This window comes from Bordetella parapertussis, from assembly GCF_020735925.1.
GTDB lineage: Bacteria > Pseudomonadota > Gammaproteobacteria > Burkholderiales > Burkholderiaceae_B > Bordetella > Bordetella pertussis.
Genome location: NZ_CP085971.1, coordinates 1704038 through 1761708, shown reverse-complemented (window position 1 = coordinate 1761708; position 57671 = coordinate 1704038). Strand labels below are relative to the sequence as shown.

51 protein-coding genes (2 of these 51 running past the window's edge) are annotated in these 57671 nt (G+C 68.0%); 17 read left to right on the top strand and 34 right to left on the bottom strand.

The features are described from left to right. From pstA to ppk1, 4 genes are all read right to left on the bottom strand, one after another. Positions 1-718, bottom strand: the 5' portion of a protein-coding gene (gene pstA, locus LK409_RS08395; protein ID WP_003809638.1) for a phosphate ABC transporter permease PstA. Its footprint begins 140 nt before the window's first position; only the first 718 of its 858 coding nucleotides appear in the window; it begins with the start codon at positions 716-718; its stop codon lies off the left edge, out of view. A 21-nt stretch (positions 719-739) separates the two neighbouring features. Then, positions 740-1756, bottom strand: coding sequence for a phosphate ABC transporter permease subunit PstC (gene pstC / locus LK409_RS08390; protein WP_010928350.1), 1017 nt, complete (start codon positions 1754-1756; stop codon positions 740-742). A gap of 134 nt (positions 1757-1890) precedes the next feature. Continuing rightward, on the bottom strand, positions 1891-2931 hold the full coding sequence (gene pstS, locus LK409_RS08385; RefSeq protein ID WP_003809635.1) for a phosphate ABC transporter substrate-binding protein PstS: 1041 nt from the start codon (positions 2929-2931) through the stop codon (positions 1891-1893). A gap of 194 nt (positions 2932-3125) precedes the next feature. Next, positions 3126-5207, bottom strand: a complete 2082-nt coding sequence (gene ppk1, locus LK409_RS08380; protein WP_003809633.1) for a polyphosphate kinase 1 — start codon at positions 5205-5207, stop codon at positions 3126-3128. 235 nt (positions 5208-5442) lie between these two features. On the opposite strand from ppk1, the gene ppx reads away from it, so the two are divergent. Continuing rightward, positions 5443-6936 carry an exopolyphosphatase gene (gene ppx / locus LK409_RS08375; RefSeq protein ID WP_003809631.1) on the top strand — a complete coding sequence of 498 codons (1494 nt, stop codon included), beginning with the start codon at positions 5443-5445 and terminating at the stop codon, positions 6934-6936. Positions 6937-7155: 219 nt separating this feature from the next. Here the strand turns inward: ppx and LK409_RS08370 are convergent, their stop codons facing one another. The 5 genes from LK409_RS08370 to LK409_RS08350 all read right to left on the bottom strand — a co-directional run bounded on the left by LK409_RS08370 (position 7156) and on the right by LK409_RS08350 (position 13143). Further along, positions 7156-7950, bottom strand: a complete 795-nt coding sequence (locus LK409_RS08370; protein ID WP_003809629.1) for a GNAT family N-acetyltransferase — start codon at positions 7948-7950, stop codon at positions 7156-7158. Positions 7951-8170: 220 nt separating this feature from the next. Continuing rightward, entirely contained in the window at positions 8171-9529 is a 1359-nt protein-coding gene (gene glmM, locus LK409_RS08365; protein WP_003809628.1) for a phosphoglucosamine mutase, read from the bottom strand. After that, on the bottom strand, positions 9526-10368 hold the full coding sequence (gene folP / locus LK409_RS08360) for a dihydropteroate synthase (RefSeq protein ID WP_003809626.1): 843 nt from the start codon (positions 10366-10368) through the stop codon (positions 9526-9528). Before folP ends, glmM begins: the two co-directional genes overlap by 4 nt. Positions 10369-10386: 18 nt before the next feature. Beyond that, entirely contained in the window at positions 10387-12273 is a 1887-nt protein-coding gene (gene ftsH, locus LK409_RS08355; RefSeq protein ID WP_010928349.1) for an ATP-dependent zinc metalloprotease FtsH, read from the bottom strand. A gap of 237 nt (positions 12274-12510) precedes the next feature. Beyond that, positions 12511-13143: an RlmE family RNA methyltransferase gene (locus tag LK409_RS08350; protein WP_003809621.1), complete on the bottom strand. Its 633-nt coding sequence runs from the start codon at positions 13141-13143 to the stop codon at positions 12511-12513. Positions 13144-13161: 18 nt separating this feature from the next. Between LK409_RS08350 and LK409_RS08345 the strand changes: the two genes are divergently transcribed. Both LK409_RS08345 and LK409_RS08340 read left to right on the top strand, forming a co-directional pair. Continuing rightward, positions 13162-13764 carry a YhbY family RNA-binding protein gene (locus LK409_RS08345; protein ID WP_010928348.1) on the top strand — a complete coding sequence of 201 codons (603 nt, stop codon included), beginning with the start codon at positions 13162-13164 and terminating at the stop codon, positions 13762-13764. Between the two features lie 139 nt (positions 13765-13903). Next, a complete protein-coding gene (locus LK409_RS08340; protein WP_010927744.1) occupies positions 13904-14854 on the top strand; it encodes an IS481 family transposase in 951 nt (316 codons plus the stop codon). 301 nt (positions 14855-15155) lie between these two features. On the opposite strand, the gene greA is transcribed toward LK409_RS08340, so the two are convergent. Further along, positions 15156-15632, bottom strand: coding sequence for a transcription elongation factor GreA (gene greA, locus LK409_RS08335; protein WP_003809615.1), 477 nt, complete (start codon positions 15630-15632; stop codon positions 15156-15158). Between the two features lie 623 nt (positions 15633-16255). Here greA and LK409_RS08330 point away from each other — a divergent pair. Beyond that, entirely contained in the window at positions 16256-17893 is a 1638-nt protein-coding gene (locus tag LK409_RS08330) for a methyl-accepting chemotaxis protein (protein WP_010928347.1), read from the top strand. A gap of 30 nt (positions 17894-17923) precedes the next feature. Here the strand turns inward: LK409_RS08330 and LK409_RS08325 are convergent, their stop codons facing one another. Beyond that, entirely contained in the window at positions 17924-19237 is a 1314-nt protein-coding gene (locus tag LK409_RS08325; RefSeq protein ID WP_010928346.1) for a solute carrier family 23 protein, read from the bottom strand. Between the two features lie 259 nt (positions 19238-19496). Between LK409_RS08325 and LK409_RS08320 the strand changes: the two genes are divergently transcribed. The 5 genes from LK409_RS08320 to LK409_RS08300 all read left to right on the top strand — a co-directional run bounded on the left by LK409_RS08320 (position 19497) and on the right by LK409_RS08300 (position 25286). Then, a complete protein-coding gene (locus LK409_RS08320) occupies positions 19497-20816 on the top strand; it encodes an ABC transporter substrate-binding protein (protein ID WP_010928345.1) in 1320 nt (439 codons plus the stop codon). Positions 20817-20892: 76 nt separating this feature from the next. Beyond that, the gene (locus LK409_RS08315) at positions 20893-22602 is read left to right on the top strand and encodes an ABC transporter permease (RefSeq protein ID WP_010928344.1); all 1710 of its coding nucleotides are present in this window, start codon (positions 20893-20895) and stop codon (positions 22600-22602) included. Continuing rightward, the gene (locus LK409_RS08310) at positions 22599-23684 is read left to right on the top strand and encodes an ABC transporter ATP-binding protein (RefSeq protein WP_003809599.1); all 1086 of its coding nucleotides are present in this window, start codon (positions 22599-22601) and stop codon (positions 23682-23684) included. Before LK409_RS08315 ends, LK409_RS08310 begins: the two co-directional genes overlap by 4 nt. Positions 23685-23731: 47 nt before the next feature. Continuing rightward, on the top strand, positions 23732-24631 hold the full coding sequence (locus LK409_RS08305) for a LysR family transcriptional regulator (protein ID WP_003809596.1): 900 nt from the start codon (positions 23732-23734) through the stop codon (positions 24629-24631). Between the two features lie 10 nt (positions 24632-24641). Further along, the gene (locus LK409_RS08300; protein WP_010928343.1) at positions 24642-25286 is read left to right on the top strand and encodes a histidine phosphatase family protein; all 645 of its coding nucleotides are present in this window, start codon (positions 24642-24644) and stop codon (positions 25284-25286) included. A 180-nt stretch (positions 25287-25466) separates the two neighbouring features. Here LK409_RS08300 and LK409_RS08295 read toward each other — a convergent pair whose 3' ends face one another. Next, positions 25467-26231, bottom strand: a complete 765-nt coding sequence (locus tag LK409_RS08295; protein WP_003809590.1) for an SDR family oxidoreductase — start codon at positions 26229-26231, stop codon at positions 25467-25469. Between the two features lie 181 nt (positions 26232-26412). Here LK409_RS08295 and LK409_RS08290 point away from each other — a divergent pair, with 181 nt between their 5' ends. Continuing rightward, on the top strand, positions 26413-27633 hold the full coding sequence (locus tag LK409_RS08290; RefSeq protein ID WP_059565426.1) for an ISL3-like element IS1001 family transposase: 1221 nt from the start codon (positions 26413-26415) through the stop codon (positions 27631-27633). Between the two features lie 120 nt (positions 27634-27753). Here LK409_RS08290 and sphB3 read toward each other — a convergent pair whose 3' ends face one another. The 4 genes from sphB3 to LK409_RS08270 all read right to left on the bottom strand — a co-directional run bounded on the left by sphB3 (position 27754) and on the right by LK409_RS08270 (position 34047). Next, on the bottom strand, positions 27754-30984 hold the full coding sequence (gene sphB3, locus LK409_RS08285; protein WP_010928341.1) for an autotransporter SphB3: 3231 nt from the start codon (positions 30982-30984) through the stop codon (positions 27754-27756). Between the two features lie 281 nt (positions 30985-31265). Then, positions 31266-32093, bottom strand: a complete 828-nt coding sequence (locus LK409_RS08280) for a TatD family hydrolase (RefSeq protein ID WP_010928340.1) — start codon at positions 32091-32093, stop codon at positions 31266-31268. 33 nt (positions 32094-32126) lie between these two features. After that, entirely contained in the window at positions 32127-32822 is a 696-nt protein-coding gene (gene lolD / locus LK409_RS08275; RefSeq protein WP_003812422.1) for a lipoprotein-releasing ABC transporter ATP-binding protein LolD, read from the bottom strand. Further along, positions 32815-34047, bottom strand: coding sequence for a lipoprotein-releasing ABC transporter permease subunit (locus LK409_RS08270; RefSeq protein WP_010928339.1), 1233 nt, complete (start codon positions 34045-34047; stop codon positions 32815-32817). The genes lolD and LK409_RS08270 overlap by 8 nt, the downstream gene beginning before the upstream one ends. A 57-nt stretch (positions 34048-34104) precedes the next feature. On the opposite strand from LK409_RS08270, the gene LK409_RS08265 reads away from it, so the two are divergent. From LK409_RS08265 to LK409_RS08240, 6 genes are all read left to right on the top strand, one after another. Further along, positions 34105-35082: a hypothetical protein gene (locus tag LK409_RS08265; protein WP_010928338.1), complete on the top strand. Its 978-nt coding sequence runs from the start codon at positions 34105-34107 to the stop codon at positions 35080-35082. Further along, positions 35064-36764, top strand: coding sequence for a single-stranded-DNA-specific exonuclease RecJ (recJ, locus tag LK409_RS08260; protein ID WP_033446709.1), 1701 nt, complete (start codon positions 35064-35066; stop codon positions 36762-36764). The genes LK409_RS08265 and recJ overlap by 19 nt, the downstream gene beginning before the upstream one ends. 102 nt (positions 36765-36866) lie before the next feature. Then, positions 36867-37971 (top strand): peptide chain release factor 2 gene (prfB, locus tag LK409_RS08255; protein WP_010928336.1). Its coding sequence is split into 2 segments (ribosomal slippage): positions 36867-36947 and positions 36949-37971, totalling 1104 coding nucleotides; the frame shifts between segments, so codons are not numbered across the junction. 29 nt (positions 37972-38000) lie between these two features. Further along, complete coding sequence (locus LK409_RS08250) at positions 38001-38756, top strand: SDR family oxidoreductase (RefSeq protein WP_010926447.1); 756 nt, start codon at positions 38001-38003, stop codon at positions 38754-38756. A 6-nt stretch (positions 38757-38762) separates the two neighbouring features. After that, positions 38763-40283 (top strand): lysine--tRNA ligase, encoded by a 1521-nt coding sequence (lysS, locus tag LK409_RS08245; RefSeq protein WP_010928335.1) that lies wholly within the window; start codon positions 38763-38765, stop codon positions 40281-40283. A 16-nt stretch (positions 40284-40299) separates the two neighbouring features. Next, positions 40300-40635 carry a hypothetical protein gene (locus tag LK409_RS08240; RefSeq protein ID WP_010926445.1) on the top strand — a complete coding sequence of 112 codons (336 nt, stop codon included), beginning with the start codon at positions 40300-40302 and terminating at the stop codon, positions 40633-40635. On the opposite strand, the gene LK409_RS08235 is transcribed toward LK409_RS08240, so the two are convergent. The 7 genes from LK409_RS08235 to LK409_RS08205 all read right to left on the bottom strand — a co-directional run bounded on the left by LK409_RS08235 (position 40632) and on the right by LK409_RS08205 (position 47987). Continuing rightward, positions 40632-41264 carry a TetR/AcrR family transcriptional regulator gene (locus LK409_RS08235; protein WP_010928334.1) on the bottom strand — a complete coding sequence of 211 codons (633 nt, stop codon included), beginning with the start codon at positions 41262-41264 and terminating at the stop codon, positions 40632-40634. The genes LK409_RS08240 and LK409_RS08235 overlap by 4 nt on opposite strands. A gap of 78 nt (positions 41265-41342) precedes the next feature. After that, positions 41343-43208, bottom strand: coding sequence for an AMP-dependent synthetase/ligase (locus LK409_RS08230; protein WP_010926444.1), 1866 nt, complete (start codon positions 43206-43208; stop codon positions 41343-41345). Then, positions 43205-44020: an ABC transporter ATP-binding protein gene (locus LK409_RS08225; protein WP_010926443.1), complete on the bottom strand. Its 816-nt coding sequence runs from the start codon at positions 44018-44020 to the stop codon at positions 43205-43207. The genes LK409_RS08230 and LK409_RS08225 overlap by 4 nt, the downstream gene beginning before the upstream one ends. A 7-nt stretch (positions 44021-44027) precedes the next feature. Next, positions 44028-45206, bottom strand: coding sequence for an ABC transporter substrate-binding protein (locus tag LK409_RS08220; RefSeq protein ID WP_010928333.1), 1179 nt, complete (start codon positions 45204-45206; stop codon positions 44028-44030). 37 nt (positions 45207-45243) lie between these two features. Further along, positions 45244-46281 carry a branched-chain amino acid ABC transporter permease gene (locus LK409_RS08215; RefSeq protein ID WP_010928332.1) on the bottom strand — a complete coding sequence of 346 codons (1038 nt, stop codon included), beginning with the start codon at positions 46279-46281 and terminating at the stop codon, positions 45244-45246. A gap of 3 nt (positions 46282-46284) precedes the next feature. Continuing rightward, positions 46285-47163 (bottom strand): branched-chain amino acid ABC transporter permease, encoded by an 879-nt coding sequence (locus LK409_RS08210; RefSeq protein ID WP_010928331.1) that lies wholly within the window; start codon positions 47161-47163, stop codon positions 46285-46287. Then, positions 47163-47987, bottom strand: a complete 825-nt coding sequence (locus LK409_RS08205) for an ABC transporter ATP-binding protein (protein ID WP_003816828.1) — start codon at positions 47985-47987, stop codon at positions 47163-47165. Before LK409_RS08205 ends, LK409_RS08210 begins: the two co-directional genes overlap by 1 nt. 269 nt (positions 47988-48256) lie before the next feature. Between LK409_RS08205 and LK409_RS08200 the strand changes: the two genes are divergently transcribed. After that, on the top strand, positions 48257-49066 hold the full coding sequence (locus tag LK409_RS08200) for an enoyl-CoA hydratase/isomerase family protein (RefSeq protein ID WP_010928330.1): 810 nt from the start codon (positions 48257-48259) through the stop codon (positions 49064-49066). 24 nt (positions 49067-49090) lie between these two features. Here LK409_RS08200 and LK409_RS08195 read toward each other — a convergent pair whose 3' ends face one another. The 11 genes from LK409_RS08195 to uvrB form a co-directional block, all read right to left on the bottom strand. Beyond that, positions 49091-49984 carry a methylglyoxal synthase gene (locus tag LK409_RS08195; RefSeq protein WP_010928329.1) on the bottom strand — a complete coding sequence of 298 codons (894 nt, stop codon included), beginning with the start codon at positions 49982-49984 and terminating at the stop codon, positions 49091-49093. A 126-nt stretch (positions 49985-50110) separates the two neighbouring features. Then, positions 50111-50305 (bottom strand): Fe-S cluster assembly protein IscX, encoded by a 195-nt coding sequence (iscX, locus tag LK409_RS08190; protein WP_003812452.1) that lies wholly within the window; start codon positions 50303-50305, stop codon positions 50111-50113. Continuing rightward, the gene (gene fdx, locus LK409_RS08185; RefSeq protein WP_003812453.1) at positions 50305-50646 is read right to left on the bottom strand and encodes an ISC system 2Fe-2S type ferredoxin; all 342 of its coding nucleotides are present in this window, start codon (positions 50644-50646) and stop codon (positions 50305-50307) included. The genes iscX and fdx overlap by 1 nt, the downstream gene beginning before the upstream one ends. Before the next feature lie 9 nt (positions 50647-50655). Further along, positions 50656-52518, bottom strand: a complete 1863-nt coding sequence (hscA, locus tag LK409_RS08180) for a Fe-S protein assembly chaperone HscA (RefSeq protein ID WP_010928328.1) — start codon at positions 52516-52518, stop codon at positions 50656-50658. Between the two features lie 129 nt (positions 52519-52647). Continuing rightward, entirely contained in the window at positions 52648-53160 is a 513-nt protein-coding gene (gene hscB, locus LK409_RS08175; protein WP_003816823.1) for a Fe-S protein assembly co-chaperone HscB, read from the bottom strand. Between the two features lie 2 nt (positions 53161-53162). Then, positions 53163-53486: an iron-sulfur cluster assembly protein IscA gene (gene iscA / locus LK409_RS08170; protein ID WP_003812458.1), complete on the bottom strand. Its 324-nt coding sequence runs from the start codon at positions 53484-53486 to the stop codon at positions 53163-53165. A 1-nt stretch (position 53487) separates the two neighbouring features. Then, complete coding sequence (gene iscU, locus LK409_RS08165) at positions 53488-53898, bottom strand: Fe-S cluster assembly scaffold IscU (RefSeq protein ID WP_003812460.1); 411 nt, start codon at positions 53896-53898, stop codon at positions 53488-53490. 33 nt (positions 53899-53931) lie between these two features. Further along, a complete protein-coding gene (locus LK409_RS08160; protein WP_003812462.1) occupies positions 53932-55143 on the bottom strand; it encodes an IscS subfamily cysteine desulfurase in 1212 nt (403 codons plus the stop codon). A gap of 17 nt (positions 55144-55160) precedes the next feature. Continuing rightward, positions 55161-55673 carry a Fe-S cluster assembly transcriptional regulator IscR gene (gene iscR / locus LK409_RS08155; RefSeq protein WP_003812463.1) on the bottom strand — a complete coding sequence of 171 codons (513 nt, stop codon included), beginning with the start codon at positions 55671-55673 and terminating at the stop codon, positions 55161-55163. A 215-nt stretch (positions 55674-55888) separates the two neighbouring features. Further along, positions 55889-56380, bottom strand: a complete 492-nt coding sequence (locus LK409_RS08150) for a low molecular weight protein-tyrosine-phosphatase (RefSeq protein WP_041937183.1) — start codon at positions 56378-56380, stop codon at positions 55889-55891. 261 nt (positions 56381-56641) lie between these two features. Beyond that, positions 56642-57671, bottom strand: the 3' portion of a protein-coding gene (gene uvrB, locus LK409_RS08145) for an excinuclease ABC subunit UvrB (RefSeq protein ID WP_010928326.1). Its footprint extends 998 nt past the window's final position; the window shows 1030 of its 2028 coding nt (coding positions 999-2028); the start codon falls outside the window, past its right edge; its stop codon occupies positions 56642-56644.

The window sequence follows — 57671 nt, the reverse complement described above, 5'->3', positions numbered from 1 at the left end:
TGGCCATGGGCGCGTTCATGTTCAGCGACATGAACTGGTTGGACAGCGCCGTGAACAGCAGCGGCGCGGTCTCGCCCGAGATGCGGGCAATCGCCAGCAGCACGCCGGTGATGATGCCGGTCTTGGCGGCGCGATAGCACACCAGGGTGATCATGCGCCACTTGGGGCAGCCCAGCGCGGCGGTGGCCTCGCGCAGGCTGTTGGGCACCAGCAGCAGCATGTTGTCGGTGGTGCGCACCACCACCGGAATCACCAGGATGGACAGCGCCAGCGCGCCGGCCCAGCCCGAGTAGTGGCCGACCTGGGCCACGTACACGGCGTAGATGAACAGGCCGATGATGATGGACGGCGCCGACAGCAGCACGTCGTTGAGAAAGCGCGTGGCCGGCGCCAGCCAGCCGCGCTGGCCGTACTCGGCCAGGTAGGTGCCGGCCAGGATGCCCACCGGCGTGCCGATCAGGGTGCCCACGCCGGCCATCAGCACGCTGCCCACCACGGCGTTGAGCAGGCCGCCGGCCTGCCCGGGCGGGGGCGTGATTTCCGTGAACAGCGTGAACGACAGCGCGGGCGCGCCCTTGACCAGCAGGGTCGCGATGATCCAGAACAGCCAGAACAGGCCGAACAGCAGCGCGCCCAGCGAGATGGTCAACATGACCTTGTTGACCAGGTGGCGGCGCCGGTAGACGCCGTTGTTCATGGAGATTGCCGATTGAGCCATGTAGTTATCCTTGCTCGTGCATCAGGCCTGGCGGCCCTCGGCCCTGGACAGGCGCACCAGCAGCATTTTCGAGAAAGCCAGCACGACGGTGGTGATCAGGAACAGGATCAGGCCCAGTTCGAGCAGCGCCGATTTCTGGATGCCGCCTGCCTCGTTGAATTCGTTGGCCAGCGCCGAGGCGATCGAGTTGCCCGGCGAGAACAGCGAGCCCGACCAGCGAAAGGCGTTGCCGATCACGAAGGTCACCGCCATGGTCTCGCCCAGCGCACGGCCCAGCCCCAGCATGATGCCGCCGATGACGCCCGATTTGGTGAAGGGCAGCACGACGCGCCACATGACTTCCCAGGTGGTGCTGCCCAGGCCGTAGGCGGACTCCTTGAGCATGGGGGGCACCAGCTCGAACACGTCGCGCATGACGGCGGCGATGAACGGAATGATCATGATCGACAGGATCAGGCCGGCGGTGAAGATGCCGATGCCGAACAGCGGGCCGGCGAACAGGCCGCCGATGATGGGCACGCTGCCCAGCGTGGCGATCAGCGCGGGCTGCACGTATTGCTGGAACACCGGCACGAAGACGAACAGGCCCCACATGCCGTAGATGATGGACGGGATGGCCGCCAGCATCTCGACGGCGGTGCCCAGCGGGCGGCGCAGCCAGGTGGGCGCCAGCTCGGTCAGGAAGATGGCGATGCCGAACGACACCGGCACGGCGATCAGCAAGGCGATGAACGAGGTCAGCAGCGTGCCGATGATGGGCACGACCGCGCCGTAGTTCTGCTGGACCGGATCCCAGTCGTTCAGCCACAGGAACGACAGGCCATACTTGGCCAGCGATTCGCGGCTGCCATAGATCAGCGAGATCATGATGGCAGCCAGCAGGATGAACACCAGGAAGGCGAAGGTCCGGGTGAGGTTCTTGAACAGCGCATCCATCAGCGCGTTATTGTTTTGCTTCATAGGCGAAGGCGTGCCGGTAGTGGTCGAATCGGCCGTGGAAGACGGCAGCGGCACACTATTATCCATTACCGCGCTCATGGACAGGCTTTCCTTGAGATAGGGCCAGGGGTCGGCGCAATGGCGGGGCGCCCGGCGCCCCGCGAAGTCAGGACGGCGATCGCTCGCCGTTCACTGGTCCGGCCAGGGCGGACAGCGCCCTGGCCGATACGGGCTTACTGCCACACGGCCTTGCCGTCGGCGCCCTTGACTTCACCCCAGGCGGCGCGGATTTCCGTGGTCACGGCCTCGGGCAGCGGCACGTAGTCCAGCGCTTCGGCCGACTTGGCGCCGTTCTTGAACGCCCAGTCGAAGAACTCCAGCACCGCGCGGCCCTGAACCGGCTTGTCCTGGCTCTTGTGCACCAGGATGAAGGTGGCGGCGGTCACGGGCCACGAATCGGCGCCCGGCTCGTTGGTCAGCACCACGCCCATGCCGGGCGCGCTCTTCCAGTCGGCATTGGCGGCAGCGGCGGCGAACGCCTTCTGCTCGGGCTGGACGAACTTGCCGTCCTTGTTCTGCAGCTGCGTCCAGGCCAGCTTGTTCTGCTTGGCGTAGGCGTACTCGACATAACCGATCGAGTTCTTCAGCTGGCCCACGTAGGCGGCAACGCCTTCGTTGCCCTTGCCGCCCTGGCCGGTGGGCCACTTGACGGCCTTGCCCTCGCCCACTTGCTCTTTCCAGGCGGGCGACACTTTCGACAGGTAGTTGGTCCAGCCGAAGGTCGTGCCCGAACCGTCCGAACGGTGCACCACCACGATGTCGGCCGAGGGCAGCTTCAGGTCGGGGTTGAGCGCCTTGATGGCGGCGTCGTCCCACTTCTTGACCTTGCCCAGGAAGATGTCGGCCAGCACGGCGCCCGACAGCTTCAGCTGGCCCGGCGCGATGCCGTCGACGTTGATCACCGGCACGGTGCCGCCGATCACGGCCGGGAACTGCAACAGGCCGTTCTTTTCCAGGTCTTCGGCCTTGAGCGGGTCATCCGAGGCGCCGAAGTCGACCGTCTTGGCCTTGATCTGCTGCTGGCCGCCGCCCGAACCGATGGACTGGTAGTTGACGGCGTTGTTGGTGGCAGCCTTGTAGTCGGAGGCCCACTTGGCGTAGATGGGGTACGGGAACGACGCGCCCGCGCCGGTCACATCGGCGGCCTGGGCGGCGAAAACGGCTGCGCTCAGCGCGGCGCCGATCGAAATCTGTTTGAAGACACGTTTGAACATCTGGGTTCCTTCTGTGCTCGTTGAGGAAATCCGGCAGGCTTTCAAGGCGCCTGTCTCGGCCAACGTATGCATCTTAGAAGTCCAAAATGACAGGATAGTGACAGTCACATACCCAACTTAAATTTATCCATAAGAAACTTAATATTTCAAAATAAAATGGCCGCCCGCGGGCGGCCAGGCGGCGGCGGGCCGGCTCAGCCGTCCTGCCCCAGGCGCTGGATCAGCGCTTCCTGCACGTCGTAGGCCTCGCGCCGGTTGCGCACCCGCGCATAGGTGCCATCGGCCTGCTGCTGCCAGGCCAGCTGATTGTCGCGCAGCGCATAGGTGAAGGCCTCGTCGATGACGCGCTTCCTGAGCGTCTTGTCGTAGACGGGAAAGGCGATTTCCACGCGCCGGAAGAAATTGCGGTCCATCCAGTCGGCCGACGACAGGTAAACGGTTTCGGCGCCATCGGCATAGAAATAGAACACGCGCGAGTGCTCCAGAAAGCGCCCCACGATGGAACGCACCCGGATATTCTCCGACAGCCCAGGCACGCCGGCGCGCAGCGCGCATACCCCGCGCACGATCAGGTCGATCTTGACCCCGGCCTGGCTGGCCTTGTAGAGCTCTTCGATGACCTGCACTTCCAGTAGCGAGTTCATCTTCGCCATGATGCGCGCCCGCTTGCCGGCGCGCGCGGCGCGCGTCTCGGCGCGGATCAGGCTGACCATGCCGTCGTGCAGCGAGAACGGCGACTGCAGCAGCGCCTTGAGCGAGCGCCGCGCCCCCAGGCCGGTCAGCTGGGTAAAGACCTTGTCCATGTCCTCGCACAGGCGCGGATCGGCGGTCAGCAGGCCGAAATCGGTGTACAGGCGGGCCGTGCGCGGATGGTAGTTGCCGGTGCCCAGGTGGGCGTAGCGGCGCAGCCGCCCTTTCTCGCGGCGCAGCACCAGCGCCATCTTGGCGTGCGTCTTGTGCGCGACCACGCCATAGACCACGTGCGCGCCCACTTCCTCCAGGCGCGCGGCCCAGTTGATGTTGGTCTGCTCGTCAAAGCGCGCCATCAGCTCCACCACCACGGTGACTTCCTTGCCGGCGCGCGCCGCCGCCAGCAGGATCTGCATGAGCTCGGAGTCCTCGCCGGTGCGGTAGATGGTCTGCTTGATCGCCATCACGTCCGGATCCAGCGCCGCGGCGGTCAGGAAGTCGATGACCGGCTGGAACGACTGGTAGGGATGGTGCAGCAGGCGATCCTGCTCGGCCACGGCGGCGAACAGCTCGGCCGGCTTCTCGCCCACGCGGTCGAACGGCGCCGGCACGGGCGCCAGGTAGGCGGGAAACAGCAGGTCCGGCCGGGTGTTGGAATTGCACAACTGCATCAGGCGCGACAGGTTCACCGGGCCGCTGACCCGGTAGGTGTCCTCGGGCGCCAGCGAGAATTCGCGCTGCAGGTAGGCCTCCAGGTCGGGCGGGGTCAGCTTGTCGATCTCCAGCCGCACGGCCGCGCCGAAATTACGCTGCGACAGCTCGCCCTGCAGGGCATGGCGCAGGTTGGTGACTTCCTCTTCGTCGACGAACAGGTCGCTGTTGCGCGTCACGCGCCATTGGTAACAGCCCAGCATTTCCAGGCCGGGGAACAGTTCGCCCACGAAGGCCCGCAGCAGCGAGGTCAGCAGGATGTAGCCGTCGGGATGGCCGGAGATCTCGGGCGGCATCTTGATCAGGCGCGGCAGCGCGCGCGGCGCCTGCACCACGGCAATGGACGCCTGGCGGCCGAAGGCATCGGCGCCCGACAGGGCTACGATGAAATTCAGGCTCTTGTTGTAGACGCGCGGAAACGGATGCGCCGGATCCAGCCCGATCGGCGTCAGCAGCGGCATGACATCGCGATTGAAGACCTCGCGCGCCCACTCCTGCTGCTGCGCGTTCCATTCGGAGGCGTGATGCAGCACGATGCCCTCGGCCTGCAGGCGCGGCAGGATATCGTCGTTGAGCAAGGCGTATTGGCTCGCCACCAGCGCGTGCACCTTGACCTGGACCCGCTCGAAGGCCTCATCGGCCGTCATGCCGTCGGGCCCGACCAGCGTCGGGGTCTGGCGCTGCTGCTCCTTCAGCGTCGAGATGCGGATCTCGAAGAACTCGTCCAGGTTGGAGCTGACGATGCACACGTAGCGCAACCGCTCAAGCAAGGGAACACGCGGGTTCTCGGCCATCGCCAGCACGCGTTCATTGAATTTCAGCAGCGACAGTTCACGATTCAGGAGCAGCGGCTCGGACGGCGGTCGAGAGGTCATACAGGGCCCAGGCAAAGGAGACAGCTTTTGTTTTTACTGCAATATCGTGACGGTTCTATGACGCCCGGCCGCGCGCATGCCGGCATGCCGCATAGCGTACGCCAAAGCGGGGACGCATGGAAGGGCCGCGCCAGCCCCCAATGCCTTGTTCTGCAAGGGAAAAACGCCGCATCGGCATGACTGTCACATGGCATCTCTATAATCCAGCAAACTGACTGCCCAATACAACTGCCGCATGGACCATCTTCTGGCCGCCGTCGACCTCGGCTCCAACAGCTTTCGACTTTCTATCGGCCGCGTCGTCCAGCAGGATGGCACCGCCCAGATCTACCAGATCGACCGCCTCAAGGAGACCGTGCGCCTGGCCGCCGGCCTGGACCAGGACAAGAACCTGGGCGAGGACGCGCTGGCGCGCGCCCTGGCGGTGCTCGAGCGCTTCGGCGAGCGGCTGCGCAGTTTCCATCCCAGCCGGGTGCGCGCGGTCGCCACCAACACGTTCCGGGTCGCCCGCAACACGCGCGATTTCCTGCCCCGCGCCGAACGGGCGCTGGGCTTTCCCATCGAAGTCATCGCCGGGCGCGAAGAAGCGCGGCTGATTTTCTCCGGCGTGGCGCACAGCCTGCCGCCCTCGCTGAACCGCCGCCTGGTGATCGACATCGGCGGCGGCTCCACCGAAGTCATCATCGGCAAGGGCGTCGAGCCCAACCTGATGTCCTCGCTGTACATGGGCTGCGTCAGCTTCAGCCGCCAGTTCTTCGGCGACGGCGTGGTCGACAGCCACCAGATGAAGCAGGCCGAGCTGGCGGCGCGGCGCGAAATCGAAGTGATCGCCAAGCAATACCGCAAGACCGGCTGGAAGGAAGCCTATGGCTCGTCGGGCACCGCCAAGGCGCTGTACGCCATCCTGACCGAATGCGGCTTCTCCACCCGCGGCATCACGCGCGCCGGGCTGGCCAAGCTGAAAGACCGCATCATCCGTTCGGGCCGCGTCATCCCGGCCGAACTGCCCGGCATCAAGCTGGAGCGCGCCGACGTGCTGCCCGGCGGCCTGGCCATCATGAGCGCCCTGTTCGACGAGCTGAACATCGATGTCATGCATACCGGCGACGGCGCGCTGCGGCTGGGCGTGCTGTACGACCTGCTGGGCCGCGACGACGAGCACGACAAGCGGCACGAATCCGTGCAGCAATTCATGAAGCGCTACCACGTCGACGCCAACCAGGCGCGGCGCGTGCGCCAGGCGGCGCTGGCGCTGTTCGACGTCCTGCTGCCCGACGGCGACGGCCACGAGCGCGCCGAGCTGCGGTTGGCGCTGGGCTGGGCGGCCGACCTGCACGAGGTCGGCCTGTCCATCGCCCACAACGCCTATCACAAGCACACGGCCTACGTGCTCGAGCACGCCGACATGCCGGGCTTCTCCAACGACGAACAGGAATTGCTGGCGCTGCTGGCCCTGGGCCATCACGGCAAGCTGAGCAAGCTGGAATCCCTGGTGGCCAACCGCAGCCAGTGGATCGCCATCCTGTGCCTGCGCCTGGCCGCGCTGCTGTTCCGCCGCCGCGAGGACATAACCCCGCTGCCGCTGGCCGTCTCCATCAAGGGCACATCCATCGTGGTGCGCGCCCAGCAGGCCTGGCTCAACCGCCACCCCCTGAGCGACTTCACCCTGCGCGCCGAAGACGGCGAATGGAGCAAGGTCGGTTTCTCGTTCGAATTGCTGGAAACCTGAAACCCGATCCTCGGGAGCCTGTCCCCGAAGGGGGACTGGCTCCCGCTGACTTCTGAGCCTGTCCCGATACAAGGTGCCTGTCCCCGCGGGGACAGGCACCCGTCAGCTCAGTCCAAGGTCAGGTCGGTCTGCCGTTCCAGCTGCTTCAGTTCCAGACGGATCTGGCGGGTCACCCGCCGCACCAGCCTGATGCGCAGACGACGCAGCGTGCGACGCATGTCAGCGCCTGGCTTCCCGGTCCAGGCCGAAGTGGCGGCGATAGCGCTCGTCCATGCCGGCCATGCTCAGCAGCACCGGGAAGTCCGCCGCGTTGAAGTCCGGATCCCAGGCCGGCTCGCCGCATACCTTGGCGCCCAGCTTGAGATAGCCCTTGATCAGCGGCGGCACGCGCGCCGGCAGGGTGCTGTTCAGGCGCTCGATCGGATAGCGGTGCAGGGGCCGCACGCGCGGCAGCGCCGGATCATCGAGGTGGCGGGCGACATTGCGCCAGACTTCGGCGGCGGTCACGCCGTCGTCGCGCAGGCTGACGCTGGCGCAACCCAGCACATACTCGTAGCCGCCGCGGCGCAGGTATTCGGCCAGGCCGGACCACAGCAGCATGATGACCGCGCCGTTGCGGTAATCGGCGTGCGTACACGAGCGGCCCACTTCCACCAGCTGCTCGCGCAGGGCGCCCAGCCCGGACAGGTCGAACTCGGATTCCGAGTAGTAGCCGCCCGCCTCGCGCGCCTTTTCCGGCGTCAGGATGCGGTAGGTACCCACCACCCGCCCGGTGTCCAGTTCGCGCACCATCAGGTGTTCGCACCACTGGTCGAAGCGGTCCTGCTCCACGCCGTCCTGTGCCTGGGGAAACACGGCGCCCATATCCTCGGTGAAGACGTCGTAGCGCAGACGCTGGATCTGCTCGACCTCCTCCGCGGTGCGCGCCAGGCCGACCGCGAGGGTGCGCGGCGCGGCGCCAGGCCAAGCAGTGGCGGCAGTGGAACCCGTATCGATGCGTACTAGTTCGAGCATTGCGCGAAACTCCTAAATGTCCTGCCAGTGTGGCCGCGCGTCATGTCAGTAATCTGACCGATATGTTACGTGACTATGAAGTTTACGCCGCCCCACCGAGGGCGATACGACCCCGCTTGACCATTTGATACAAACAGAGTCATGGCCTTGCATGCCTGCGTCGCCCGCGCAACAAAAAGGCCCGCCATCAGGCGGGCCTTCGGGCAGGTCCGGGCCTTGCTCAGGCGCCCAGGCTGTCGGCCAGCTTCTGGGCGCTGGCCTGCGCCAGCGCTTCGTCCTCGGCCTCGACCATCAGGCGCAGCTTGGGCTCGGTGCCCGAGGCGCGGATCAGCACCCGGCCCCGGCCGGCCAGCTCGGCCTCGACGGCGCCGCGCGCGCGCGCCAGGCCGTCGTGGGTTTTCCAGTCCAGGCCGGGGGCCAGCGGCACGTTGATCATCTTCTGCGGATACATGCGCAGGTCGGCCACCCATTCAGCCAGTGTGGCGTCGGCGCGACGCAGCGCCGTCAGCACCTGCAGCGCGGCGATCGTGCCGTCGCCCGTGGTATGGCAATCCAGGCACAGCAGGTGGCCCGAGCTTTCGCCGCCGTACAGCCAGCCGCGCGCCTGCATCTGCTCCAGCACGTAGCGGTCGCCGACGTTGGCCCGCTCGAAGCCCACGCCGATCTGCTGCAGCTGGCGCTCCAGGCCGTAGTTGGTCATCAGGGTGCCGACCACCCCGGCCACCGGACCGCGCTGCATGCGCTCGCGCACGATGGCGTAGAGCAGTTCGTCGCCGTTGTAGATGCGGCCGGTGCCGTCGACCATCTGCAGGCGGTCGGCGTCGCCGTCCAGCGCGATGCCCAGGTCGGCGCCGCGCGCGCGCACTTCCTCGGCCAGCGATTCCGGATGCAGCGCGCCCACGCCCTTGTTGATGTTGAAGCCGTCGGGCGAGACGCCGATGGCATGCACCTCGGCGCCCAGTTCGCGGAACACATGCGGAGCGACGTTGTAGGCGGCGCCGTGGGCAGCGTCGACCACCAGCTTCAGCCCGTTGAGATCCAGGTCGTGCGGGAAGGTACTCTTGCAGAATTCGATGTAGCGGCCCTGGGCGTCGGCCATGCGGCGCGCGCGGCCCAGTTCTTCCGAGCCGACGCAGCCCAGCGGCTCGTCCAGCGCCTGCTCGATGGCGGCCTCGATGTCGTCGGGCAGCTTCATGCCATGGGCGGAGAAGAACTTGATGCCGTTGTCCTGGTACGGATTGTGCGAGGCGCTGATCACGATACCGGCGGCCAGGCGCAGCGTGCGCGTCAGGTAGGCCACGGCCGGCGTCGGGACGGGCCCGGCCAGCAGCACGTCGATGCCGGCGGCCGACAGGCCGGCTTCCAGGGCGGATTCCAGCATGTAGCCGGAAATGCGGGTGTCCTTGCCGATCACGACCTGGGGCCGGTTGCGGCCGCGGCCGCTGGCGTGCTCGCGATGCTCGCGCGCCAGCACCCGGCCGGCGGCATAGCCCAGGCGCAGCGCGAAGGCGGCGTTGATCACCGGGCCGCCGACTTCGCCGCGCACGCCGTCGGTACCAAAATATTTGCGTTGACTCATGTAGGGACTGCTCCTTGTTCGGCCGCCTGCCACACTTTTAGCGCATCCACGGTCGCGGCGACATCGTGCACACGCACGATGGCGGCGCCGCGAGCCACGCATGCCAGCGCGGCGGCAACGCTGCCGGCCAGGCGGTCGCCCACCGGCTTGCCGGTGGCCGCGCCTATCATGGATTTGCGCGAGACGCCCACCAGCAGGGGGTAGCTGGAGACGCGCAAGCTGGCCAGGCGGCGCAGCAACTGATAATTCTGATCCATGGTCTTGCCGAACCCGAAGCCCGGGTCCAGCACGATGCGCCGGGGGTCGACCCACGCGGCGCGCAGCCGCTGGGCGCGCGCGCCCAGGAAGACCCCGATTTCGCCCATCAGGTCGGCGTACTCGGGCGCCTCCTGCATGGTGCGCGGCTCGCCCTTCATGTGCATGACGCACAGGCCGCAGCGCGAGCGCGCCACCGCGTCGATGGCGCCGGGCTGCCGGAAACCGTAGATGTCGTTGATCATGTCGGCGCCGGCGTCGAGCACGGCGCGCATGACCTCGGGCTTGAAGGTGTCGATCGACAACGGCACGCCGCAGTCGCGCAGCCCTTCGATCAGCGGCAGGATGCGCGCCAGCTCTTCGGCCGCGCTGACCGGCTGCGCGCCCGGCCGCGTCGATTCGCCGCCCAGGTCCAGGATATGGGCCCCTTCGTCGATCAATTGGCGCGCATGGGCGATCGCGCTGTCGGTATCGGCGTGCTCGCCGCCATCGGAAAACGAGTCGGGCGTGACGTTGACGATGCCCATGACAAGCGGGCGCTCGAGATCGAACTCAAAGCGCCCGCACTGGAAGTTATTTGCCATGAAACCTTAGCAGCAGGCTCAGACCGCGGCCGCCGTATTGCCGCCGGCAGCCAGCCCGGTGGGCAGGGTGTCGGACGTATCAGACGGACCTTGCGGCGTCTTGGGCGGACGCGGCGGACGGTCGTTGACGATGTCGTCGATCTGGTCGGCGTCGATGGTTTCCCATTCGAGCAGCGCCGAGGTCATCACCTCGACCCGGGCACGGTTGTCTTCCAGGATCTTGCGCGCCACGCCGTACTGCTCGTCGATGATGCGGCGGATCTCGCTGTCGACCTTCTGCATGGTCGCTTCCGAGACATGCGTGGTCTTGGTGACGCTGCGGCCCAGGAAGACCTCGCCTTCGTTCTCGGCATACACCATGGGGCCCAGCTCGTCGGTCATGCCGTAGCGGGTGACGATGTCGCGGGCGATGGCCGTGGCGCGCTCGAAGTCGTTCGAAGCGCCGGTGGTCATCTGGTTCATGAAGATTTCTTCGGCGATGCGCCCGCCGAACAGCACCGCGATGGTGTTGAGCAGGCGCTCCTTGTCCATGCTGTAGCGGTCGGTTTCGGGCAACTGCATCGTCACGCCCAGCGCACGGCCGCGCGGGATGATGGTGACCTTGTGGACCGGGTCGGTCTTGGGCAGCATGCGCGCCACGATGGCGTGGCCGGACTCGTGGTAGGCCGTATTCTTGCGCTCTTCCTCGGGCATGACGATGGAGCGGCGCTCGGCGCCCATGATGATCTTGTCCTTGGCCTTCTCGAAGTCGGACATGTCCACCGTGCGGCCGTTGCGGCGCGCGGCGAACAGGGCCGCCTCGTTGACCAGGTTGGCCAGGTCGGCGCCCGAAAAGCCCGGCGTGCCGCGCGCCAGGATGGTGGCGTCGACGTTGGGCGACAGCGGCACCTTGCGCATGTGCACCTTGAGGATCTGCTCGCGGCCGCGGATGTCGGGCAGCGGCACCACCACCTGGCGGTCGAAGCGGCCCGGACGCAGCAGCGCCGGATCGAGCACGTCGGGACGGTTGGTCGCGGCGATGACGATCACGCCCTGGCCCGACTCGAAGCCGTCCATCTCGACCAGCATCTGGTTCAGGGTCTGTTCGCGCTCGTCGTTGCCGCCGCCCAGGCCGGCGCCACGCTGGCGGCCGACCGCGTCGATTTCATCGATGAAGATGATGCACGGGGCGTGCTTCTTGGCGTTCTCGAACATGTCGCGCACGCGGGCCGCGCCCACGCCGACGAACATTTCCACGAAATCGGAGCCCGAGATGCTGAAGAACGGCACCTTGGCCTCGCCGGCGATGGCCTTGGCCAGCAGCGTCTTGCCGGTGCCGGGCGAGCCGACCATCAGCACGCCGCGCGGGATGCGGCCGCCCAGCTTCTGGAACTTGCTGGGGTCGCGCAGGAAATCGACCAGCTCCTGGACGTCTTCCTTGGCTTCGTCGCAGCCGGCGACGTCGGCGAAGGTCACCTGATTGGTGTTCTCGTCGAGCATGCGCGCGCGCGACTTGCCGAAGCTGAACGCGCCGCCGCGCCCGCCGCCCTGCATCTGGCGCATGAAGAAGATCCATACGCCGATCAGCAGCAGCATCGGGAACCACGACACGAAGATGCTCATCAGCAGCGACGGCTCTTCGCGGGCCTTGCCCGAAACCTGCACGCCGTACTTGAGCAGGTCCGACACCATCCACAGGTCGCCCGGCGACGTCAGCGAATAGGGACGGCCGGCGTCCGGCGTGACATACAGCACGTCGCCCTGCACGTCGACCTTGCGGATGCGGCCCGCCTTGGCGTCGTCCATGAATTGGGTGTAGCTGACGCCGTCCTGGGTTTGTGCACGTCCGTCGAACTGCTTAAACACCGTGAACAGCACCAGCGCGATCACCATCCAGACCGCGACTTTAGAAAACGAATTGTTCAAGGTCGATCTCCTGCTCTCGATTCCGACCGGTGGCTGCGTCCCCGCGCTCAAGGCGCAGCCAACAAATTTGTCAATGAGTCATTCTACCCTGTCGGGGCAGATCGCGTTTGCGGCCCCGCAAGGAGGCCTCGTTTCGTTTGGTTTGGGAATTTTCCCGATTCTGTCTGATGGCAAGGGCTGCGCCGTGGGATGAAGGGTGGATGGCCAGCCAACCGTTACAAGTTGGCCGTGGATGGGTTACTTCAGATCGCGGGCGACCAGAAAGGTTTCGGAGGATTTGTCCCGGGACGCCTTGGGCTTGCGTTCGACCACGCGCTTGAAGCGCTGCTTGTACGACTGCACGATCTGGGAAAACCCGCTGCCGTGGAAAGCCTTGACGATCAACGCCCCGTTGGGCTTGAGGTGGGCGCAGGCGAATTCGAGCGCAAGCTCGCAGACATGCTGGATGCGGGCCGAGTCCGCCACGCCTACCCCCGACAAGTTGGGGGCCATGTCGGAAATCACAAGGTCCACCGGCTGCCCCTCCACCATCCGGGCGAGCTGCTCCAGGACCGCCTCTTCGCGGAAATCGCCCTGGATGAACTCCACCCCGGCCACCGGCTCCATGGGCAGCAGGTCCAGCGCGATGATGCGCCCGTCGACCGCCCCGCCCGGCCCGGCCAGGCGCTCGCGCGCCACCTGCGACCAGCTGCCCGGCGCCGAGCCCAGGTCGACCACGATGTCGCCGCGGCGCATCAGCTTTTCGGCGTCCAGGATCTCGAGCAGCTTGAAGGCGGCGCGGGCCCGGTAGCCCTTCTGTTGCGCCAGTTTCACATAGGGGTCGTTGATGTGCTGGTGAATCCAGTCTTTGGAGAATTTATTCTTGGCCATTACCGTACAATTCCAAGCATGCCTATATCAGAACTTACCTCTCGCGAACGCAGCGACTTGCGCTCCGCCGCCCACCCATTGCGCCCTGTCGTCCTGATCGGCGACAACGGCCTGACCGACGCCGTCCTGAAGGAAATCGACCTGGCCCTGACCGCCCACGAGCTGATCAAGGTGCGGGCCGGCGGCGACGATCGCGAGGCGCGCGAAGCCATGCTGGCCACGATCTGCGACACGTTGTCGTGCGCCGCGGTGCATCACCTGGGCAAGACGTTGATCCTGTTCCGGCCCGACCTGCGCGCGGCCGCGGCCAAGGCCGCCGCCGACACGCCCGCCAAGCGCCGCCCTTCCGAGCCTCATACGCCCAAGAAGATGGCCGCCGAAGGCAAGCGCCTGACCAAGACGCGCCCGGCGCGCAAGGCCGCCGAAGCGGCTGCGCCCGCCGCTGGCGCACGCCCCGGCCGCGACGACCTGAACCAGGCCGGCCGTCCGGCGCGTCCGTCCACGCGCAAGGCATCGCCGGGCCACGCCATTCCGCGCCGCAGCGGCAGCGCGCTGAGCCTGCGCGCCGGAGCGCGTGGCGGCCTGGCCGGCCGCAAGCCCGCACGGGCAAACAAGCAATAGTACTTGATCTGGCCGGCCCGGACGGGCCCGCCGGTTTCAGGCTGGCCGCCTAGGTGTAATGTCTCAATAGGTTGTTCATCCAGGCCGGACCTGGGATGCTGTGGTTACCACGCCATCGCAACTCAGGGCAGGACACTGGATGAACAACCATAAGCATGCGCGATTGACCCGCCTAGGTCGAGCCCTTCTTGTTAACAGGGTGATGCAACAGAACTGGACGATGAGGCAGGCCAGCCAGGCGGCAGGGGTGAGCCTGCGCACCGGTTACAAGTGGCTTGCCCGCTTCCGAAGCGAAGGTCTGGACGGCCTGCTTGACCGCAGTTCTCGCCCGCACCGCAGCCCGAAGGCCTGTGCGCCCGAGCAGGTTGAGCACTTCGCCCAGCAGCGCCGCCAGCGTCTGCCGCTGTGGCGCATCGCGCGTGAAGCCGGCCGCAGCCTGGCCACCGTGGCGCGGTATATGGAACGCATCGGCCTGAGTCGACTCGCCTCGCTGGAGCCGCCGGCGCCGGTGCGCCGCTATGAACGCGCCAGCCCAGGCGAGCTGCTGCACATCGACACCAAGCGGCTGGGCCGCATCCGGGGCGTGGGCCATCGCATCACCGGCGATCGGGCCCAGAACCGCAACCGCGGCATTGGCTGGGACGCTGTGCACCTGGCCATCGATGACTTCTCGCGCGTGTCCTTTGCTCGCATCCTCGACGATGAGGGCGGCGATCAGTGCGCTGAGTTCCTGCGCCAAGCCACCGCCTACTACGCCAGTCTGGGCGTGCGCATCGACCGCGTGATGACCGACAACGGCAGCGGCTACGTCTCCAGGACCTTTCGGGCGGTGTGCGTGGAGCTGGGAATCCGTCACATCCGCACCCGCCCCTACACCCCCAAGACCAACGGCAAGGCCGAGCGCCTCGTGCAGACCTGCTTACGGGAGTGGGCATACGCCAGGCCCTACACGAGCTCAGCCGAACGACAGGCTGCCTTGCAGCCCTTCATTGACCGCTACAACTGGTGTCGGCCACACTCCGCTCTCGGACATCAGCCACCCATCACGCGTATCCCAGATGTGAATAACCTATTGAGAATCGACACCTAGGCGGCGCGGCCCGGCGTTGCGGCGCCCGACGGCACGTTCCGTGCGTCGCGGCGCGACAACGATGCAGACGCCCGGCGCACGGCCCGGCGTTCAGGAATTCGGATGAATACCGCGCCCCCCAAGCCGTTGACGGCCGAGAAGGGGAATACGCTGGCCACGATCGGAGCCCGGGATATCGCATCCGGGACGCCTGCAGCGCGACGGCTGCGGCTGTGCCACCCCGCCTGGCCGCAAGCGGCTGGCTGATGGTGGAAACGGCGTCGGTCATTGGCCATGGGTATGCAGGGGGGCGGAATCGGCGTCAGAGATAACGCACACCGATGACTTCGTACTCGCGCACGCCAGCCGGCACCTTCACTTCGACCACATCGCCCTCGGATTTGCCGATCAGGGCGCGGGCCACCGGGCTGGAGACCGAAATCAGGTTGGACTTGATGTCGGCTTCGACGTCGCCCACGATCTGGTAGGTCAGGCGGTCGCCCGAGTCGAGGTCTTCGATTTCCACGGTCGCGCCGAACACGGCACGGCCTTCGGCGTCGAGCGCCGTCGGATCGATGAGGTGCGCGTTCGAAAGCGTACCCTCGAGTTCGGAGATCCGGCCTTCGATGAAGCCCTGGCGTTCGCGGGCGGCGTCGTACTCGGCATTTTCCGACAAATCACCCTGCGCACGCGCCTCCGCAATGGCGCTGATCACCGCAGGACGCTCAACGGTCTTAAGCCGATGCAGTTCTTGCTGCAAGCGCTCGGCCCCGCGCACGGTCAAAGGAATGGCAGACATGTCGTTTCCCAAACAAAAGTAGAAAACGCCCCCGACGGAGCGTTTCGGTGAAGGTCTCGGCTTGGTGTATGGCCTCGCCATGAAGCAGGCGGGCCGCTGCGGAAGACAGGCGAACAAAAGACGAGACAAGGTCGAACCCGACCGAGGCTCCCCTTTGCTGTCTCCTCTTTGATCGGCCTGCCGCATCCGGCGGCCAAGCGTCGACCAAAACAAAACCCCGGCTCGGGTCGGAACCGGGGCAATCAGGTGACATTGTCGGCAAAGTCCACCGGAATTGCAAGCCTGTAAGCCAGGCGTAGGTTTCGGCGCATGTTGGCGGCGGAAAAGCCACAAAACCTGCGTGTTGGCCGCCGATCGCAGCGCGGGCCCGGCGTTGCCGCGCATTCCTTCATGTGCCGGAGGCCCCGGGCAATCGAAAGCACCCGTCGAAAACGCACCAACTTAGGGCAAATCCGGGTATGAATATTCGTATATATAACTACAAATAACAAATTAATACCGAATACCGATCATTTAAGTCGAATTCCACATCAACAACGGATTCCACGTCACGGCCTGACACTTCCCGCGCGGGTACGCCGCGCACGTCGTCGACGCTTATTGCGCAAGACCCTACCCAGGAGATGCCCATGCTTGAAAGGATCAAGGTCCGCACCGCGATGGTGGCGGTATTCGCCTGCTTCCTGGCGGTGCTGATGCTGTCGGGCGCCCTGACGTGGCGCAACGCGGGCAGGAGCGCCGCCGAGATCGAGGGGCTGAACCAGGTCGCCGTCAACCAGGTCGACCCGCTGTTCGAGGCCAGCGGCGCGGCGCTGCGCGCCCGCGTCGCCCTGCTGGAGGCCCTGGCCAACCTGCAGGCCAATCACCTGGACCCGGTGGCGACCCTGCACCAGCAGGCCGGCGCGGCGCAGCGCCAGGCGGCCACGCAATTCCAGCGCTACGTGGACGTGCCCAAGGAGCCGGCCGCGGCCGAGCTGGCCGCGACCCTGCAGACGCGCTGGCGCGCCTACCAGTCGGTGCTGGACGAGCTGGCCGCCGCCGTCGACGCCGGCCAGGCCGAGCCCGCCCTGGCCGCCATGAATCGCGCGCAGCAGGCCGAACATGCATTCCAGCGCGACATGGAAGCCTTTCTGGCCAGGGTACAGGCGCACAGCGACGAAGTGCGCAGCGGCGCCGAAGACACCCATGTCGTGGCCCGCTGGAGCGCCATCGCGCTGGCCGCGCTGGGCGTGCTGCTGACCCTGGCCGGCTGGCTGTTCGTGCGCCGCGCGGTGCTGCGCCCCTTGCTGGAGGCCGGCCATCACTTCGACCGCATCGCCGACGGCGACCTCACCGCGCGCATCGAGGTGCGCTCGGCCAATGAAATCGGCGCGCTGTTCGCGGCGCTCAAGCGCATGCAGGAAGGCCTGACGCGCACCATCGCCGTCATGCGGCGCGGCGTCGACGAAATCAACGTCGGCGCGGCCGAGATCTCGGCCGGCAACGCCAACCTGTCCAGCCGCACGGAGGAACAGGCCGCCGCCCTGGAAGAGACCGCGGCCACCATGGAGGAACTGGCCACCACGGTCAAGCAGAACGCCGACAATGCCGCGCAGGCCAATCAGCTGGCCGCCGTCAGCATGCAGGTGGCGCAGCGCGGCGGCGAGTCGGTCGCGCAGGTGGTGCAGACCATGCACGGCATCTCCGCGAGCTCGCGCCAGATCGCCGACATCGTCACCGTGATCGACGGCATCGCCTTCCAGACCAATATCCTGGCGCTGAATGCCGCGGTCGAGGCGGCGCGCGCCGGCGAACAGGGCAAGGGCTTCGCGGTGGTGGCGGGCGAGGTGCGCAGCCTGGCCCAGCGCGCCGCGCAGGCGGCCAAGGAGATCAAGGCCCTGATCGAGAGTTCGGTGGCGACGGTGCGCGCCGGCTCGCAACAGGTCGCCAGCGCCGGCGGCACCATGGACGAGGTGGTGGCCTCGGTACAGCGCGTGGCCGACATCATGGGGGAAATCTCGGCCGCCTCGGCCCAGCAGGCCAGCGGCATCGACCAGGTCAGCCTGGCGATTTCGCAAATGGACGAAACCACCCAGCAAAATACCGCGCTGGTCGAACAGGCCGCGGCGGCGGCCACGGCCATGGAAGAACAGGCCCGCCACCTGGCGGCCGCGGCGGCGGTCTTCAGGACGCAGGGCGGCGCCATCATCGACGTCGCCGCCGCGCCGCTGGCCGGGCCGGCGGGCGGCCATGCCGCCCTGCCGCCGGCCGCGGCCCGCTGAGCGCGGCCCCGGTGCCGGGTTGGCGCGCCGTCAGCGGCGGCGCGCCAGGCCCAGCAGGGCGTACAGGATGATGGCGCCGAACGTGGCGGTGCCGATGCCGTTCATCGAGAAATCGCCCAGCTTGACGCTGAAGTCGCCCGCCCCCAGCACCAGGGTCACGGCGGCCACGATCAGATTGCGGTTGTCGCTGAAATCGACCTGGTTGACCACCCAGATGCGCGCGCCGGCGATGGCGATCAGGCCGAACACCACGACCGACATGCCCCCCAGCACGGGGCCGGGGATGGTCTGGATCAGCGCGCCGAACTTGGGCGAAAACCCCAGCACCAGCGCGATCACGGCCGCCACCACGAACACCAGCGTGGAATAGATGCGCGTCACGGCCATCACGCCGATATTCTCGGCGTAGGTGGTCACCCCGGTGCCGCCGACGGCGCCGGAAACCATGGTCGCCACGCCGTCGCCCACGAAGGCGCGGCCCACGCAGCGGTCCAGGTCCTGTCCGGTCATGGCGGCGACCGCCTTCACGTGGCCCAGGTTCTCGGCCACCAGGATGATGGCCACCGGCACGATCAGGCCCATGGCCTGCGGCTCGAACACCGGCGCGGCGAAGCTGGGCAGGCCGAACCACGGCGCGGCGGCCACCTTGGCGAAGTCCATGGGCGCGCCCAGCCCCAGGCCGTTGGCGCAGACCGCGTAGATGACGCAGGCCAGCACCAGGCCGACCAGGATCAGCAGCCGCTGCACCATGCCGCGCGTGTAGACGGCGATGCCGCCCACGCACAGGATGGTCATCAACGCCATGCTGGCCTCGAAGCCGGACGAACCCATGGCGCCCTTGGCGGCGATCGGGGCCAGGTTCAGGCCGATCACCGCCACCACCGCGCCCGTGACGACCGGCGGCATCATGGCCTCGATCCAGCGCGCCCCGTTGCCGCGCGCGCTGGCCGCCCATACGACCAGGCCGATCAGCGCGTACACCAGGCCGCAGGCGATGATCGCGCCGAGCGCCACGCCGATATTGGCGTTGGCGCCGGGCGCCACATAGCCGGTGACCGCCACCACCCCGCCGATGAAGGCGAAGCTGGAGCCCAGGTAGCTGGGCACCCGGCCGCCGACGAACAGGAAGAAGATCAGCGTGCCGATGCCGGACATGAGGATCGCCACATTGGGGTCGAAACCCATCAGCAGCGGCGCCAGCACGGTGGAACCGAACATGGCGACCACGTGCTGGGCCCCCATGGCGATGTTCTTGGGCCAGGACAGGCGTTCGTCGGGCGCGATGACCGCGCCCGGCACGGTGTCGTCGGCCAGCCGCCAGCGCGGGAAATAGGTATTGGACATAGGTACGCGTGGAAGTTGAAGGGATGGGCGACGCAAGTGTAAGGGGGGTCGGAAGCGCGCAGCAATATGTTTAAGTTCGTCCGCGCGCCTGCCTTATTAAGGACTAACCCTAATCCACGCGGGCGCCGCCACCATGACCGTCAGTTCCGTTTCATCGCGCATCTCCGCCGGCGCGTTCGACCAGTACGCCAGGCAGTTGCGCGACCGGGCCGCCGCCAGCGGCGCGAAGGACGAGGCCGGCAGCCCCGCGGCCGAGGCCTTGCAGGCTCTGCAGCGCCAGCTGGCGGCCATCATGGCTGCCTGCGCGCCGGCCCTGGCCGGCACGGTAACGGTCATCACGTCTTTCCCCAAGGACCTGACCCAGGCCTACAAGGCGGCCTTCGAGAAGGCCCATCCGGACATCAAGCTGGAGATCCTCAACAAGAACACCGTGTCGGGCATCGCCTTCGTGCGCGCAACCCCGGCCGGCCAGCGTCCGGAAGTCTTCTGGGCCAGCGCCCCCGACGCCTTCGAGGTGCTGGGCCGCGACAAGCTGCTGGCCAAGGCGCCGGACGTGGCCAACCCGGCCGTGCCCGACAAGATCGGCAGCTACCCGATCAACGACCCCTCGGGCATGTACATGGGCCAGGCGCTGGCCGGCTACGGCATCATCTACAACACGCGCTACATCAAGGCCAACAAGCTGCCCGCGCCGGTCGAATGGAAGGACCTGCTGGCACCGCACTGGTTCGGCCACGTCGGCATCACCGCGCCGTCGCGCTCGGGCACCATGCACCTGACGGTGGAAACGATCCTGCAAGGCGAAGGCTGGAATGACGGCTGGGGCACCCTGCTGCGCATGTCGGGCAACGCCAGCGCGGTCACCGAGCGTTCCTTCGGCGTGCCCGACGGCGTGAACAACGGCCAGTTCGGCGCCGGTCCGGTGATCGATTTCTTCGGCCTGTCGAGCAAGTACTCCAAGTTCCCGGTCGATTTCGTCTATCCGTCCGAGACCGCCATCGTGCCGGCCAACATCGCGCTCATCGAAGGCGCGAAGAACACCGAGGAAGGCAAGAAGTTCATCGCCTTCACGCTCAGCCAGGCCGGCCAGGAACTGCTGCTCGAACCGAAGATCTCGCGCCTGCCGGTGCTGCCGTACGCGGCGCTGGCCGGCAAGATCCCGCCGGGCTATCCCGACCCGGCCGAGATCGCCAAGCGCAGCAAGGTGCACTTCGACGCCGACCTGTCGCAGGCGCGCTACTACGTGGTCCAGAGCCTGTTCGACCAGACCATCACCTTCCGGCTCAAGGAGCTGCAGGCCGCCACCAAGGCCATCTACGACGCCGAAGCCAAGCTGGGCGAACGCGCCGGGCAAGGCAAGGCGGCCGAGCTGCTGGCGCAGGCGCGCCAGCTGGCCTGGACGCCGCTGGTCGACGCCCAGCGCGCCGCCGACCCGGCGTTCCTCAAGCTGTTCGCCGGCAACAAGAAGGACGCCGCGGTCAACCAGCAGATCACGCAGCTCGAAGGCGAGTGGAACGGCAAGGCCCGCGCCAACTACGAGCAAGCGCAAAAGCTGGCGCGCGAGGCGGCCGCGCTCTAGGCGCCGCCGCCTCGCCGCGGGGCGCGCCGCGCGCGCCCCGCATCCTGGCCCTCGTCCGTTCACATCCGGGATCTTCATGACCTCTACGGGTACTTTCCGCCTGCCCGCGGGGCCGGCGCTGGCCGCCTTGCTGGTACTCGCCTTCCTGGCGCTGTTCCTGGTGTTTCCGGTGGGCACGGTGTTCTACACCGCCTTCGTCAACGCCGACGGCAGTTTCACGCTGGGCCACTTCGGCGCCGTCTTCAACCAGCCGCTGATGAAGGAAGCCTTCTTCAACAGCCTGTACGTGGCCGGCTGGTCGTCGCTGCTGGCCTCGCTGATCGCGGTGCCGCTGGCCTACTTCACGGTGCGCTTCGAGTTCCGCGGCGCGCTGCTGATCCAGACCCTGGGCGTGCTGCCGCTGATCATGCCGCCGTTCGTGGGCGCGATGGCCATGCAGCTGATCTTCGGCCGCTCAGGCAGCGTCAATCTGCTGCTGGACGACTGGCTCGGCATCACCCTGCCCTTCATGGACGGATTGAACGGCGTCATCTTCGTCGAATCGCTGCATTACTTCCCGTTCATCCTGATGAACCTGGTGGTCGCGCTGCGCAACATCGACGGATCGATGGAGGAAGCCGCCTTCAATCTGGGGTCGCGCGGGTTCCGGCTGTTCTGCCGCATCATCTTTCCGCTGGCGCTGCCCGGCTACCTGGCCGGCACCTCGCTGGTGTTCGTCAAGGTGTTCGACGACCTGGGCACGCCGCTGGTGCTGGGCACCACCAACATGCTGGCGCCGCAGGCCTATCTGCGCATCACCCAGGTCGGGCTGGAAGATCCCCTGGGCTACGTGATCAGCGTGATCATGATCGGCTTTTCCATCCTGGCGCTGTGGCTGTCGGCCCGCGTGCTCAAGGGCAAGGACTACTCGACCCTGCAAAAGGGCGGCAACGCCATCCACAAGCGCCGCCTGCGCCCGGTCGAGTCGGTGCTGGCCTATGCCTGGATCGGCGCGGTGCTGCTGCTGGTGCTCTCGCCCCACCTGGGCGTGCTGCTGCTGTCGCTGGCCAGTGTCTGGAGCTATGCGCCGCTGCCCGACGGCTACACGCTCGCCCACTACACCGCGGTCTTCACCGAGTCGCAGGGCATGATCGCCAATACGCTGCTGTACTGCGGCCTGGCCGCCGGCGTCGACGTCGTGCTGGGCACCGCCATCGCCTACCTGATGCTGCGCACCCGCCTGCCGGCGCGCCAGTGGCTCGACTTCATCGCCTCGGCGGCGCTGGCGATTCCGGGCATCGTGCTGGCCATCGGCTACCTGCGCACTTTCCGGGGCGTGGAAATCCCCGGCACCGGCGTGCTGCTCACCTCGTCCTGGGTGCTGATCATGATCGCCTATTCGGTGCGGCGCCTGCCCTATGCGCTGCGCTCGTGCGTGGCGGCCCTGCAGCAGATCAACGTGTCGCTCGAAGAGGCGGCCGAGTCGCTGGGCGCCAGCCGGCTGCGCACCATCCGCCGCATCGTCGTGCCGTTGATGGCCGGCGGCATGCTGGCCGGCTTCGTCACCAGCTTCATCACCGCCGCGGTCGAGCTGTCGGCCACCATCATGCTGGTCACGCGCGACAGCCAGGCGCCCATGAGCTACGGCATCTACCTGTACATGCAAAGCGCCGCCGGGCGCGGCCCGGGCGCGGCGCTGGGCGTGCTGGCCGTGGTCGCGGTCGGCATCGGCACCTATGTATCTCACTTGCTGGTCGAGCGCGCCTCGGCGCGCCAGCGGCCGGCGCGCAGCGGGGAATCCTCATGAAGAAAGTCAGCGTCGAATGCCGCAACATCCGGCTTTCCTATGGCAGGAACGAAGTCCTCAAGGACATCAGCATCCATATCGAGCCCGGCGAATTCTTCGCCCTGCTCGGCCCGTCGGGATCGGGCAAATCCACCCTGCTGCGCCTGATCGCCGGCTTCAACCGGCAAAGCCATGGGCAGCTGCTGGTCGACGGCCGCGACATCGGCGCCACGCCGCCCTGGGACCGCAATATCGGCATGGTGTTCCAGAACTATGCGCTGTGGCCGCACATGACGGTGTGGGACAACGTTGCCTTCGGCCTGGTCGAGCGGCGCCTGCCGCGCGCCGAGATCCGCGACAAGGTCGCCGCCGCGCTCGAACTCGTGGGCCTGGCCGACTTCGGGCGGCGCCGTCCCAACCAACTGTCCGGCGGCCAGCAGCAGCGCGTGGCGCTGGCGCGCACCATTGTCATCGAGCCGCAGGTGCTGCTGCTGGACGAACCCCTGTCCAACCTGGACAAGAAGCTGCGGGTGCAGATGCGCCAGGACCTGCTGTCGCTGCAGCGGCGGCTGGGCATCACCACCATCTTCGTCACCCACGACCAGGAAGAGGCCATGACCACGGCCGACCGCATGGCGGTGCTGGACCATGGCGTGGTGCAGCAGATCGGCGCGCCCAGCACGCTGTTCGACTATCCGGTCAACCGCTTCGTGGCCAACTTCGTCGGCACCATGAACGTGCTGGAAGGCGAGGTGCGCGAGCGCTCGCGCGGCGGCGTGGTGCTGGCCGTCGACGGCGTGGGCGAGCTGCACCTGCCGGTCAATGGCGACGCGCCGCAGGCCGGGCGCCTCGCGGCCAGTTTCCGGCCCCACACTGTGCTGATCGAAATGGCCGACGGCACGGGCGACGCGCGCTATGTGTGGCTGCCCGGCGTGGTCGAAAGCAGCGAGTTCCTGGGCGAGTTCACCCGCTACCAGGTGCAGGTCGGCGAACAGCGGCTGACGGCGGACCAGCACCATCTGGCCGGCCTGTCGCCGTTTCCCGTCGGCGCGCCCGTGGCCGTGGGCCTGGAGCCCACCCAGATCAGGCTGCTGGCGGCATGAACGCCCCCTGCTCGCGCCGGGGCCCCGACTCGCCGTAGACTGCGGCCATGGAGATCTACCAGATCCGCGCCTTCGTCACCGTCGCCCGCCTGGGCAACCTGACCAAGGCCGCCGAAGCGCTGTCGCTGACCCAGCCCGCCGTCACCGCCCAATTGAAGGCGCTGGAGCAGAGCCTGGGCGTGGCGCTGTTCGACCGGGCCGCGGGCCGGCTTAGCCTGGCCAAGGCCGGCGAAGCGCTGCTGCCCACCGCCGAGGCGCTGCTGGTGCTGGGCGCCCAGCTCAAGTCCGAGGCCCGCCAGCTGCAAGGCCAGCTGCAAGGCGTGATCGACCTGGGCGTGCCGAGCGAGCAGCCCGACTTCCTGCGCCTGGGCGAGCTGGCCGCCGCGCTGCGGCAGCGCCTGCCGCTGGTGGAGCTGAAAACCCACGTGCTGCCGTCCACCGCCCTGCTCGAACAAGTCGGCACGGCGCGGCTGGCCGGCGCGCTGACCATCGTCGCGCACCCGCCGCGCGGCGTGACCTGGCATGCCCTGCGCAGCGTGCGCTACCGCATCGCCCTGCCCGCCTCGCTGGCCGATACCCTGAAGCGCGCCGGCTGGCGCGACATCGCCCAGCTGCCCTGGCTGGACGGCCCGTCCGGCAGCCACCTGCACCTGCTGTTGCGCGATATGTTCGAGCGGCACGGCCTGGCGCCGCGAGTGGTGATGCAGAACGACGACCAGTCCAACCTGGACGCGCTGGTGCGCGCCGGCGCCGGCTGCGCCCTGCTGCGCGAGGAAACCGCCCTGGCCGGCGCGGCCGCCGGCGACTTCATCGTATGGGGCCAGGCGCGCGCCGACGCCACGCTGGGTTTCATCGCCCCGCCCGAGCAGGCTGGCGAACCCATGCTGGTCGCGTTAATCTCCATGATTCAAAAAATCTGGAAGCCCGGCGCCGCCGTGGCCACATGAATACGAGCGCATGACTGAAATCTGGTTCATCCGACACGGCGAAACCGACTGGAACCGCCAACGCCGCCTGCAAGGCTGGCAGGACATCCCGCTGAACGAATCCGGCCGCGAGCAGGCCCGCCTGCTGGCCGAGCGGCTGCGCGATACGGCCAGCGAACACCCCTTCGCCGCGCTCTACAGCAGCGATCTCAAGCGCGCGCACGACACGGCGGCCTCGCTGTCGGCCGCGCTGCAGCTGCGGGTACGCACCGAGCCCGGCATCCGCGAACGCGGTTTCGGCGTGCTGGAAGGACTGGAAATGGAGAACCTGGAACAGCAGGCGCCGCAGGCCGCGCAGGCCTGGCGCAGCCGCGATCCGCTGCGTGCGCTGGAAGGCGGCGAGACGCTGGGGCAGTTCCAGGCGCGCATCATCGCCACCGTCGACGACCTGGCGGCCCGCCACGCCAGCGAGCGCATCCTGGCCGTCACGCACGGCGGCGCGCTCGACATCATCTGGCGCCATGCCAGCGGCGTGCCCCTGGATGCCCCGCGCTACGCCGCGCTGCTCAACGTCAGCATCAACCGCGTCGCGATCGCGCAGCGCAAATGGGAAGTCCTGGGCTGGGGCGATGTCGAGCACATCGGCGCCGAAACCGGCAATGACGTAACCCCCTGACGCCACGACAGGCGCCTGCCCGTGCGTGTGCCTGTCCCCGCGGGGACAGGCACACTGCCGTACGCCATCGACGCTAGCCCGCCAAGACGGTATCTGTCCCTGCGGGGACAGGCACACTTGCCGCGAGTGTCGCTCCCCCATGCGGGGGCAGGCGCCCCGGATACCGCCGCCGCTCGCCCCCTACTGCCCTCGCCTCGGCTTGCGCGGCGCGTCGCGCGCCAGGCGGTCATAGACGGCGTCGGGCAACAGGCGCATCAGCTTGGCCACCACGCCCATCTGCCAGGGAATCACCCGATACGACACGCCGCGCGCGATCGCCGCATGGGCGCGCCCGGCGAAAGCGTCGGCTTCCATCAGGAACGGCATGGCATAAGGGTTGTGGGCCGTCATGGCGGTTTTCACATAGCCCGGCGCGATGGTCACCACCCGCACGCCGGCCTGCGCCAACTCCAGCCGCAGGCTTTCGCAATACGTCGCGACCGCCGCCTTGGACGCGCTGTAGGCGCCGGCGCCGGGCAGCCCGCGCACGCCCGCGACGCTGGCGATGCCCACCAGCCGCCCGGCGCGCGCGGCGCGCATGCCGGCGATGAAGGGCTCGAAGGTGGCGACGGTGGCCAGCAGGTTGGTGTCGACGATTTCCTTGAACACCGCGTAGTCCTCGCCCGCTTCGGTCAGCGTGCCGGCGCTGACCCCGGCGCTGGCGATCACGACATCGACCCGCCCGCCGCAATGGGCGATGAAATCCTGCGCGGCCGCGTGCAGCGCCGCGCGGTCGCGCACGTCCACGGCATAGCAGCGGTGCTGCCCGGGCAGGCTGGACGCCAGCGCCTCGAGCGCCTGCGCGCGCCGGCCCAGCAGCCCCAGCCGCGCGCCATCGGCGGCGTAGCGCCGCGCCAGTGCCTGCCCCAGCCCGCTGCTGGCGCCCGTGATGAATACATGCTGCATGCCTGTCGTCCTGGAATCGGGAAACGGATGTCCGCGCCAAGATACCGGACTTGGCTGTGCGGCGGTGCCTGTCCCCGCGGGGACAGGCACAAAAAAAAGGTTCATCGCGCAATAGCGTGGAGGGGTTTGGCAAGTTTTCGTATTCTTGACGGCAGGTATTTGCCATCAGGAGTGCAGGGAGATGCTGGATCGCAAGTTGCTGGAGTCGCTGGGAGGCTGGCAGGGCTATGGCGTCGAACGCGTGGAATGGCCCGAAGACCCAGGGCGCACGCTGTCGATCTATTTGAAGCCAACGGCCAAGGTGATGCTGTGCGAGCAGTGCGGCGCGCGGTGTCGCCAGGTGCATGAGACCACGGTTCGACGGGTGCGAGATCTGCCGTTATTCGAGTATCGGGTCGTTCTGCACGTGCCGCGCCGACGCTTGTGGTGTGAGCAATGCGGCGGCCCGCGCCTGGAGCGGCTTGCCTGGCTGGGGCGATATCAACGGGTGACGGATCGGCTGGCGCAGGCCTGCAGCCAATTGCTGCAATCGAGCAACGTGCAGGCGGTGGCGAGGTTCTTCGAACTGGGTTGGCATACCGTCAAGACGCTGGACAAGGCTCGGCTGCGTGCGTCGGTGCGCGAACCGGATTGGTCCAAGATCGAGTATTTGGCGATGGACGAGTTTGCCCTGCACAAAGGGCATCGCTACGCGACAGTGGTGGTCGATCCGATCAGCAGGCAGGTGCTGTGGATTGGCCCAGGACGCTCACGCGAGACGGCCCGGGCGTTCTTCGAACAATTGCCGCCTGGGGCCGCCCAACGCATCAAGGCCGTTGCCATCGACATGACCACCGCCTACGAGTTGGAGATCCAGGCCCACAGCCCACAGGCGGAGATCGTCTATGACTTGTTCCATGTCGTGGCCAAGTATGGACGAGAGGTCATTGATCGGGTGCGCGTGGATCAGGCCAATCAACTACGCCAGGATCGTCCCGCACGCAGGATCATCAAATCGAGTCGCTGGCTGCTGCTGCGCAACCGTGACAACCTGGATCGGCAGCAGGCCGTCCGGCTCGACGAATTGCTGCAAGCCAACCAGCCGCTGCTGACGGTCTATGTCCTGCGTGACGAACTCAAACGGCTCTGGTTCTACCAAAGACCTGCCTGGGCAAGACAAGCCTGGAACCACTGGTACAAGCAGGCCGAGCAAAGCGGAATAGCCGCCTTGAACACCTTCGCTCAGCGCTTGAAAGGCTATCTGCACGGCATCCTGGCCAGATGCCGACATCCCCTGAACACCAGCATTGTCGAGGGCATCAACAACACTATCAAGGTCATCAAGCGGCGCGCTTACGGCTACCGCGACCAGGAATACTTCTCCCTCAAAATCCGTGCCGCCTTCCCCGGCAATGCGCGATGAACCAAAAAAAAACCGCCAGTCGATACACGACAGGCGGCCAACAACGGGCGGACGGGCTCGACCGTCCCCCCGACGCGGTGCGCGGACGCGGCCCGGCGGCCTCGCGCCCGCGCGCTGCGTTCAGAACCGGACTTTCAGATACAGCGAGCCGGTATTCTCCTTGTTGCCATTGCCGAACTGCCCTCCGTAGGCCAGGCCGAGCGCCGCGTTGCGGCCCACGTCCACTTCGGCCGCGAGATCGAGCACGGCCGCATCCCTGGCCACCGGCGAACCCGCCACGGTGAACGCCGTGCCGCCGCCCTGGATGAACGCCAGCTTGCGGGTCGCGTCCACGTCGCCGTTGGCATGGCGCCAGCCCAGCCCGGCGCTCAGGCGCGTCTCGGTGGCGCCCAGCTGCAGCGCCGTGTTGCCACGCAGCCCCAGCGTGAACGTGGTGATCTGGTCGGTCTGGCCGCTGCCATGCAGCGCGGCCGGCCCGCCATCCTCGTCGAAGCTGTCGCTGTGGTTGTTAAACCAGGCCAGGCCGGCATACGGCTCGACCGAGCTGCTGGCGCCAACGGGCACCTGGTAGCCGAGTTCGGCGAACAGTTGCGTGGTATTGGCCTTGTAGTCGGCCTTCAGGGTCTGCGCGCCGCCCACATCCACGCTGCGTCGGCTGTCGATGTCGTGGTGCGTGTAGCCGACGCCGGCCAGGAAGTTCAGCTTGCCCTTGCCTGCCGCCCAGCTGTTGCCGCCGTAGAGCGCCGCCGTATAGCTGGTCACGTCCGAGCGCGAGTCCACCGCATCGGCCTTGATGCGGCCATCGGTAAAGCCCAGCGCCCCGCCCACGCGCCAGCCCGCGCCCACCGCGACGTCGCCGCCGATGAACAGGCCGGCGGTATTGCTCTTGGCCTTGGCCGCATTGTCCTTGGCGTCGAAACTGCTCCAGTTGCCCACCACATCGGCCCACAGCGGATACGCGGCCGTGCCCGGCATGGCCGACGCGGCAGCCGGGCCCGCCGCCTGCGCCGTGGGCGCGCCGGCCAGCAGGCCGGCGCCCAGGTTGGCGCTCATGCGCCTGGCCACGGTGCGGTTGAGCAGCTGCGTGTTGCTGTAAAGCGCCGACACCGCGCTGCCGTGCACTTCGCCGGACAACTGGTCCAGCGCGCCGGCCCGCTGGCCCGTGTCGCTCATCAGCATCACGGCGTCGGCCGAGGCGTTGCGCCCGGCCACCGACAGCGCGCCGTCGAGCACCGCGCTCTGGTTGCGGGTCAGGCCGGCGCGCGCCGCCGCCAACTTGTCGGCGTCCGGCGACAGGCTGACCTGCGTGGCCTGGGCGCCATACTTGACCGGGTCCAGCTTGACCAGGGTGCTGGCCAGGCTCTCGTCCAGGCTCGCCGCGGCGAATTCGCCCACGATCTTGCCGGCCTCGGTCTTGATGATGGTGTAGTCGTGATTCAGCACATAGCCGCCGGTGCCGTTCTCCTGGCCCACCACCAGCGACACGCCCGCCAGGTCGACATTCCCGCTGCGCACCACCAGCAGGTCGGACTGGCCCTTGGCGTTGACTTCCGCCAGGTAGGTGGAGCCGCTGAGGGCCCCCACGCTGCCGACCGTCACGGTACCGATGGAGTTGCCAGGCGCCAGGCTGGCGCCGGTCATCCGCAGCGCGCCGCCGATATCGAGGTTGCCGCCCAGGATCGCGCCGGATACGGCATCCGCGCCGCCGGTCACGACGATGGGGGTCGTCGGCGAGCCGCCGCCCAGGCTCGAGCCGCCGGCCAGGCTGAGTCCGCCCGCGATGGCGGTCGGCGCGGAAGTGCTGAAGCGAAACGACGCGCCGTCGAGCCCTTGCACGCTGCCGCCGACCTGCGCCGGCCCGCTGAACGTGAACGCCGCGCCGCCCGCGCCCTGCACGTTTGCGCCGATGATGGCGGGTGCGTTGAAGCTGAGCGCGGTGCCCTGCCCCCCCGTCACGCTCTCGCCGATCGTCAACGGCCCATTGAAGGCGACCGAACCGCCCGGCAGCACCGCCAGGCTCTGCCCTATCGTGGTCGCGCCGCCGAAGGTCGTCTGGCTGCCGGCCCCCAGCGAGGAGCTGCCGCCTATGTTCGACACCCCCGTGAAGGTCACCGGCGCGCTGCCGCCTTCCAGCACCATGTCGCCGGCGGTGCTGAAGCCGCTGTGCTGGCCCGACTGGCTGCCGTTCACGATGGCGGTTGTGTCATCGATCACCAGGCCGGCCCACTGGGCGCCGCTCTGGACATCGACGATGGTAAGCGCCGAGGATTCCCGCGAGCCGTCGGCCGCGAGGTTCTCGATGTTGCCGGCCGCATACGAGCCGCTTTTCAGCGTCAGCGTCACCTGCCCCAGCTCGCCGCCGGCCACCCGGCGCACCAGCAGCAGCCGGCCGTCGTTGCGCGTCAGGTTGGAACCGGCGCCGACCACGATGGATTGCTGACGCGTGGCACTGAGCGTGGACAGCAGCGATGGCCCGCTGGCGACGACCTCGACGCCATTGAGCGCCACGCTGCTGCCGTTGCTCACGCGCAGGCCGGCGGCGCCGCTGCCGGTGGTGCGGATGGAGCCGCCCGACATGTTCAACGAACTGCCGCCCTGCAGGTATACGCCGTGCGCGTTCTTGCCGCTGGTCTGGATGGCGGTGTTGCTGACCTGCAGCACGCCGCCGGGGCTCAGCACCTGCGATTCCGTTCCCAGCCCATAGGCGTCGACGCCGCTGGTCGTGATGCGCGAATCGCGCAGCGCGATCGTACCGTCATCCGCGCCCATGGCGCCCACCGCATGCTCGCCGGTGGTATTGATGGTCAGGCCGACGGCGCGGATGCTACCCCCGAACTCGGCGCGCAGGCCGTCGGAATACGCGTCCGTGGTGCGGATGTCCGTCCCGTTGAGTTCGATCATGGTGCCGGAATCCAGGGACTGCACGCCATAGCTACCGCCGCCCACGGTCGCGATGCTGCCGCCGCGCACATTCACCAGTGCGCCGTATTCCGCGCGCACGCCCGGGGCCTCCCAGCCATTGCCGGCATCGGTGCGCACGCTCACCTGGTTCAGGTAGACGCGGGCGCCATCCGCGGCGTTGACGGCGCCCATCAGGCCGCCGCTGGCCGTCACGCTGCCTCCCTGCAGCGTGAATACGGCATTGCTGCCCTCGCCGTACACCACCCATTCCCGATTGGCGCTCAGGTTCGTGCCCGAATAATGGGCGCCCGCCACCGGCTGGCCCGGCGGGCAGGCCCCGATACACTCCAGGCGATTCTCCGCCGCGCCCGCCGCGCCGTACACGCCCAGCAGGGCCGCCGCCAGCGACGTGATGCGCAGGCCCATGCCTCGCGCGCTTGCTTGTGCCATCAGACCTCTCCTCGTTTGCCGGGATTCTTGTGGAATGGAATAGGACCCCGTGCGAATTGATACAAATAAATTCAAATATGCCGAAATTTGTTAATAAATTTCGACTAACAGACAAACTGTAACGGCCGAAGGCGTACCGCGCGCCACCCATTTGGGGGGTGCCGGTTCGGTAAAAAACGGGCAGCACATGGCGCAGGCACGCGCGTGCGTCCGCCCCGCAGCGAACGCTAGGCACAGGGCGGGCAGGAGGAAACAGGGGCCCGGCGCCGGACGGCCGGGCGTCAGGGCGTCGCCGCCCTGTCCTGCAACAAGGCGCCCAGGCGCGGCAACACCCGTAGCGCGGTGGTGGTCGTGGCCCTCGCCACATCGGCGACAGCCTGGCCGCGCAGCGCGGCCAGTTCGGCGGCGATGCGCGGCAACTGGCCCGGCGTGTTGCGCCGCTCGGGTTCGTACAGCCAGGCCGGCGGAATATCCGGGGCATCGGTTTCCAGCACCAGGTGGTCCAGCCCGATATCGGCCGCATGGCGCCGGATCTGCAGCGCGCGGGGATAGGTCATGGCCCCGCCCAGGCCCAGCGCGAAGCCTTGCTCGACGAAGGCGCCGGCCTGTTGCGCGCTGCCGTTGAAGGCGTGCGCGATGCCGCCGGGCACGCCCGGCCTGCGCCGCAGATGCTTGAGCAGGATGTCTTGCGAGCGCCGCACATGCAGCAGCACCGGCAGGCCGTATTCGGCCGCCAGGTCGAGCTGGGCGGCGTAAAAGCGCTCCTGGCGCTCGCGCGGGGCGCCGCTGGCGATTTCCGCCACGAAGAAGTCCAGGCCGATCTCGCCGATGGCCACGAAACGCGGGTCCGGCAAGGCGGATTCGATGGCCCGGCGCAGGCTGTCGAGATCTTCGTCGCGGGCGCGCGCCACGTACAAGGGATGGATACCCAGCGCATAGGCGCCGCTATCCACGGCATGGGCAAGCTGGCGTACGGTTGCGAAGTTGGCGCGCTCGACGGCCGGAATCACGATGGCCTGCACGCCGGCCTCGCGCGCCGCGCGGGCCACCGCCATGCGGTCGGCGTCGAATTCGGCGGCATCGAGATGGCAGTGCGTATCGATCAGCATGGCCGGGCTCCAGGGCCGCGCGACAGGCCGGCGTCAATCCGGCTGCAGGCGCCCGTTTTCCATGTGCAGCTGGCGATCGGCGCGTGCGGCCAGCTCCGGATCGTGGGTGACGATCACGAAAGCCGTGCCGGATTCGCGGTTCACGCGCGTGAGCAGCTCGAACATATTGTGCGCCGTATGGCGATCCAGGTTGCCGGTGGGCTCGTCGGCCAGCACGCAGGCCGGCCGCGTCACCAGGGCGCGCGCCAGCGCCACGCGCTGCCGCTCGCCCCCGGACAGCTGGCCCGGAAAGTGCTCCTCGCGCGCGGCCAGCCCCACCAGTTCCAGCACTTCGCGTGCCTGGGCGCGCGCACGGTCGCGATTCTCGCGCCGCACGATCAGCGGCATGGCCACATTGTCCAGGGCCGAGAATTCCGGCAGCAGGTGGTGGAACTGGTACACGAAGCCGAGGCTGCGGTTGCGCAGCGCGCTCTTGCGCTTCTCGGACAGCCCCGCGGCGGGCACGCCGTCGACGCTGACCGTGCCGCTGGAGGGCACGTCCAACAGGCCCAGGATGTGCAGCAAGGTGCTCTTGCCCGAGCCCGAGGCGCCGACGATGGCGACCATCTCGCCGCGCGCCACGCTCAGCGACACGTCGCTGAGCACTTCGATGCGCGCCGGGCCTTCGTCGTAGACCTTGCCCAGGTGCTCGGCCTGCAGGGCCGGGCCGGTGTCGTTCGGCTCAGTCATGGCGCAGCACCTGTGCGGGTTGCAGGCGCGAGGCGCGCCAGCTCGGATACAGCGTGGCCAGCAGCGACAGCACCAGCGAGGTCAGCCCGATGGTGATGATGTCGTCCGCCTGCGGATCGGAAGGCAGCGCGCTGATGAAGTACACCTCGCGCGGCAGGAACTGCACGCCCAGCAAGCGTTCGATGAACGGCACGATGACGTCGACGTTGTAGGCGATGGCGATACCGCCGGCCACCCCCAGCAAGGTGCCGACCACGCCGATCAGCGCCCCTTGTACCAGGAAGATGCGCGCCACCTCGCCTGGCCCGGCGCCCAGCGTGCGCAGGATGGCGATATCGGACTGCTTGTCCTTGACCGCCATGACCAGCGACGACAGCAGGTTGAACGCCGCCACCGCCACGATCAGCGCCAGGATCAGGAACATCATGCGCTTTTCGGTCTGCACGGCCGCGAACCAGGTGCGGTTATTGCGCGACCAGTCGGCCGCCATGACGTAGGGCGGCAGCACTTTGGTGAGCTCGGCGGCCACTTCGGGCGCGCGCTGCATGTCGGCCACGCGCAGCCGCACGCCGGCGGTGCCGCTTTCGCGGAACACCTTGGCGGCATCCTCGTCGTCGATGAAGACGAGGGTCGAGTCGTATTCGTAATGGCCGGAGGAAAAGATGCCCACCACCGTGAACTGCCGCATGCGCGGCGCGAAGCCGGCCGGGCTGATCGAGCCCTGCGGCGCCAGCATCAGGACCGTGTCGCCCGTCTTGACGCCCAGCCCGTCGGCCAGGTCGCTGCCCAGCACGGCGCCGAACCCGCCGGCGACCAGGTCGCTCAGCTTGCCGCTGACCATTTGCCGGGGGATATTCGACACATTGCCTTCGGTGGCCGGATCGATGCCGCGCACCTGCACGCCGCGCAGCGCCTGGCCGCGCACCAGCATGCCCTGCGCCGCCACGAAAGGCGCCTCGCCCTTGACCTCGGGGTTGGCGCGCGCGGCCTGCGCGAACTGGCGCCACTGCTGCAGCACCCGTTCGGGCGCCGCGCCCGGTATATAGAGTTCGATATGCGGCAACACCGACAGCATGCGGTCGCGCACTTCCTTCTGGAAACCGTTCATGACCGACAGCACCACGATCAGCGCCGCCACGCCCAGGGCGATGCCGGCCATCGACGTGGCCGCGATGAAGGAGATGAAGCGATCGCGGCGCCCGCGTCGCTGGCGGATCCGGGCCATGCCCGCGTAGCGGGCGCCGATCCAGAGTTCATAGGGTATTTTCAGCACCTGCGCATTATGGCATTAACCGGCACGCGCACTACAATCGCCGCCATGCTCATCGTGATCCCCGGCGCCCTGCCCGCAGCCGCCGTCGCGCCGGAACTGGCGCGCCTGCTGCCGCAGCACGCCCCCACCCTGCACGGCTGGCTGCAGGCCGCATCGGCCCGCGTCCAGGCCTTCGACGCCGCGCGCCAGGGCTGCACCCCCTTCGAGGGCTGGCAGCTCGAACAGGCCGGCTACCAACCCCAGCCCGGCCTGCCGTTGGGCGCCGGCCTCGGCCCGCTGCGCGCCGCCGGCGGCACGCCCGGCCAGCCGGTCTGGCTGGCCGACCTGGCGCACCTGATGCTGGGGGCCGACCAGGCCGCCCTGCTCGACCCCGCCCTGCTCGACCTGCGCGCCGACGAAAGCGCGCAGTTGTTCGAGGCGGCCGCGCCGCTGTTTGCCGACAGCGGCTTCGGCGCCACGCCCATCGATGCGGCGCGCTGGCGCCTGACGCTGCCCGCCGGCATGGCGCCGCAAACGGCCAGTCCCGCGGCGGTGGCCGGCCAGCGGCTGCGCGCCTGGTGGACCCAGGACGTCGCCATGCGCCCGTGGCGCCGCCTGCTCAACGAAATCCAGATGGTCTGGTACGAGCATCCTGTCAATGAAGCGCGCGCCGCGCGCGGCGCCGCGCCGATCAACGCGCTGTGGCTGTATGGCGGCGCCACGCCGTGGCCGGCCGGCGCGCCGGCGCCGGCGCGAGTCTGCGACGAACTGGCCGCCGCCCAGCGCGCCGGCGACTGGGCCGCCTGGCTCGACGCGCTGGCCGTGCTGGACGCGGCGCAATTGGCGCCGCTGGCCGGCCCGCACGGCCGGCCGGTCCAGCCCTTGCAACTGCTGCTGCTGGGCGATGACCGCCGCGCCGCCCTCACCCTCAAACCACGCGCGGGGCTGGCCCGATGGCTGCCCGCGCCCAAGCACAACTGGAACGCCTGGTGGTCTCGCCCCGTCTGATTATCCGTACTGCCGATCTGCAAGCCTGCCAGCACCTCGAAGCGGCCGGCATCCACCCGCTGCTGTCGCGCCTGTGGGCGGCGCGCGGCGTCATCCACCCCGAGCAGACCCGCATGGCGTGGCCCGCGCTGCTGCCGCCCGACCGCCTGACCCACTCGGCCCACGCGGCCGCCGTGCTCGCCGACGCCATCGAGCAGGGCAAGCGCCTGCTCATCGTGGCCGACTACGACTGCGATGGCGCCACGGCCTGCGCGGTCGGCCTGCGCGCCCTGTCGGCCATGGGCGCCGACGTGGATTTCCTGGTTCCCAACCGCTTCGAGACCGGCTATGGCCTCTCGCCGGCGGTCGTCGAGCTGGCCTGCCGCCATCGGCGCGGCAAGCCCGACATCATCATCACGGTCGACAACGGCATCGCCAGCGTCGACGGCGTGGCCGCCGCCAACGCCGCCGGCATCGGCGTGGTCATCACCGACCACCACTTGCCCGGCGACACGCTGCCCGAGGCCCTGGCCATCGTCAATCCCAACCAGCCCGGCTGCGGTTTCGGCTCTAAGCACCTGGCCGGCGTCGGCGTCATCTTCTACATGATGCTGGCGCTGCGCGCCGAGCTGCGCCGCCGCGGCGTCTACGCGCCGGATGGCGGCCCGCGCCTGGATGCGCTGTCCGACCTGGTGGCCCTGGGCACGGTGGCCGACGTGGTCAAGCTGGACGCCAACAACCGGCTGCTGGTCACGCAGGGGCTGCAGCGCATGCGGGCCGGCCGCATGCAGCCCGGCGTGCGCGCCCTGTTCGCCGTGGCCGGGCGCGAGCCGCGCACCGCCAGCGGCTTCGACCTGGGCTTTGCCCTCGGTCCGCGCATCAACGCCGCCGGCCGGCTGGCCGACATGAGCCTGGGCATCGCCTGCCTGACCACCGACGACGAGGCGCAGGCGCTCGAAATGGCGCGCGAGCTCGACAACATCAACCGCGAACGCCGCACCATCGAAGCCGAGATGCGCGACCAGGCGCTGGCCGCCATGGAGGCGCCCGACGCCGCCGCCGGCGCCACGGTATGCGTATTCGACCCCGGCTGGCACCAGGGCGTGGTCGGCCTGGTGGCCTCGCGCCTGAAGGAGAAGTTCTGGCGCCCCACGCTGGCCTTCGCCCCGGCCGGCGAGGACGAGCTGCGCGGCTCGGGCCGCTCGATCCCCGACGTGCATTTGCGCGACGCGCTCGACCTGGTGTCCAAGCGCCACCCGGGCCTGATACGCAAGTTCGGCGGCCACGCCATGGCCGCCGGCCTGACCCTGGGCAGCGGCGATTTCGCCGCCTTCGCCCCGGCCTTCGACGCCGCGGTGCGCGAGCTCACCGGGCGCGACCGCTTCGAGCCGCTGCTCGAAACCGACGGCTCGCTCGAAAGCGGCTACGCCAATGCCGAAGTGGCCGGCCTGCTGCAGCAGCAGGTCTGGGGCGCGGGGTTCGCCGCCCCGCTGTTCCTGGACGAATTCACCGTGCGCAGCCAGCGCCTGGTGGGCGGCAAGCACCTGAAGCTGGCGCTCGAGCGCGGCCACCAGCGCTTCGACGCCATCTGGTTCGGCCACGACCAGTCCCTGCCCGAGCGCATCCAGGCCGCCTACCGGCTGGAGCAGAACATCTGGAATGGCATGGTGTCGGTACAGCTGGTCATCGAGCACGCCGCCTGAGGGCCGCCGCCCTTCTGTTACAAACTGCCCCGGCCGGCCGGGGCGGCGCCCGCCATCCACGCTAAAATAGGCGGTTTCGCCAAATAGCCATCAGGATCAATCATGGAAGCCGAACGTCAGAACCAGCTCGTCGCCCGACTCGAAGACTACGCGGAGCGCGAACAGGCTCTACGGAGGTATCTTTGACTACGATGCCAAATCGGAACGCCTGCAAGTCGTAAACGCCGAGCTCGAAGACCCGGCCATCTGGAACGACCCCAAGCACGCCCAGGACCTGGGCCGTGAAAAGAAATCCCTCGAAGACGTCGTCGAGACCCTGACCGAATTGGGCAGCGGCCTGGCCGACTCGTGCGAGCTCGTCGAACTGGCGCTGGCCGATAGCGACGACGCCACGCTGGAAGCCATCGAGCACGATGTCGACCGCTTCCAGGAAAAGCTGGAAACGCTCGAATTCCGCCGCATGTTCGCCAACCCGGCCGATCCGCTGAACTGCTTCGTCGACATCCAGGCGGGCGCCGGCGGCACCGAAGCGCAGGACTGGGCCTCGATGCTGCTGCGCCAGTACCTCAAGTACGCCGAGCGCAAGGGCTTCAAAGCCGAAATCCTCGAAGAATCCGAGGGCGACGTCGCCGGCCTGAAGTCGGCCACCATCAAGATCGAAGGCGAGTACGCATTCGGCTACCTGCGCACCGAAACCGGCGTGCACCGCCTGGTGCGCAAGAGCCCGTTCGACTCCTCGGGCGGCCGCCACACCTCGTTTGCCAGCGTATTCGTCTACCCCGAGGTCGACGAGTCCTTCGAGGTCGAGGTCAACCCGGCCGACCTGCGCATCGACACCTACCGCGCCAGCGGCGCGGGCGGCCAGCACATCAACAAGACCGACTCCGCCGTGCGCATCACGCACGCGCCATCGGGTATCGTGGTGCAGTGCCAGAACGACCGCTCGCAGCATCGCAACCGGGCCGAGGCGATGCAGATGCTCAAATCCAAGCTGTACGAGCTGGAAATGCGCAACCGCATGACCGAGCAGCAGAAGCTGGAAGATTCCAAGACCGACGTGGGCTGGGGCCACCAGATCCGCTCGTACGTGCTGGACCAGAGCCGCATCAAGGACCTGCGCACCAACGTGGAAATTTCCAATACCCAGAAAGTGCTCGACGGCGACCTGGACCCGTTCATCCAGGCCAGCCTCAAGCAAGGCGTGTAAGCCGCGCCCCTGCCCTGGAGGTTCCCCGCATGACCGATACCGTAGCCATCCTGACCGGCGCATCCCGAGGCCTGGGCGCCGCCCTGGCGCGCGGCCTGCTCGCGCCGGGCACGCGCCTGATCACGCTTGCCCGGCGCGCCGATCCCGACCTGGAGGCCGCCGCCCGGACGCGCGGCGCGAGCCTGGAACAGGTGCAGGTCGACCTGTCCGATCCGGCCGCGGCCGGGGCCGCCGCCAAGCGCCTGTGCGCCGCGCTGCCGCGCGATGCGCGCCGCTACCTGCTCATCAACAATGCGGGCACCGTCAGCCCGGTGGCGCAGGCCGCCGGCCTGACCGACGGCGCGGCCATCGCCGGCGCGCTCAATCTCAACGTCACGGCCGTCGTCCTGCTGACCGCCCGCTTCGTGGCGGCCTTGCAGGGCCTGCCGGCCGACCGCCGGGTGCTCAACATTTCCTCGGGCGCCGGCCGCAACCCGAACGCGGGCTGGGGCGTCTATTGCGCCGCCAAGGCCGCGCTCGACATGTACAGCCGCGTGCTCAAGCAGGAGCAAGGCCAGGACGGCGTGCGCGTGGTCGCGCTAGCGCCCGGCATCGTCGACACCGACATGCAGGGCGCCATCCGCGCCAGCGACCCGGCCGATTTCCCCGCCCTGGAACGCTTCAGGGAATTCCACGCCACCGGCAAGCTGTCCGCGCCCGCCGACGTGGCTGCCCGCATTCTCGCCTACCTGGATCGCGACGATTTCGGAACCACCGAAATCGACGACATCCGCAACTACCAGTAATCCACCATGACCGACCAATCGCCCGCCCCGACCGCCCAGGATGAAAACCGCTTGATCGCCGAACGGCGCGCCAAGCTGGCCAGACTGCGTGAAACCGGCGTTGCGTTCCCCAACGATTTCGTGCCCGATGCGCACGCCGCCGACCTGCACGCCAGGTACGACGGCCTGGACCAGGAGGCGCTGACGGCCGCGGCGGTCACGGTCAAGGTGGCCGGCCGCATGATGCTCAAGCGCGTCATGGGCAAGGCCAGCTTCGCCACGCTGCAGGACGGCAGCGGCCGCATCCAGATCTACCTCGAGCGCGGCACGCTCGGCGAAGAGGCCTACGCCGCTTTCAAGCAATGGGACATCGGCGACATCATCGCCATCGAGGGGCCGGTCTTTAAGACCAACAAGGGCGAGCTGTCGGTGCACGCCAACTCGGCGCGCCTGCTGTCGAAGTCGCTGCGTCCGCTGCCCGACAAGTTCCATGGCGTGGCCGACCAGGAGCTGCGCTACCGCCAGCGCTACGTCGACCTCATCATGACCGACGCCACCCGCCGCACCTTCGAGGCGCGCAGCAAGGCCGTCGGCGGCATCCGCCAGGCCATGCTCAATGCGGGCTTTTTCGAAGTCGAGACGCCGATGCTGCACCCGATTCCCGGTGGCGCGGCGGCCAAGCCCTTCGTGACCCACCACAATGCGCTGGACATGCAGATGTTCCTGCGCATCGCGCCCGAGCTTTACCTCAAGCGCCTGATCGTCGGCGGCTTCGAGCGCGTGTTCGAAATCAACCGCAACTTCCGCAACGAGGGGGTGAGCCCGCGCCACAACCCCGAGTTCACCATGATGGAGTTCTACGCCGCGTACGCCGACTATCGCTGGCTGATGGACTTCACCGAGGACCTGATCCGCCAGGCCGCGATCGCGGCCACCGGCAGCGCCGTGCTCAGCTACCAGGACCGCGAGCTGGACCTGTCCCAGCCGTTCGACCACCTGACGATCTGCGAAGCCATCCTGAAGTACGCCGAGGGCTATACCCAGGCGCAGCTCGACGACCCCGCGTTCGTGCGCGCCGAGCTCAGGAAACTGGGAGCCAACGTCGAGGGTCCGCCGCTGGCGCGCGCCGGCCTGGGCGCGCTGCAACTGGCGCTGTTCGAGGAAACCGCCGAAGCCAGGCTGTGGCGCCCCACCTACATCATCGACTACCCGGTCGAGGTCTCGCCCCTGGCGCGCGCCTCGGACACCCGCGACGGCATTACCGAGCGCTTCGAACTGTTCATCACCGGACGCGAAATCGCCAACGGCTTCTCCGAGCTCAACGACCCTGAAGACCAGGCCGAGCGTTTCCGCGCCCAGGTCGAGGCCAAGGACGCCGGCGACGAAGAAGCCATGTACTTCGACGCCGACTACATCCGCGCGCTCGAATACGGCATGCCCCCCACCGGCGGCTGCGGCATCGGCATCGACCGCCTGGTCATGCTGCTGACCGACAGCCCCAGCATCCGCGACGTCATCCTCTTCCCGCACCTGCGCCGGGAAGACTGACCCGCGCCGGCCCGCCATGCTTGCCAAGATCATCCTGCTTGCCGCGTGCGTGGCGGCGCTGGCCTACCTCCTGCTGTCCCGGCGCGCGCGTCCCGCCGCCGCGCCGCGGCCGCTGCGCGCGCTGCCGGCCGGCCGCCGGCGCATGCCCCTGTACCTCGGCGTCGCCGCGGTGCTGGCCCTGGCCGGCGCACTGCTCAGCGCTTTCCTGTTGGTGACCGCCATGGCAGGCGGCAGCGGCGGCGGCTATCGCGGCCAGGCCGATTTCCTGCAACCGGTCGCCATCGTGCTGCTGGCCATCGGCGTGGTCTGCGCCATCGCGGCGCTGGTGTCGTTCTTCCGCCAGCGCGGCTAGTCCCGCAGCGGCCACGCCCCGGTGCCGGGCGGCAAGCCGGGCAGCGCCGCGCGCAGCATGGCCTCGATGAAATCGCCAGGTTCCAGCCGCCCCTGCGGCCTGTACCATTGCACGGTCAGGTTCAACCCGCCCAACAGGTAGCGCTTGATGACGCGCGCATCGCCGTCGACCAGCCCGGCGCGCAACGCATCGTCCACCGCGTCCTGCCACATGTCCTCGTAGCGATCGCTCAACGCCTTGACCCCGCCGCGAGCGGCCGGCGACAGGCTGCGCCACTCGTACACCAGCGCGTTCATGGCGTCGCCCCCGGCCCCCTTGAGCATGCTCCACATGTGCACCCGGAACAGCGCCGCCAGGCGCGCCCCGGGGTCCTGGTAGTGCGCCAGCGCCAGCGCGCCCTGCTCCAGCACTTCCTCGATGCCCTCCGACATCACCGCCACCAGGATCTCCTCCTTGCTGCGGAAATGGTGGAACAGGCTGCCCGATTGCAGGCCAACCGCGCGCGCCAGCTCGCGCACCGTCGTACGCTCATAGCCGTGCAGCCGGAACAGCTCGCCGGCGGTGGCGATCACGTCGGCGCGTCGCGGCGATCCGGCCGCCTCTTCGGTCCCGCGGGAGCTGGCGTGCATGGGCCCCGCTCCTTCAGGCGCTGGATACGCAACACCGGACCGCGCCGGTACGCACCGCCACCTGCCTGCCTGTCTCGCTCATGCCGCCTCCTCCTGCCGGTACAGCGCCTCGATCTCGCTGCGGTAAGCCTGCGCGATGCTGGCGCGCCGCACTTTCATGGTCGCGGTCACCTCGCCGTCGTCATGGTCCAGCTCTTTCACCAGCAGGTGGAAGCGCTTGACCCGCGCCACCTGGGCCAGTGCGGCGTTGGCGCGCTCGACTTCGCCGTGCACCAGCTGGCGTACGCGCGGATGCTCGGCCAGCGAGCGAAAATGCGTATAGGCAATGCCGTTGAGTTCAGCCCATTTGGCCACGGTGTCGTACTCGATCTGGATCAGCGCGGCGACATAGCGCCGCTGGTCGCCGATGGCGATGCACTCCTTCACGTACGGGCTGCCCTTGACCGCATTCTCGATCTCGGAGGGCGTCAGGTTCTTGCCGCCCGCGGTGATCATGATGTCCTTGAGCCGATCCACGATGCGGTACTGGCCGTCCTCCAGCGCCACCACGTCGCCGGTGTGCAGCCAGCCGTCGCGCACCGTATCCGCGCTGGCCTGCGGGTTCCTGTAGTAGCCGTGGAACACCATCTCGCCGCGCACCAGCAATTCGCCCTGCTCGCCCACCCGCGCCTGCACGCCCAGGGTGGGCTCGCCCACCGTGCCCACGCGCACGCGGTCGGGATGCTGGCCGAAGATCATGCCGGTGGACTCGGTCAACCCGTACACCTCGATCAGGGGGATGCCCAGCGTGCGGAAGTAGCGCAGCACTTCCGGCGGAATCGGCGCCGCGCCGGTCATGGCCACCTTGACCCGCCGCAGCCCCACGAAGTTGTGCAACGCGCGCAGGATCAGCGCGTAATGCCAGCCATACACCAGCCGTTCGCGCCAGCCGTAGCGGGCGCGCGACAGCTCCAGGAACGGCGCGCAGCCGCGCAGCGCGCGCGCATACAGCCAGCGGCGCAAGCGCCCCGACTCCTGCATCTTGATCGAGATGGCCGCATGCAGTTTTTCCCAGATGCGCGGCACGCCCAGGAACACCGTGGGCGCCACTTCGCGCAAATCCTCCTGCACCGTGCGGATGGACTCGCCGAAATTGACCTGCGAGCCCAGGTAGACGGGCACGAAGGTCGACAGCATCTGTTCGGCCACGTGGCACAGCGGCAGGTACGACAGATGCACGCTGCCCGCGTCCATGTCCAGGCGGTCCGCGATGCCCGGCGCCACCCCGCGCATATTGCGATAGCTGATCATGGCGCCCTTGGGCTTGCCGGTCGAGCCCGACGTATAGATCATCAGCCCGACGTCATCGAGCGTCTGCGCATCCAGCGCCTGCTCCAGGCGCGCCTGCTCGGCCGCGCCGCATTGCGCGCCGCGCGCCTCCAGCTCGGCGAAACTGATCATGCGCGCGCGCTCGGCCTCGGCGTGGTTGCGCAGGCCCTTGGTTTCCATCACGACGATGCGCCGCAGCCCGGGCAGGCGCGCCGCGACCTCCAGCACCTTGTCGGTCTGCTCCTGGTCCTCGCACACCACCATGTCGACCTCGGCGTGCTCCAGCACGTAGCCCACCTCGGCGGCCGGGCTGGTGCAATACACGCCGACCGGCACCGCGCCCAGCACGCCCGCGCCCATCTGGGCCAGCAGCCACTCGAGCCGGTTCTCGGCAATGATGGCCACCTTGCCGCCCGGCTCCAGGCCGGCCGCGCGCAACCCCAGCGCCACCTGGCAGGCGCGCCGCCAGTACGTGGCCCAGTCGATCGGCTGCCAGATGCCGTAGTCCTTCTGGCGCAGCGCGATGCGCGCCGGCTGGCGCCGCGCCTGCTCGCGCAGCATCTGCGGCAGGGTCAGGGCGGGCCAATCGCCCCGTGGCGGGCCTTCGGCGCGTGGGTGCATGCTCGCGCGCGTCATGACAGCCAGCGCTTGCGGCGCTTGTAGTGCTTGAGCTGGCGAAAGCCGCGCGCCTCGCCGCCGCCGCCCACGCCCAGATAGAACTCCCGCACATCGGGGTCGCCGGCCAGCCGCTCGGCGCTGCCGTCTATCACCACCTTGCCGGTCTCCATGATGTAACCGTAGTGCGCCACCGCCAGCGCGACCGAGGCGTTCTGCTCCACCAGCAGCATCGAGACGCCCTGCTCGGCATTGATGCGCGCGATGATCGAGAAAATGCTCTCGACCAGCATGGGCGACAGGCCCAGCGACGGCTCGTCCAGCAGCATCAGGCTGGGCTGGGCGATCAGCGCCCGGCCTATCGCCAGCATCTGCTGCTCGCCGCCCGACAGATAGCCCGCCAGCCCGCGGCGCCGCTCGTACAGCCGCGGGAAGTAGCCATACACCAGATCGAAATCGGGGCGCGCGCCGGCGCGCCCGCTCAGCGCGTAGGTGGCCGCCACCAGGTTCTCCTCCACGGTCAGGTCCTCGAACACCCGCCGCCCTTCCATCACGTGCGCCAGCCCCGCGCGCACCAGCGCCTGCGGCGCGCGCCCGGCCGTGTCGCTGCCCTGGAAGCGGATGGCGCCGCTGACCAGCGCGCCATCCTCCAGCTCCAGCAGGCGCGACACCGCCTTCAGCGTGGTGGACTTGCCGGCGCCGTTGCTGCCCAGCAAGGCCACGATGCCGCCGCGCGGCACCTCCAGCGACAGGCCCCGCAGCACCTGCACGGCCTTGTTGTAGACCACTTCGATGTTGTTGATGGCCAGCACCGGCGCGGCGGATGTCGTCACGGCCGCCTCAATCCAGCACGATCCAATCCGAGACCGGCAGCATCTTCTTCTGCTTGGCGTCGGCGCGGTAGATGCGGCCCACCGGAATCGAATTGCCCTTGATCGAGATCGGCACCCCGATCAGCCCGCCGGTGTCGAAGTCCTTGATGGCGTCGAGCGTGGCCTTCATGTTTGCCGCCGTCAGCGGCTTGTCGGCCGCCAGCGTGCGCTTGGCCGTCTCGGCGAACAGCATGGCCGCCAGGAAGCCCTGCATGTAGCCGGTGCTCTGGTAATCCGGGCGCATGGCGCGGATCTTCTTGAGCATCGGCGCGTCGGCGGCGTCATCGTAGTAGTAGCGATAGGGCATCACGCCCATGAAGCCGTCCGCGTCCTCGCCCATCTGCATGACCGTGGAGTTGTCCATGGTCCAGAAGGTGCCCATGTAGCGCGTCTTCAGGCCCATGCGCTTGCCCTGGCCGACGAACTCCGGAATCGGCGCCAGGACATAGCCATGGAAAATGGTGTAGTCCGGCGCGGCGCGGCGCAGCTTGATCACCTCGGTCGACACATCGACGCTGCCCGGCGGCGTCATGATCTCGGTGACCACCTTCAGCCCCAGCTTCTCGGCCACCGCGCGCGAACTGGTGATCGGATCGCGCCCGAACTCGGTATCGGAATACACGAACGCCACCTTGGCGCCCGGCTGCTCCTTGGCGATATAGCGCAGCAGGATGCCGAACATCTCGGTGTAGTCCGGGCCCAGCATGAACTGGTTGGGGTATTTCGCGGGGTCGTTCAGCGACGTGGCGAACGACGCCCCCGTCATGATCATGGTGCCGGCACGGTTCAGCTCGGCGTTGATGGTCTTGGAGAAGCCGGTCGAATCGCCGTAGTAGAAATTGACCTTGTTCTGGCTGGTGATCTTCTTGAACGCCGCCACCGAGGCATCGACCTTGTACGCCGTGTCCTCGGGCACGTACACCAGCTTGCGGCCTGCCACGCCGCCCTCTTCGTTGACCATCTTCACATAATCGCCGATGCCGGCATGGATGCCCTGTCCGGCGAAGGCGAACACGCCGCTCAAGGGGATCGAGCCGCCGATCACCAGATCCTCGGCCGCCTGGGCCACGGGCGCGGCCAGCACTGCCGCCGCCGCCAACGGCGCCAGCCATTTCGCCAGACCGCCGCGTATCGAAGATTGCCTCATGGTTGGTCTCCTGGTGTAGTCACTCGCCGGCCACGTCTCAGGTGCGAAACGGCCATAGGTGGAAAAAACGCCGCACGCGCCGCCATATCTCGGCCAGCCCCAGCGGTTCGAAAATCAGAAAGCCCACGATCAGCGCCCCGAACACGATGGTGCGCACCGGCGAAAGCAGGCCGAGCGCGTCGTCGCCTACCGGCAGCCATCCCACCACCAGCTTGAGGAACTCGGGCACCATGGTCATGAAGACCGCGCCCAGGATGGCGCCCAGGATCGAGCCCATGCCGCCGACGATGATGGCGGCCAGGAAGAAGATCGACATGATCAGCGGGAAGCTCTCGGGCGTGACCACGCGGAAGAAATACGCCCACAGGCCGCCGGCCACGCCGGCATAGAACGACGACAGGCCGAACGACAGCAGCTTGTAGCGCAGCAGGTCGATGCCCAGCACTTCGGCCGAGATATCGCGATCGCGTATCGCGATGAAGGCGCGGCCGATGCGGGTACGGAACAGGTTGGCCGCGCCCAGCACCATCAGCACGGTGATGGGCACGATCAGCCAATAGATCTTGAAGGAGGTGTCCAGGTCGACGCCCAGCAGGCGCGCCGGCGGCACCTGCAGGCCGGCCGTGCCGCCGGTCAGCGGCAGATTGGCGAACAGGAAATGGGCGATGAACGACGCGGCGATGGTGACGATCGCCAGGTACAGCCCCTTGACGCGCAGCGAAGGCACGCCCACCACCAGCCCGCCCAGCATGACCACCGCGCCGGCGGCCAGCAGGTTCAGCAAGGCCGGCGTGCCCACGTGCACCTCGAGCACCGCCACCGTGTAGGCGCCCAGGCCCATGAAAGCCGCCTGCCCCAGGCTGACCAGCCCGGTATAGCCGGTCAGGATGTTCAGCCCGGTGGCGCTGGCCACATGGATCGCCACCAGGCAGGCCAGGTACAGCCAATAGGCATTGGCCAGGAAGGGAAACAGCGCCAGGGCGGCCAGCAGCAGCGCCAGCCACACGCGCTGCGTGGCCGTGTCGAACAGCGCCTCGTCGGCCTGGTAGGTCTGCTTGGCGGTCGCGATGCGCATGGGTCAGAGCCTCTCGATTTCGCGGGTTCCGAACAACCCATACGGCCGCGCCATCAGCGTCGCCACCAGCACCACGAACGTCACCAGCAGCTTGTACTCCCCGCCCAGGTAGGCGCCGGCCCAGGCCTCCACCAGGCCGATGAAAAGGCCGCCCAGCAGCGCGCCCGCGACGCTGTCCAGGCCGCCCACGATCACCACGACCAGCACCGACAGGCCGAACGCGCCCATGGACGAGGAAATGCCGCCGATCGCGCCGACGATCAGGCCGGCCACCGCGGCCATGGCGCCGGCCGCCGCCCAGGCCAGCGAGAACACGCGCGGCACGTTGATGCCCATGGCGTAGGCGGCGCCCTGGTCGGCCGCCGTGGCGCGCAGCGCCACGCCGCCGCGCCAGTAGCGAAACACCAGCAGCACCAGCGCCGCCAGCCCCACCGCCACCCAGAACCCGTAGAACACCTTGGACGCGACGAAGGCCTCGCCGATCATGACCGGATCGCGCGGCATGAACTCGGGCAGGCGGCGCTGGTCGGCCGTCCATACCAGTTCGACTACTCCCACCAGGATGGACGCCAGCCCCACCGTGATCATGAACACCGAGATCGGCGACTCGCCCAGCATCGGGCGGATCGCCACCCGCTCGACCAGCGCACCCAGCAATGCCGAGGCCAGGATGGCGCCGCCGATCGCGGCCCACACCGGCCATTGCATGTCGGCGGCGAACGCGTAGAATGCATACGCGCCCATCATCAGGAACTCGCCGATGGCGATGTTGACCACCCGCGTGGCCTTGTAGACGATCACGAAAGCCAGCGCCGCCAGCGCATACAGCGCGCCGCCGCCCAGGCCGGCCAGCGTCACCTCCAGGAAGAACAGGGCGTCCATCAGGCCGCCTGCGCCGCCAGGCGGCGCCGCAGCTCGCCCACCTCGCCCGCGCCCAGGTAAGCCTTGATCACTTCGGGATCGGCCTGCACCTGCGCCGGCGTGCCGTCGGCGATCACCTGGCCGAAGTTCAGCACCACGACATGATCGGACAGGTCCATCACCATGCCCATGTCGTGCTCCACCATGAGCACGGTCACGCCCCATTCGGCGCGCGCATCCAGGATGAAGCGCGCCATATCCTCGGTCTCCTCGCGGTTCATGCCCGCCACCGGCTCGTCCAGCATCAGGATGCGCGGCTGCATCGCCAGCGCGCGCGCCAGCTCGACGCGCTTTTGCAGGCCATACGACAGCGCCGCCACGGGTGCATGGCGGATATGGTCGATCTCCAGGAAGTCGATGATGCGCGTCTCGATATCGGCGCGCAGCGCCATTTCCTCGCGCCGCGCCCGGCCCAGGTACAGCAGCGCGTCCAGCACGTTGCTGCGCAGGTGCGCATGCCGGCCCAGCTTGATGTTGTCCAGCACCGTCATGCCGCGAAACAGCGCGATGTTCTGGAAGCTGCGCGCCAGGCCCAGGCGGGCGCGCCGCGGCGCCGGCAGGCGCGTGATGTCCTGGCCCAGGAAGTGGATGCTGCCCGCGTCGGGCGTGTAGAAGCCGGAGATCGTGTTGAACAGCGACGTCTTGCCCGCGCCATTGGGGCCGATCACCGTCGTGATGGAGCCGGGGCTCACCGCGAAGCCCACGCCGGTCAGCGCCTTGATCCCGCCGAAAGCCAGCGTCACCCCATCGACCCGCAGCAATGGGTCTTGCTCTGACTGCGCCACCTGCCGTCTCCTCGCGTCTATTGCGACGTGTTCTGGGTCTGACAGCGGATTGGCCCGATCCTTGCCTGCTTGCGCGCCAATCCTGCCGGAATGCGTTCGTGCAGCCTGGTCATACGTGCAGCGAGTACTGCGAGCAGCCTGTTCACACCGGCCCGCGGTGCGTTACGCTAGCCGGGTCGATCCCCCAACCGAGCAAGCGCTTGGTTCGCAACATAGCATCGCGGTTTTTGAATCAAGAATTGGTATTTACCCCATACGGAGACCGAACCATGTCCGCCGCCGACCAGCCGCCGCGCTATGGCACCCTGACCTTGCAGACCGATGGCGCGCTCGCCATCCTTACCCTGGACCGCCCCGCCGCGCTCAATGCCATCGACATCGCCATGGCGCGCGACCTGCAGGCCGCGGCCCGCTGGCTGCAAGGCCGCGCGGCGCTACGCGTGGTGCTGCTGCGCGGCGCCGGCAAGGTCTTTTGCGCCGGCGGCGACATCGCCCTGTTCCAGGGCCCGCCCGAGGACATCCGCGCCAGCCTGCGGGCGCTGTTCACGCCGCTCAACGATTGCGTGGCGCGCATCGCCGCCATGGACCAGCTGTGGCTGGCCGATGTGCACGGCGTGGCCGCCGGCGCGGGCCTGTCCCTGGCGCTGGCCTGCGACCTGGCGATCGCCGCCGACGACGCGCGGCTGGTCACGGCCTACCTGAAACTGGGCGCCACGCCCGATGCCGGCATGACCCATGCGCTGGCCCATCTGCTGGGCCGCCGCCGCGCGCTGGCGCTGCTGCTGCGCGCCGAACCCATCGACGCCGCGCAGGCGCTGCAGTGGGGACTGGTCGATCGCGTGGCGCCGGCGGCCGAGCGAGCCGACCAGGCGCTGGCCTATGCGCGCGAACTGGCCGCCCATGCGCCGCACGGCGTGGCTGCAGCCAAGCGCCTGCTGCGCCAGGCGCCTGCCACATCGCTGGAACAGCAGCTCGAGGATGAAGCCGCCGCCTTCCTGGCGGCGGCCGGACGCGCCGACTTCGCCGAAGGCGCGCAGGCCTTCCTGGCCAAACGCCCGCCCCGCTTCACCGGCGCCTGAGGCGGCCCGGGCGCCGCGCGCGACCTAGGCGCGGCCGGCCTGCCGGCGCTGTACCGCCTGGGCCCAGCGGCGCGCCACCGACGGCGAGGTAGCGCAGGTGGCCGAGGCGGTCACCACGCGCACGGCCCGCTCCAGCAACTGGATGTCGGCCTCGTGCTGGCGCGCCACGTGCGGGTCCTCGAAGAAGATCACGCGCTGGCACTGATGCTCCAGCACCAGTTCGGCGATCTGCGCGTCGCCGCCCAAGGGCCCGCTCAGGTAGCGGTGTACCCACGGGCGATCCTTGGGCCAGCCGCGCGACCAGGCCAGGTCATTGAGCAGGCCGCCGGTCGTGCCCGTGGCCACGCGCCGCGCGAACTGCGACAGCAGATCGAAATGCTCGGCGGCAAAGGCCACCATCTCTTCCTTGAGCGCATCGTGGGAAATCAAGGCCAGGGTCTGGCCGGTGAAATCGAACAGCCGCGCCGCGGTGGCGTCCGGCGCCAGGCCGGCCAGCACCCGCTCGACCTCGATCCACTCGATGGCGCCCGCCAGCGTCGAGATGAACGGCCGGCCGTGCGTGATGCACTGGCGCTTGAGCGCCAGCGCCTCGGGAAAGATCGACGACGGATCCACCGGGTCGATCAGGTAGATGGCGCCGTCGAACGGCGCATCGCCATCGCGGCCCTCGGTCACGCGCGCCACCAGCTTCATCAGGCCGCCCTCGCGCCCGTACGGATAGCGCACCAGTCCGCTATAGCCCTGCAGCATGTCCTCGCGCACGATGGCATCGTGGGTGCGGCCCACCGTATGCAACTGGATGCCCATCTCGCGGATCGTGGCCGAGCAGGCGCGCAGCCAGGTAAACAGGGCCGCGTCAGGCGTTTCGTGGTGCAGGCGATTGGCGGCAAGGCCGAAGCGCAGGGAAGCAGTCGTCATGGAGCGATCGGTTCGGTTGAAAGCGGAATGCCAGGACCGATGATACCCCGGCCGCGCGGCCCCGAAACGGCAAGGGCCCCGTCGATGACGGGGCCCTTGCCCGGGTGCCGCGCCGGCCGCGGCGACTCAGTCCATTTCCTCGATCCAGGCCATCTGGATGGCCTCGAGGATCTTCTCGCCGCAATGCGCGGGATCATCGGCGAAACCCGGCAGGCCCAGCACCCATTCGCGCAACTGGGTGAAGCGCACGGTCTGCGGGTCCGCGTCGGGATGCGTATCGGCCAGGGCGGCCGCAATCTCGTAGATGTCGGTCCACTTCATCAGTGCTGCTCCTTGGCGTGGTTGATCGTGTACTTCGGGATTTCCACGGTCAGGTCTTCCTCGCCGATCAGCGCCTGGCACGACAGGCGCGACGTCGACGTCAGGCCCCAGGCCTTGTCCAGCAGGTCTTCCTCGTCGTCGGTCGCATCTTCGAGCGAATTGAACCCCTGGCGCACGACCACGTGGCAGGTGGTGCAGGCACAGGACAGCTCGCAGGCGTGTTCGATTTCGATATGGTTATCCAGCATCACCCGGCAGATCGACACGCCCTTGGGCGCGTCCTCGATGACGGCGCCCTCCGGGCAGACGTCGGGGTGAGGCAATACAGTCAGTTTCGGCATGGTGTCCAGTCAGGCGAGTTCATCGAGTTTACGGCCGGCCAGCGCGGCGCGGATGCTGCGGTCCATGCGCCGCGCGGCGAATTCTTCTGTCGCATCCGACAGCGCCTGCACCGCGGCCCGAACGGCTTCGACGTCGTCGAGCGACTGCGCCTGCGCCGCCGCCTGCAGGCGCTGGTCCACGGTGGCGCGTTCGGCCGGATCCAGCAGGTCGCCATCGGCGGCCAGGGCCGCGCCCACCGATTCCACCAGCTGGCGCGCCTCGACCTGCTGCTCGCGCAGCATGCGCGCGCGTGCATCGCTGTCGGCCTGGGTCACGCTATCGGCCAGCATGCGGGCAATCTCGTCATCGGACAGGCCGTACGAGGGCTTGACCGCTACCGCCGCCTCGACCCCGGTGCTCTGCTCACGCGCCGTCACGCTCAACAGGCCATCGGCGTCGACCTGGAAGGTGACGCGGATGCGCGCCGCGCCCGCCACCATGGGCGGAATGCCGCGCAGCTCGAAGCGCGCCAGCGAGCGGCAATCGGACACCAGGTCGCGCTCGCCCTGCACCACATGCACGCTCATGGCGGTCTGGCCATCCTTGAAGGTGGTGAACTCCTGCGCGCGCGCCACGGGGATGGTGCTGTTGCGCGGGATGATGCGCTCGACCAGCCCGCCCATGGTTTCCAGGCCCAGCGACAGCGGGATGACATCCAGCAGCAGCCAGTCCTCGCCCGGCGGGCGGTTGCCCGCCAGCAGGTTGGCCTGCAGGGCGGCGCCCAGCGCCACCACCTGGTCGGGGTCCAGGTTGGTCAGCGGCTCGGTGCCGAACAGCGCGCCGACCTGCTGGCGCACCACCGGCATGCGGGTCGCCCCGCCCACCATCACCACGCCGCGCACGTCGCCGACCGCCAGTCCGGCATCGCGCAGCGCGCGCCGCGCGCTCTCCAGCGTGCGTCCGACCAGCGGCTCGGCCAGCTGCTCGAACTGCGCGCGGGTCAGCGTCGCCTGGATGGCGCGACCGTCGCGCAGCGTCACCTCGAACGGCGCCTGCGCCTGGTCGGTCAGCGCCTCGCGCGCGGCGCGAGCGGCCACCAGCAAGGCGCGCCGGTCGGCCACGGGCAATGCCGCCACGTCCTCGCCGGCGCAGGCATGGGCCACGATGGCGCTGTCGAAATCGTCCCCGCCCAGCGCCGTATCGCCACCCGTGGCAATCACTTCGAACACGCCCTGGGTCAGGCGCAGAATGGAAATATCGAACGTGCCGCCGCCCAGGTCATACACCGCGTAAATGCCTTCGGCGGCCTGGTCCAGCCCATAGGCGATGGCCGCCGCGGTCGGCTCGTTGAGCAGGCGCAGCACATTCAGGCCGGCCAGCCGCGCGGCATCGCGCGTGGCCTGGCGCTGCGCGTCGTCGAAATACGCCGGCACGGTGATCACCGCGCCCACCAGGTCGTCGCCCAGCACGTCTTCCGCGCGCTGGCGCAGCACCGCCAGGATCTGCGCCGAGACCTCGACCGGACTGAGATCGCCCTGGACCGTGCGCAGGCGCACCATGCCGGGCGCGTCGACGAACTCGTACGGCGCGCCACTGGCCAGGGCGTCGGCCGCGCTGCGGCCCATGAAGCGCTTGACCGAAACGATGGTGTTCAGCGGATCGCGCGCCTGCTCCAGCAGGGCCTCGCGGCCGATTCGCACCGCGCCGCCGTCCAGGTAGCGCACGGCCGACGGCAGCAGGACCTGCCCTTGCGCGTCGGCCAGCACTTCGGGCACGCTGCTGCGCACCGCGGCCACCAGCGAATTGGTCGTGCCCAGGTCTATACCCACGGCCAGCTTGCGCTGGTGCGGGGCGGGCGAATCGCCCGGCTCGGAAATCTGCAATAAAGCCATGTTGTGCTTGAGAATCTCTGGTGCCTGGCGATGCCGGACGCGGCACCGCACAAGCGGGTCATCGGTTGCCGCGCATCGGGCCGGCCGCCGCCGCGTGGACGCGCCACGCGCCGCCGCCCCGAGCCAGGGCTATTGCATGGGTTGCGCCGCGCTCAGCTCCTGCGCCAGTTTTTCCACGAACATCCATTCGCGCACCTTGGTGCCGGCCTGCTGGTAGTCGCCGCGCTCGTCGATCAGCTCCGACAGCGTCTGCTGCATCCGCAGCCGCGCCTGTTCCAGCTCGGCGCGCAGGGCCGCGAAAGCGGCCGGATCGCGGCGCGCATCGTCGAGCATTTCGCGCCATTCCATCTGCTGCATCAGGAAAGCCGGATCCATCGCCGTATTGCTTTCGGTCTGCAGGTCCACGCCCGCCTGCTCGCACAGGTAGCGGGCGCGCAGCATGGGGTCGCGCAACTGCCGGTAGGCCTCGTTGGCGCGCGCCGCCCACTGCATGGCGACCCGGCGCTCGGCGGCACTGGCCGTGGCATAACGATCAGGATGCACGCGCGCCGCCACGGCGCGCCAGGCCTGTTCGAGCTGGACCGGATCCAACGCAAACCGGGCCGGCAAGCCGAACAGGCTGAAATGGTCGTCTGCCGCCAAGACTACACCGTGAACGACTCGCCGCAGCCGCAGGTCGCCTTCTCGTTGGGGTTGCTGAACCTGAACCCTTCGTTCAGGCCCTCGCGCGCGTAGTCCAGCTCGGTGCCGTCCAGGTACGCCAGGCTCTTGGGGTCGATGAAAACCTTGACCCCGAAGCTGTCGAACACCACGTCGTCAGCAGCCTGCTCGTCGACGTACTCCAGCTTGTAGGCCATGCCCGAGCAGCCGGTCGTGCGCACGCCCAGACGCAGCCCGATGCCCTTGCCGCGCTTTTGCAGGTAGCGGCCGACGTGGTTGGCGGCCGATTGAGTCAGCGTAACCGCCATGTCAGTTCGCCGCGACGGCCTCGGGCGTCTCGGCCCCGTGCTTGGTCTTGTAGTCCTGCACGGCAGCCTTGATCGCGTCCTCGGCGAGGATCGAGCAGTGGATCTTCACGGGCGGCAGGGCCAGCTCTTCGGCGATCTGGGTGTTGCGGATGTTCATCGCCTCGTCCAGCGTCTTGCCCTTGACCCACTCCGTCACCAGCGAGCTGGAGGCGATCGCGGAGCCGCAGCCGTAGGTCTTGAAGCGCGCGTCCTCGATGACGCCGGCCTCGTTGACCTTGATCTGCAGCTTCATCACGTCGCCACAGGCGGGCGCGCCGACCATGCCGGTGCCGACCGAGTCGTCACCCTTGTCGAACGAGCCGACGTTGCGGGGGTTTTCGTAGTGATCCAGAACTTTGCTGCTGTAAGCCATGATGTTTCTCCACTATTTGGTCGGCGCGGGCGCTCAGTGCGCGGCCCACTGCACGGAATTCAGATCAATGCCTTCCTGGGCCATTTCCCACAACGGCGACATATCGCGCAGCTTGCCGACACGACTCTTGATCAGTTCGATCGTGAAGTCGATTTCCTGTTCGGTCGTGAAGCGGCCCAGGGTGAAGCGGATGGAGCTGTGCGCCAGCTCGTCGTTGCGGCCCAGCGCGCGCAGCACATAGGACGGCTCCAGGCTGGCCGACGTGCAGGCCGAACCGCTGGAGACGGCCAGCTCCTTGATCGCCATGATCAGGGACTCGCCCTCGACATAGTTGAAGCTGATGTTCAGGTTGTGCGGCACGCGGTGCTCCATGCTGCCGTTCACATACACTTCCTCGATCTGCGTCAGGCCGGCCAGCAGGCGGTCGCGCAGCATGCGCACGCGCTCGTTCTCGGTGCCCATTTCCTCGCGCGCCAGGCGGAACGCCTCGCCCATGCCGACGATCTGGTGCGTGGCCAGCGTGCCCGAGCGGAAGCCCCGCTCGTGGCCGCCGCCGTGCATCTGCGCCTCGATGCGCACGCGCGGCTTGCGCCGCACATACAGCGCGCCGATGCCCTTGGGGCCGTACGTCTTGTGCGCCGAGAACGACATCAGGTCCACCTTCAGCTTCTGCAGGTCGATCTCGACCTTGCCGGTGGCCTGGGCCGCGTCCACGTGGAAGATGATGCCCTTCTCGCGGCAGATCTCGCCCAGCGCGGCGATGTCCTGGATGACGCCGATCTCGTTGTTGACCATCATCACCGACACCAGGATGGTATCCGGACGCAGCGCGGCCTTGAACGCATCGAGGCTGAGCAGACCATCGTCCTGGACATCCAGGTAGGTCACTTCAAAGCCCTGGCGTTCGAGCTCCCGACAGGTATCCAGCACCGCCTTGTGTTCGGTCTTGACGGTAATGATGTGCTTGCCGCGCTCGGCATAGAAATTCGCCGCGCCCTTGATGGCCAGGTTGTCCGACTCGGTGGCGCCGGAAGTCCAGACGATCTCGCGCGGATCGGCGTTGACCAGCTTGGCGACTTCCTCGCGAGCCTTCTCGACCGCGTCCTCGGCTTCCCAGCCAAAGGCGTGGCTGCGCGAGGCCGGATTGCCGAAACTCTCGTACAACCAGGGAATCATTTTCTCGACCACGCGCGGGTCGACCGGCGTGGTAGCCGAGTAGTCCAGGTAGATGGGGCGATTGCTCATGTTGTACTGCTCCTAACTTATGCGGTGGCGTTGGCGGCGACGGGCGTCGACCGGTTCACGCGCACGGCCGAACAGCCCTGCGCCTGGTTGGCCGCTTCCTGCAACTGGCGCACGCGCTGCTGATCGACGAGATCCTGCAGCGAGACCGAGTCCAGGTAGTCGACCATCTTGCGATTCAGCGTGGTCCACAGTTCGTGGGTCATGCACTTGCCCGGCTTGCCGTCGTTGCCGCTGGTGCAGTCGCGCTTGCCGCCACAGCTGGTGGCGTCCAGGGGTTCGTCGACCGCGAAAATGATGTCGGCTACCGTGACATTGCGCGCCAGGCGCGCCAGCGAGTAGCCGCCGCCGGGCCCGCGCACGCTGTCGACCAGCTCGTGGCGGCGCAACTTGCCGAACAGCTGTTCGAGGTAGGAGAGCGAGATATTCTGGCGCTGGCTGATCGCCGCGAGAGTGACCGGGCCGCTATGCTGCCGCATCGCCAAATCGATCATGGCCGTCACGGCGAAACGCCCTTTGGTAGTTAACCGCATGGTGTGTTTCCTGTGAATCCGGAAGAAAACCCGACGCATCGGGCGCTGGACTGGGCATCAATACCCGAGTAATTGGGTCAAGTATAGCAAATTCCCGAGTAAAACGCTAAGTATCTCGGTCAGAAAAAACCGCGCAGTCGCGCGGTTTTCTCATTTTGGGGTACGGACCCATTGCAGATCCCCCCACTTGCCCCAGCGCCGCGGACGGCGACGGATCAGGCCGCCTGGTATTGCGTGGCGCGCTTGCGCACCAGTTCCAGCACACCCTGACAGGCGTCTTCCAGATAGTCGAGCACCTTGCCGAAATCCTCGGGGCCGCCATAATAGGGGTCGGGCACCGTGGCTTCCTCGAACTCGTTGGCAAACCGCATCAGCAGCATCAGCTTGTGCTGATAGGCCTTGGGGCACTGCTGCTGCAGGGCAGCCAGGTTGTCCCAATCCATGGCCAGGATCAGGTCGAATTCGCGGAAATCGTCCGCCGTCACCTGACGCGCTTCGCAGTGCGTGAGATCGTAGCCGCGCTTGCGGGCGGCGGCCTGGGCCCGGGCGTCAGGCGCCTCGCCAATGTGGAAGGCATGCGTGCCCGCGGAATCGACCCGCACGACATCGCCCATCCCGGCATCATTCACCAGATGGCGGAACACACCTTCTGCGCTCGGCGAGCGACAGATATTGCCCATGCAAACGAAAAGTACCTTGGTCATCATGGGTGTAAGTGTGCGGGAAAACCCGGAATATAGCAAGTATTTTTTGCAGTTTCACCATTCCGGAGCAGTGCCACGGAAAAATAATTTTTCCCTTTTAAATCATGAAATTAATTTGATTTTCAAGAAAATACATGAAATTTTATAGTGCCTTTTCGCGACGAGTATGTAACGCTTTTGCCGCTATGCCGCAAGAACGCGCCAGCCTGTTTGTAACGCACGAATTTTCTCCACTAATTTCCGTCTTTCTCACGTTTAACCAGACTAACCTACACCATCAAGCAGCAACCGACTCTTGAGAGCGTTGAGCGCATCGCGTGCCGCGGCGGCTTGCTCGAATTCCAGGTTGCGGGCGTGATCCATCATCAGCTTTTCCAGGCGCCGGATCTCGCGCGCCATGGCCTTTTCGTCGGTCAGCACCTCGGCGGGCACGGCGGATTCCAGCGCGTCATGGCCGGCCGGCGCCACCACCCCGTCGATCAGTTCGCGCACGGCCTTGCTGACCCCGCGCGCGGTGATGCCGTGGTCGGTGTTGTGCTGGATCTGCTTGGCCCTGCGCCGCTCGGTCTCGTCGATGGCACGCCGCATCGAGTCGGTTATGCGGTCGGCGTAGAGAATGGCCCGGCCATTCAGGTTGCGGGCGGCCCGGCCTATCGTCTGTATCAGGCTGCGCTCGGATCGCAGGAAGCCTTCCTTGTCGGCATCCAGGATGGCCACCAGCGACACTTCGGGGATATCCAGGCCCTCGCGCAGCAGGCTGATGCCCACCAGCACGTCGAAGACGCCCAGCCGCAGGTCGCGGATGATTTCCACCCGTTCGACGGTATCGATGTCCGAATGCAGGTACCGCACCCGCACCCCGTGCTCGGACAGGAAATCGGTCAGGTCCTCGGCCATGCGCTTGGTCAACGTCGTGACCAGCACGCGCTCCTGCAGCGCCGCCCGCTTGTGGATCTCGCCCAGCAGGTCGTCGACCTGGGTGTGCGCCGGACGCACCTCGACGATCGGATCGACCAGCCCGGTCGGCCGCACCACCTGCTCGACCACGTTATCGGCGTGCTCCTGCTCGTAGGCGGCCGGCGTGGCCGACACGAACACGCACTGGCGCATGCGCGCCTCGAACTCCTCCAGGCGCAGGGGCCGGTTGTCCAGCGCCGACGGCAGCCGGAAGCCATACTGCACCAGGGTTTCCTTGCGCGAACGGTCGCCACGGTACATGCCGCCGAGCTGCCCGATGGTGACGTGGCTTTCGTCGATGAACATCAGCGCGTCGGCCGGCAGGTAATCGATCAGG

Coding starts and splice junctions, on each gene's coding strand:
- hscA (WP_010928328.1), bottom strand. CDS start 52,518: ATGGCTTTATTGCAGATTTCCGAGCCGGGCGATTCGCCCGCCCCGCAC.
- LK409_RS08310 (WP_003809599.1), top strand. CDS start 22,599: ATGAAGAAAGTCAGCGTCGAATGCCGCAACATCCGGCTTTCCTATGGC.
- LK409_RS08290 (WP_059565426.1), top strand. CDS start 26,413: ATGCTGGATCGCAAGTTGCTGGAGTCGCTGGGAGGCTGGCAGGGCTAT.
- LK409_RS08235 (WP_010928334.1), bottom strand. CDS start 41,264: ATGCACGCCAGCTCCCGCGGGACCGAAGAGGCGGCCGGATCGCCGCGA.
- lolD (WP_003812422.1), bottom strand. CDS start 32,822: ATGACTGAGCCGAACGACACCGGCCCGGCCCTGCAGGCCGAGCACCTG.
- iscU (WP_003812460.1), bottom strand. CDS start 53,898: ATGGCTTACAGCAGCAAAGTTCTGGATCACTACGAAAACCCCCGCAAC.
- LK409_RS08195 (WP_010928329.1), bottom strand. CDS start 49,984: ATGACGACTGCTTCCCTGCGCTTCGGCCTTGCCGCCAATCGCCTGCAC.
- LK409_RS08295 (WP_003809590.1), bottom strand. CDS start 26,231: ATGCAGCATGTATTCATCACGGGCGCCAGCAGCGGGCTGGGGCAGGCA.
- LK409_RS08240 (WP_010926445.1), top strand. CDS start 40,300: ATGCTTGCCAAGATCATCCTGCTTGCCGCGTGCGTGGCGGCGCTGGCC.
- LK409_RS08340 (WP_010927744.1), top strand. CDS start 13,904: ATGAACAACCATAAGCATGCGCGATTGACCCGCCTAGGTCGAGCCCTT.
- LK409_RS08300 (WP_010928343.1), top strand. CDS start 24,642: ATGACTGAAATCTGGTTCATCCGACACGGCGAAACCGACTGGAACCGC.
- glmM (WP_003809628.1), bottom strand. CDS start 9,529: ATGAGTCAACGCAAATATTTTGGTACCGACGGCGTGCGCGGCGAAGTC.
- LK409_RS08345 (WP_010928348.1), top strand. CDS start 13,162: ATGCCTATATCAGAACTTACCTCTCGCGAACGCAGCGACTTGCGCTCC.
- pstS (WP_003809635.1), bottom strand. CDS start 2,931: ATGTTCAAACGTGTCTTCAAACAGATTTCGATCGGCGCCGCGCTGAGC.
- LK409_RS08330 (WP_010928347.1), top strand. CDS start 16,256: ATGCCCATGCTTGAAAGGATCAAGGTCCGCACCGCGATGGTGGCGGTA.
- LK409_RS08265 (WP_010928338.1), top strand. CDS start 34,105: ATGGCATTAACCGGCACGCGCACTACAATCGCCGCCATGCTCATCGTG.
- pstC (WP_010928350.1), bottom strand. CDS start 1,756: ATGAGCGCGGTAATGGATAATAGTGTGCCGCTGCCGTCTTCCACGGCC.
- LK409_RS08250 (WP_010926447.1), top strand. CDS start 38,001: ATGACCGATACCGTAGCCATCCTGACCGGCGCATCCCGAGGCCTGGGC.
- LK409_RS08215 (WP_010928332.1), bottom strand. CDS start 46,281: ATGCGCATCGCGACCGCCAAGCAGACCTACCAGGCCGACGAGGCGCTG.
- iscA (WP_003812458.1), bottom strand. CDS start 53,486: ATGGCGGTTACGCTGACTCAATCGGCCGCCAACCACGTCGGCCGCTAC.
- LK409_RS08220 (WP_010928333.1), bottom strand. CDS start 45,206: ATGAGGCAATCTTCGATACGCGGCGGTCTGGCGAAATGGCTGGCGCCG.
- ppx (WP_003809631.1), top strand. CDS start 5,443: ATGGACCATCTTCTGGCCGCCGTCGACCTCGGCTCCAACAGCTTTCGA.
- LK409_RS08210 (WP_010928331.1), bottom strand. CDS start 47,163: ATGGACGCCCTGTTCTTCCTGGAGGTGACGCTGGCCGGCCTGGGCGGC.
- LK409_RS08350 (WP_003809621.1), bottom strand. CDS start 13,143: ATGGCCAAGAATAAATTCTCCAAAGACTGGATTCACCAGCACATCAAC.
- ppk1 (WP_003809633.1), bottom strand. CDS start 5,207: ATGACCTCTCGACCGCCGTCCGAGCCGCTGCTCCTGAATCGTGAACTG.
- greA (WP_003809615.1), bottom strand. CDS start 15,632: ATGTCTGCCATTCCTTTGACCGTGCGCGGGGCCGAGCGCTTGCAGCAA.
- LK409_RS08200 (WP_010928330.1), top strand. CDS start 48,257: ATGTCCGCCGCCGACCAGCCGCCGCGCTATGGCACCCTGACCTTGCAG.
- LK409_RS08150 (WP_041937183.1), bottom strand. CDS start 56,380: ATGATGACCAAGGTACTTTTCGTTTGCATGGGCAATATCTGTCGCTCG.
- LK409_RS08230 (WP_010926444.1), bottom strand. CDS start 43,208: ATGACGCGCGCGAGCATGCACCCACGCGCCGAAGGCCCGCCACGGGGC.
- iscR (WP_003812463.1), bottom strand. CDS start 55,673: ATGCGGTTAACTACCAAAGGGCGTTTCGCCGTGACGGCCATGATCGAT.
- folP (WP_003809626.1), bottom strand. CDS start 10,368: ATGGCAAATAACTTCCAGTGCGGGCGCTTTGAGTTCGATCTCGAGCGC.
- LK409_RS08370 (WP_003809629.1), bottom strand. CDS start 7,950: ATGCTCGAACTAGTACGCATCGATACGGGTTCCACTGCCGCCACTGCT.
- fdx (WP_003812453.1), bottom strand. CDS start 50,646: ATGCCGAAACTGACTGTATTGCCTCACCCCGACGTCTGCCCGGAGGGC.
- LK409_RS08280 (WP_010928340.1), bottom strand. CDS start 32,093: ATGCTGATCGATACGCACTGCCATCTCGATGCCGCCGAATTCGACGCC.
- LK409_RS08315 (WP_010928344.1), top strand. CDS start 20,893: ATGACCTCTACGGGTACTTTCCGCCTGCCCGCGGGGCCGGCGCTGGCC.
- iscX (WP_003812452.1), bottom strand. CDS start 50,305: ATGAAGTGGACCGACATCTACGAGATTGCGGCCGCCCTGGCCGATACG.
- sphB3 (WP_010928341.1), bottom strand. CDS start 30,984: ATGGCACAAGCAAGCGCGCGAGGCATGGGCCTGCGCATCACGTCGCTG.
- LK409_RS08270 (WP_010928339.1), bottom strand. CDS start 34,047: ATGGCCCGGATCCGCCAGCGACGCGGGCGCCGCGATCGCTTCATCTCC.
- LK409_RS08305 (WP_003809596.1), top strand. CDS start 23,732: ATGGAGATCTACCAGATCCGCGCCTTCGTCACCGTCGCCCGCCTGGGC.
- LK409_RS08160 (WP_003812462.1), bottom strand. CDS start 55,143: ATGAGCAATCGCCCCATCTACCTGGACTACTCGGCTACCACGCCGGTC.
- LK409_RS08325 (WP_010928346.1), bottom strand. CDS start 19,237: ATGTCCAATACCTATTTCCCGCGCTGGCGGCTGGCCGACGACACCGTG.
- lysS (WP_010928335.1), top strand. CDS start 38,763: ATGACCGACCAATCGCCCGCCCCGACCGCCCAGGATGAAAACCGCTTG.